Here is a 57671-nt window from a genome sequence, read left to right as displayed (position 1 = left end):
AGACGGAGAACATGTTGCTCGCCGTCTGCACCCGGTGCGCGACACCCTCCTTGGTGAGCGCCTCGGTCACCAGCCCCTGGATCTCGCGCGACACCGCGTCGAGCGTGGCGTACGCCGCGTCGTCCAGCAGCCGCAGCTGCGCGAGGCCGGCGGCGGTCGCGACCGGGTTCCCGGAGAGCGTGCCGGCCTGGTAGACGGGCCCCACCGGGGCGAGCCGCCCCATGACGTCGGCGCGTCCGCCGAACGCGGCGGCCGGGAAGCCGCCGCCCATCACCTTGCCGAAGGTCATCAGGTCGGGCGCGACGCCGTCGATCCCGTACCAGCCGGCCTTCGAGGTACGGAATCCGGTCATCACCTCGTCGGAGACGTACAGCGCGCCGTCGGCGGCGCAGATCTCCTTGAGCCCGGCGTTGAAGCCGTCCCGCGGGGGTACGACGCCCATGTTGCCCGGCGACGCCTCGGTGATCACGCAGGCGATCTCCCCGGGGTGCGCGGCGAAGGCGCGGCGTACCGCTTCGAGATCGTTGTACGGCAGGACGATGGTGTCCCCGGCCTGCGCGCCGGTCACGCCCGGCGTGTCGGGCAGCCCCAGCGTGGCGACCCCGGACCCGGCGGCGGCGAGCAGCGCGTCGACGTGCCCGTGGTAGCAGCCGGCGAACTTCACGATCTTCGCCCGCCCGGTGAAGCCGCGGGCCAGCCGGATCGCGGACATCGTCGCCTCCGTACCGGACGACACGAGACGCACCTGCTCCAGCGGCGCGATCCGCGCCACCATCTCCTCGGCGAGCGCGACCTCGCCCTCACCCGGCGTACCGAAGGACGTACCGCGGGCGACCGCCGCCTGAACGGCCTCGGTCACTTCCGGGCGGGAATGCCCGAGAATCATCGGCCCCCAGGAACATACGAGGTCTACATATTCGCGACCGTCCGCATCGATGAGGTATGGACCGTTACCGGACACCATGAACCGGGGCGTACCGCCCACCGCCTTGAAGGCACGGACGGGAGAGTTCACGCCGCCGGGCGTCACGAGGGCCGCACGGTCGAAGAGTGTCTGCGAAACTGGGGCGTCATTGGGGAAGCTCACGCAATCCATGGTGTCAGAGGCTCGGACGTATCCGCGGACTGGTGTTTCACCGGACGTCCGTGGGGGAGGTCACTGTCACGATGATCGGGTTGCGCGGCCGGGGCTGCGAGTGGTCGGGTGGAGATATGCATCGCGGTGGCGGAGTGGGCGAGGGGACCGACGACCTGGGTCCGGAGCCTGCCCGGGGCAAGCACCGGCGACACGAGCGCCGGGAACACCGGGACCGCGAGGCCGACGGCACCGGCGCGGCGGACGGGTCCCCCGACGCCGACGGGCCCCTGGCGGGGTTGCCCGAGATCAGGAGTGGTGGCCGCATGGGGGTGACCTACCGGTACTTCGGCGCGCCCAACGGAGCGACGGCCGCACGCGTTCCCATCTCGATGCGCCCGGAGGAACTGGGCGGCGACGAGTTGGGCATGGGCGGAATGTTCTCCAAGATCAAGCCGGAGACGATAGCCGCGATGGTCCTGACGGGCATTCAGGGCATGCCCCTGAACAAGGTCCCCCCGCTGGAACTCGTCGTACTGCACCCGGATTACGCGGTGGTCAAGCTCCCCATGACGGTCGTGGACCCACTGCGCGACCTCGGCGAGGAGTCGGTGGGCGCGGCGGCCTTCATCTGGTCGACGGTCCCGGACCGGGGCGGCCCGAGGGACGCGTACAACGTGTACCAACTGCTGCACGAATGGCAGGACTTCAGCCACCGGCTGCATGAGGCGGGGCATCAGCCTTACTGTCTGGTGTGGCCCTGACCTGGGGTTTGGCCTGTGGCGGGCGGGGTCTTCGGGCCTCGCCCTTACCGGCCCGCCCGAGCGTCACGCGGATACACCGGCCGCCCCGCCGTCCTGTGTAACCGTCCTGACGTCAGACCCCGAAGACCTCCTCACGCTGTGCGGTGCCCGCATCCGTGTGATCAAAGTCTGAACCGGGAGTTCCGGCCTCTGCGAGCACAACGGCGGTGGTCAGGCCCGATACGCCCGCCCTACGACGACAACGCGCTCCTCGGCGGCACGCTCTCGACCCTGACGGCCGCCACGGCGCGCGGCGAATCTTTCACCGTACGGGAATGCCCGGGAGCCAATACGGCACTTCGCTCGCGCGCGCATCACAGTCCCCCGGCGGAAACCTGACTTCACGCCAAGTCCCCCTTCCCTGAAGATTTCCCTTCCGTCGCGGGCGATTCGCCGGGGGGAAGCGGGCTGACCTCGGGGTCGGCCGGGGATAGGGAGGGTTGAGGGGCGAGTTCCGTTGATCGTTGGGGTGTTGCGGATGTTGCGTGTGTTGTGGGTGTGATGTGGGGGTGGTGGGGGCGGGGCGTCTACCTGGTTGTTCTGTAGATACCGGTCGGTAGACGCAATGTGGCGCGATCAGGGCCCTCTCGGGCATCGCTCTGTCAGCATCAACGCCAACGAAAAAACGCCAGCACAATTCAGCCGTCCGGAGTGCCGCGGGGGGAGTGGACATGGGGCTGCTTGGCGATGAGACGGCTTTTGCTCGTGCTCTGACCGCTCAGGAGAATGAGAGCGTCACGGCGCTCGGAATCCGCAAGCACTATCCGGCCGATGTTCATTTGCTGACCGCGGGCGACCGGTCCAGTCATGTGGCGATCATTCTGCGGGGCTGGGTGACCGTTTCCGTGGCGACGGACCGGGGTGCGACACGGCTGATACTCGGGCTGCGCGGGCCCGGTGAGCTGCTCGGTGAGATGGCCGCGCTGGACAGTCATCCGCGCAGCGCCACCGTGCAGGCCCTCGGTCCTGTGGAGGCCCTGGTCATTCCCGGGGACGCGTTCCGGCGCTTCCTCGCCCAGCATCCCCGGGTCAGCGGTCTGGTCATACGGCAGCTCACCTTCCGGCTCCGCAGCGCCGACCAGGAGCGCTACTCGCTCGCCTCCCTCACCGTGCTCCAGCGCCTGGCCCGGCGGCTCACCGAACTGTCCCGTGCCGAACCCGCGGGCCCCTATACCCCTCCCCTGCCGCGCACCGCGCCCATGGGCACCGCCGTGCATCTGGCCCAGGACGAGCTGGCCGCCACCGTCGGGGCCACCCGGGAGGCCGTGGCCAAGGCGCTGCGGCTGCTGCGCAGCCAGCGGATCGTACGGACCGGCAACCGGGTGGTCGAGATCCTCGACCCGAAGCTGCTCTCGCTCCTCGCGGACGGCCATGACGGTCATAGCGGCCATGGCGGTCATGGCGGTCATGGCGGTCAGCCGGAGATACCGGAGCAGCAGAGGTAGCAAACAGCCACTCCGGCATGTGTAAACGGCTACAGACAGCCCCCGCCCCACGTCCGACGCTGAGGACGACGGCTCGGCACGGCGAAATCGAACAAGCAAGAAGGAGCACGGGGTGGACCACGACGCGATGGATGTCACCGAAGCGCGCTACGAGTTGGTGATCAACGTCGACGCGCGGCAGTCCGGGGCGTACGACGATGTGGACAGGCCGCAGCTGCGCGCCCGCATCTACCGGGTGCTCGAAACGGCGTTCGCCCACGCCACGGTGGCGCGGAACACCTTCCACATGGAGGACCGCGGCGACGGGGTGCTGCTGTCGGTTCCCTCGCGGATCCCCGTGACCCGGCTCCTCGGTCTGTGGCTGATCGAGGCGCACGAGAAGCTGCGGGAGGAGAACCGCGCGCTGCGCGTACCGCTGGGGCTGCGGATCGGCATGCACGTCGGGCCCGTACGACACGACGACAAAGGCATCAGCGGACGCGCGGTCGACCTCGCCTGCCGGCTGGCCGACTCCGGCACCGCGCGGGAGCTGCTGACGGCCGAGCGGGCCGATCTCGTACTGGTGGTGTCGGAGTCGTTGTACGCGGACGTCGTCAGCGGCGGCGGCAAGTTCATCGAGCCCTCGCGCTACTCGTCGGCCCGGTTGGCGCTCAAGCCGGGCGAGGGGGAGGTCACCGCGTGGTTCCACCTTCCCGGGCGGCCCGCTCCTGAGATTCCCGATGGCCGGAGCGAGCCTGATGGCCGGAACGAGCCGGGCGGCCGGAACGAGCCGGGCCGTCGGACCGGTTCGGGTGAATCGGGGGAATCGGGGGATCCGCAGGACGTTTCGGGGGCTTCCTCCGCTCCCCTCGACGACGACGATTACTACGACAGCGCCCGCTACTCCGTCCAGGGCGACATGTCCCAGCACCACGGCAACGTCTACCACCAGCCCGTACAGATCGGCCGGACCACCGGCGGCACCGATCGCGCGAAGGGCTGAGCGCCATGAGCGACGAAGAGCGAGCCGGCGCCGCTCCCGAACCCGGCGCCATGGACGACCGGGCGGTCGACAGCGGCAAGGGCAACAGCGGCGACGGCAGCGGTGGCAGCAGCGGCAGCGGCAGCAGCAACAACAGCGACGCGGGACCCGCCGACTCGGAGTCGGCCGACGCCGCCGCCGAAGCCGCCGAGCGGGATCAGGAACGGGAGCGCGAACGCGCCCACGCCGCGGGCAGGTTCAGGGAGCACACCCGCGACCCGCTGGCCGAGGACCAGGGCGAGGACGGGTCCACCGATCTCGCCGCCGCCTCACGGGCCCGGCGCTCCACCCGGAAGGTGTACAACACCGGCCGGGACCTGACCACCTTTGACCGCACGCTCATCGGAAACGCCCATATCGGTGACATCAACCTCCGACTGGACGGCCATCGCGCCGGTACGGGGATGCGCACCGGGCCCGTGCCCGAGGACGAGCTGCGCCGGATCCGCCGGATCCATGTGGAGCCGAAGGGGTACGTACAGCTGCGCGACGCGCTCAGCACGCGGCGGTTGCTGGTGCTGGTCGCCGCGCCCGGTACCGGGCGTACCAGCACCGCGCTCTCCCTTCTCGACGAGGTGACCCGTCTCGCGGCGGCCGACGCGGCGAACGCCGCGCCCGACGACGACGCCGCCGACGACGCGGCAACAGCGGACAGCGGCGCGGATCCGCGTCCCCGGGTGTCCCGGGTCAATCCGGTGGACGGCGTACGGAAGTTACGGGCCGAGCTGACCGGCTCCGACCTGCGCGGCGGCACCGGGTCCGGGTATCTGCTGAAGCTCCCGGTCGGCCAGCCGGGGTCGCCGCCGCCCGACACGCTGGACCTGGACGGGCTGGCCGCCGAGCTGGCCGGCTGCCGGGCCTTCGCCGTCATCGTCGTGACGGCCGGAGCGGCGGCGAATCCGCTGCTCGCCGGGCGGTACGGAATGCTCTGCCCGCCCGTACCGACGTCGGAGCTCCTCGCCACCCGGCTGCGTGAGCGGTTGGAGGACCACCTCGCCTCGGGCCGGAGCCACGCCCCGGACGGCACCTCGGACGGCACCCCGGACGACGCCCCCGCCACCGTCGTCGACCTCCTGCGCCGCGCCGAGAAGCTCGCCGAGCGCCAGGACGTCAAGGACGCCGTCGGCCTCGCCGATCTGCGCCCCGCCGAGGCCGAGTTGCTCGCCTCCCTGCTGGCCGGGCATCTCCTGGCGGCCATCAGCGAGGACGAGCTGCTCGCCGGCTGCCGCAGCCTCGCCGCCGGGCAGGCCCGGGAGTGGTTCGCCGGAGTGGACCGCGCGCTCGCCGCGCCGGCCACCTCAGGCCCTGACGACAGCAGCGGCGGCGGCGCACGCCCGCGGGCGGCCACGCTCTTCCATCCGGTGGCGTTCCGTATCGCGCTCGCCGTACTCGGCGGGGCCTCACACAGCGCCGTCGCCTCCGCCGCGCACCTGCTGACCTGGGAGTTGTCCGTACAGAGCGATCCGGACCACACCCCCGCGCGCCCGCTCTTCTGCGACGATCCCGACGCCGACGCGCTGCTCTCGCGGGCCGAGCTGACCGAAGGACGGATCGAGGTGGCCGGCGCCGAGGTGCCCGCCCGGCTGATCCGGTACCGGGGCTCCGCGCTGCCCGCCGTCGTCCTGTCCGAGGTCTGGGACCAGCACTTCCCCGTACGGGCCCCGCTCGTGCGCTGGCTGCGGCTGCTGGCCGACGATCCGCGCCCCCAGGTGTGGATGCGCGCGGCCGTGGCCACCGGGGAGCTGTGCGTACGGGACTTCGACCACGGTTACGCGGAGCTGATCCGGCCGCTCGCCGAGGCGGCCACCCCGCGCCGCCGGATCTACGCCGCCACCACCCTCGACCAGGCGGCCGGCCACGCCACACACCGCAAGGCGGTGCGGAAGCTGGTCGACGACTGGAGCCGGTACGGGACGAAGCCCCTGCGCTGGACGGCCGCGATGGCGCTGGGATACGGGAACGCCGCCGCCTCGACGGACGACACCCTCGCCGCGCTCGCCCGGATCGGGGTCCGCGACAAGGGCGATCAGCTGGCGATCGTCTCACTCAACGTCGTACGGCTGCTGACCCGACCCGACAGCGCGACGGTGCTGCGGGCCATGGCCGGCTGGACCCACCACCGGCAGGAGACCCACCAGGATCTCGGTCTGGTGACCACGGTCCGGTTCGCGACGACCGCGGTGGCCGAGGTGCTGGACGACGAGCCGGGCTCCGCGCTGAGCGAGCGCGCGGACTGGCCGCTGCCGCTCGCCCTGGCGGCCACCCGCCCCGACCTCGTCCCCTCCATCGCCGACCTGCTCTGGACCGCGCTCAACACCCCCCGGTCGCAGGACGTGGCCATGGAGGCGCTGGCGGCACTGCTGCGCTCCGCGGTGCGCCGAGACGGTACGCGGTGGACGCGGCCGGGGCTGGCGGCACTGCTGCCCGCGCTGATGAGCGAGGACCACGACAGGCGGCGGCTGGACTGGCTGCTGCGCCGCATGATGGACGATCCGGACAATCCGCTCCCCGACGCGCAGGCGCGCACCTTGTGGTGGCTCGCCGTCCCGCCCCGGGACCGGACGGGCGAGGAGGACAGAAATGGCTGAGGACCGGTACCGGGCTGCCCGGGTGAACGGCGCCGCCGGGGAGGACGGCGCGGCGGGCGACGGCGACGCCAACGGCCCCGCGCCGGCGGGCCCGTATCTGCGGGACTACGGCCCCGCGGGCCCGGTCAGACCGCCGAGCGCCCGTACGGCACTGGTGCTGTTCTACCGGAACGGCGGCCACAGCGTGGCCACCGTCTCCGGCGTCCAGCACTATGACAAGCGGACGCTGGCCAGGCCGTTCTCCATCTGCGAGATCGCGCTCGGCACCTTCGAGACCACGCTCCAGCTGGAGTTGCCGGCCGCCGGCGGTGCCACGTTCTTCAAGGCCGAGGTGGATATCCACTGGTCCGTGGTCGATCCCCATCTGGCCGCCGTCGCCGTCGTCACCGATGTCGCCAAACGGCTGACCGCGCCCACGCTGGAGCGGCTACGCGAGGTGTCGGCGGACTTCCCGGTGAACCGCGCCGAAGAGGCCAACCGCACCATCACCCAGCACTGCGCCGGTGGCCACTGGAGCGATCTGGGCGGCGAACTCGGGCTGCGCGTACGGCTGTACGTACGCCTCCGGGTGGACGACCGGACGATCCACCACGTGGAGGAGATCCGGGACGCGCACGCGTCGGCCGAGCTGACCCAGGTGCGTCAGCGCCAGATCCTGGCCATGCTCCGGGGCGGGGAGCACTCCCAGCTCAGCTACATGATGGCGACCGACGCGCCGACCAGGGAGTTCCTGGAGAAGCTCCGCCAGGAGGGCAGACAGGACGAGCGGGACCGGGTCGACCGGCTCTTCGCCATGGTCGCCGGCGGTCAGCTCCACTCCAACGACCTGGAGACGCAGGCGCTGGACCTCCTCAACCACGGCCACCGCCAGGTCCGGGGCCAGGGCCAGGGCTCCGGTCAGGGCCGTCCGGCGATCCAGGGGCCCATCGGCTCGCTGCCCGCCCGGCGCGACACCCACCGGAACGACCCTGCCCCCGAAGCGGCGTTCACCCCTGACTGGGTGGCGGACGAACCGCCGTCCCGAACGGGCGCCACCGGCATTACCGACACCACCGACATCGACCACGACGACGACATCCAGGACGCGGTACCGCGGTCGCCACGACGGCGGAGCCGGGACGACGGCTGGTCCTGGGCCGAGGAGGACCAGTGACCGACGACGGGGCCGTCCGTACCTCCCCCGGCACCTCCCCCGACCCGATCGTGCCCGTGCCGGACAGGGGTCGGCACGGACACGACGGGGCGGGGGAGCGCATAGCCGAACGTTTACTGACCACGGTCAGGGAGGACCTCGGCCGGGCCGACACGAAGGCCGGCGTCCTGCTCTCCGCGGCGCTGGCGCTGCCCGCGTTCCTGATCGGGCGGCACGGCGCACCCGAGTGGCACGGTCCCGCCGATCTCACGATGGTCGTCGCGGGGGTGCTCTGGGTGGTCGCGGTGACCGCTCTCGTACGGGCGCTCATGCCGCGTACGGGGACGGTGCGCGACCAGGACGGAGTGACGTTCTTCGCCGATCTGGTGCCGCCCCTCGACCACGCGCGGCTGTCCGCCGAGATCACGGAGGCCGGCCGGGATCCGGTCGCCTGGCTGCTCATACAGGCCGTGGACATCAGCTCCATCCTGTCCGCCAAGTACCGGGCCATCCGCTGGGGAGTGAGCGCGCTGGCCCCCTCGGTGGCGCTGGCGCTGGTCTGGAGCATGACCGCGCTCTGACCCCACCCGTACGCCCGCACGCACCATCCGCAGAACCCACCTGCAAGAAAGCGAAGTTGAGGGGAACACCGTGGAATCAGTCGGCAGTGGACGGAAGACGGGGGGAGACCGGGGCGGCCGGGCCGGCCGGAGACGCCGCCGCCGCGCGCTCGGCATGCCGCGCGTACCGCACGTATTGGGTGTGCCGCGCGTACTGGGTGTGCTGGGCGCCGCGGCGGTGTTCCTCTCCCCGTTGGTGCAGGACGGCGGCCCCCGGCCGGTGCCGGCCGCCGCGTCGGAACCGGCCTTCCCCTCGGTCAACTACGTGGTCGCCGTGGACGAGTCCGCCAGCCTCGCGCCCGAGGACATGAGCGCCGAGAAGTCCGCCGCCGCGCGGATCGCGCTGGGCGATGTCTCCGCCACGTCGAGCGTCACGGTCTTCGGGTTCGCCGCCGCCGAGTCAGACGGCCAGAGCGCGGTGGACCCGGTCTGCCCCCGTACGACCCTGGACGCGGCCGGACGCGAGTCGATCGGCGCGTGCGTCGGCAAGCTGCGCGGCCGGAAGAAGAGCGAGGGCACCGGCACCGACTTCCCGGCCGCGATCCGGCAGGGCGTGCACGAGCTGACCAACGGCACGGACGCGTCCGTACCCCGCGTGCTGTTCCTCCTGACCGACGGCGTGCTGGACGTCACCGACAGCGAGAAGTACGGCGCCGAATCGCACCGCGCCGAGGAGGGCGAACGGCAGCTGGAGCAGGCGCTGAAGGACGCCACCGACGCGCGGGTGCAGATCTGGCCGCTGGGCTTCGGCCCGGCCCCGGACAAGGCGCAGCTCGACCGGATGGCCGCCGGCGGCTACCAGAAGGGCTGTGTCGAGCTGCCCTCCGCCCGCCCCACCTCTCGCAAGGTCTCCGGCGCGAAGGACGTAGGCCCGATGCTGGAGCAGACGTTCGCCGCCGCCCACTGCCTGCGCTACCAGCGCGGTGACAGCAAGCTGCCGCCCGCCACCCTCGAAGTCGCCATCTCACCGCTGGCGACCGTGGGCAGCATCGTCGTCGACAAGGGCGACCCCGAGGTGACCATCACCTACACCGACCCGCTCGGACACCGGGTGCCCGCCTCGGGAACGTACGAGAAGTCACGGTTCGAGCTGGCCGGCGCCGGTGACAACGTGGAGGCGCTGAAGATCGTCGACCCGGTGCCCGGCATCTGGAAGGTGAAGGCCGAGGCCCCCGAGGGACACCGTTCGCTGCCGGTCGGGGTGAGCGTGCTGTGGCAGGGCGAGCTGCGCGGCGCGATCACCATGGACCCGCCGTCGCCGGAGCCCGGCCGTACGACCACGGTCACCATGCGGCTCCAGACCCGCGAGGGGTACGAGATCGCGGACCCGAAGGACTACGCGGGACTGCGCGTACGCGGCGAGCTGACCGGGGAGGGCTTCGCCGCGGTGCCGCTGCGCCTCGCCGACGACGGCAAGGACACCGACCGCGCGGCGGGCGACGGGGAGTTCACCGGTTCCGTACAGATCCCCAAGAGCGCGACCGGGACGCTGAAGGTGAGCGGCACCCTGACCGCCTCGGGGCTGCGCGCCGACACCCGCAGCGAGGGCGGCCGGGTCGCCCCCGCCGTGCCGGCCGTCACCGCCGCGCTCTCGCTGCCCGGCACGGACGTGCACCCGGGCGGCCGGATCACCGGCTCCCTCGCCGTCCACAACACCACCGGCACCCCGCACACCCTGCGGCTGTCCGTCACGGACCTCGCGCCCGGCCTGCTCTCCCTCACCCCGGCCGAGATCGTGGTGAAGCCGGGCGAGTCGGCGCGCCCCGAGGTGACGGTCGAGGTCGCCGGGGCGGGGGCCTTCGGCGGGCGGCTCGACGGGGACGGGCTGCGGCTGGGCGGGATCGCCACCGTCGTCGACAGCACCGACGGCGACCGGGCGCTGGTGCGCTCCTCGCTCTCGGTACGGGTGACACCGGAGCCCGGCCTCTGGGACCGGTACTGGGGGGCGTTCGTGGCCGCCGCGGTCGCCGTCGCGCTGCTCGGCGCGGCGGCCGTGGCCTGGCTGCGGCAGCGCCGTACCCGCCGGGATCCGTTCGGTCTCGTGCTCCAACTGGTCACCGCCGAGGGGGAGATCCTGAGCCCGCACCCGGCGGGGCACGGGACGAAGCAGTGGTACGAGTTCGCCGTCGTCGAGGCACACCGCAGCCCGCGCATCGAGCGGCGCGCCAACGGACCGTACGCGGTACGGCGCAGCCCCGAGGGCGGGGCCGTGCTGCGGACCCGGGGCGGCGGACTGACCAGGCTGCCCGCGCGCGGGCAGGTTCCCCTGGCGGACTGCCCGCTGAGCCTGTCCCTGGGCGAGGACACCAGGGCGGGCAGGCCCGGCAGGAGCGGCCGGGGCGGCCGGCGCGGCAGGAACGCGCGCTCCAGGGCCGGGACCGGGACCGGGGCCGCGCCCTTCCCCGGCCGGGAGGGCGCTACCGGGTCCGGGGCCGGGGCCGGCAGCGGCACCAGCGCCGCCGACGATACGACCGCCACCACCGCGGGCCGGGGCGGCGACAGCGCCTACGACATGTACCGGTGACCGGCCGGGCGGGCCGCCGCGTCACCGGCCCGCCCCCGTACACCGGCCCCCGCACAGGGGACAGGGGACGGGGCACAGCGCCCCCGGACGCACCGAGGACAAGCGGCCGTCGTCGATACGGCCGAAAGCGGGAGGAAACACCATCATGAAACTCTTCCAGCCGATGCTCTTCGTCGGCCTGGGCGGCACCGGCGGCCTGGTCGGCGCCGAACTGGAGCGCAGACTCCGCGGCGAGCTGTGCGGCCCTGACGGCACCGCCCTCGCCGGGCTGAGCGGCCACGCCCCCTACCAGCTGCCCGACTGCCTCCAGTTCGTCTACGCGGACTACAGCGAGTCCGACCTCCAGCGGCTGCCCCTCTACAACGTGCCCGCCGCGCAGCGCGCCGCGTACGCCCGCACCTCCCGCGCCACGCACAACCTGCTGCCGAACTTCGACAGTTCGCCGGAAGTCACCAAGATGCTCCGGGCGAGCCTGCGCGACGAGGTGGCCGGCTGGCTGCCGCCCCGCGTCGACGAGCCCGAGGTCACCCCGCTGCGCGACGGCGCTGGACAACTGCCCACCGTCGGGCGCGCCGCCCTCTTCGCCACCCTGCGGCACAGCCTCGGCCCTGTCCTCGAACCGCTGCTCCAGGCGATCGACGCGATGGCCAAGGCGGGCGGTGAGCTGAGCCGGCTGGGCGGCGGCAAGGTCAACGGCTGCGATGTGTTCGTCGCCTTCTCGGTGGCCGGCGGCACCGGCGCCGGGATCTTCCTCGACTATCTGCATCTGATCAACGAGGCCTTCCGGATCCGCCGCTTCAAGGGCGTGAAGATCTACCCGCTCGTCGTGATGCCGTCCTCCTTCTCCTCGGCCTCCGGCGGCGGCCAGGAGGCCGACCTCAACGCGGCCCGCGCCCTCGTCGACCTCTTCCGGCTGGTGGACGGGCAGAACGCGCCGCGCGAGGGCACCGACCTGGACTCCGACGACCAGCCCGGCATCCGCTACCCCGGCGGCACCCCGCCGATCCGGCTGGACACCGGAATCCTCCCCACCGCCTTCCTGTTCAGCCCGACCGCCGGCATCCGCCAGGACGACCTGCGCCGCTCCATCGTCTCCCTGGTGCTCTCACTGATCGGCACCGAACTGGGCGACGGCCGGGACCGGGGCGGCTCCCGGGGCCGCGCCCAGGGCCGCACGATGGCCTCCGACGACTTCCAGACCTTCGCGGCGAGCTTCATCAACCGGGGCGTCCACCGCAGCGCCCCCTCCCCCACCGGCATCGGCCGCCAGGGCGTCTCCACCAGCCTCGTCGCCTCCATGACCGCCCCGATGGACCAGCTCGCGGACCTGGTGGCCGGCCGGCTGCTGCGCGAGGCGGTCTCCGGACTGGTGGACCGGCCCCGGCCCCCGGCGCGCGGACCGGTGCCGCTGATCCGGCAGCTCTTCGCCGACTCCCACCTCGAAGAGCTGTGGGAGCGCGAGCAGTTGCCCGTACCGGAGCCCGATCCGCTGCCGCGCGGCGGCCGGGCCATCGAGCAGGCGCTCGGCGAGCGCATCGGCGACATGCAGCGGCAGCTCTCCGCCCTCCAGACCCTCGCCGACCGGAAGACCGCCTCGATGGCCGAACGGTTCTCACCGCGCCCCGCCGTCGAGAAACTCCTCCAGACCGCCGACCCCTTCCTCGCGGAACGCGTCGTCAGGGGCATCCCCAACAGCGACGACTCGATCGTCCGCGACGGCTTCCTCGGCATGCTCAACAGCCGGGCCCGTACCCCGCAGCGCCCGCCCGGGGTGACCGGGCAGCCGCCCAAGGTCCCCAGGATCAAGGGCCGGCTGGCCGGCGTCTCACCGGCCCGCTGGGGCGACGACGACGTCCAGGCGGCCCTCCAGGAACAGGACGCCTGGTACCAGTGGCGCAGCAGGACCGTATGGCACGACGCGTGGCGGGAGCAGCAGCGGCGCTGGCAACCCCAGGCCGACGCCGCCGGCGCCGACCTCGCCCGCCTGCTGAACGCCTTCCACAAACACGCGGAGCTGGAGAAGAAGGTGTCCGCGCAGAAGGGCCTCGAACTGTACGAGGACCGCACCGGCATCTCGTACCTCCTCCCGCCGCAGCGCACCCTCAACTACTTCTACGAGGACCTCGTCGCCCGGCTCATCCGCCGCGAGAACCTCGGCGAGGGCGACGACGAGGCCGCCCTCCTGCTCAAGCTGGTCGACGGGGACACCTGGCGCGCGGTCCACGGCCTCAGCCGGCGCAGCCCCGACAGCGCGGTCGCGACCGTCAAGGCGCGGCTGGAGGCCCGCGTCACCCGGCTGTTCACCGAGAGCGGCGAGCATCTGGAGGAGCGTCCGCTGCTGCCGTCCATGGGCACCCTGCTGGCCGCCGCCGCGGGCGACGCGGAGGCCACCGACCAGGTCAGCCGGGAGGCACTCGACCTCTTCAGCCGCAAACTCGCCGGGCTGCTGCCGGTCGGCTTCACCCCGGAGGGCACCGGACTGCTGCGCATCCTCGTCACCTACCCGCGCGTGCAGGGCGTCGACGAGGTCGAGGAGTACCTCGGCAAGACGCTGGGGCTCCCCGCCGACGGCAAGAACTCCGTGGAGTACCGGCCGGTGGAGAGCGACTCCATCACCGTGGTCCTCTTCCGCAGCGAGATGAGCCTCACCCAGGTGCCCGAGGCCCGCAAGGTGCTGCGCCAGTGGGCCAGGGCGAAGGACTCCGAGCAGGCCCAGGACGTCCTGCGGTGGCGGCAGCGGCTCGGCTACAAGGACGACTGGATGGTGAGCGGCGAGGACGACCGCCGCGCCATCCTGCACCGGCTGCTGTGCTGCCTGTGGAACGGCCAGGTGGAGGTGCTCGACGGCGACCCCGCGTCACCGGCCCGGGTGCGGCTGCGGCTCTTCGTCGAGGAGGGCAGCCATGTGCCGGGCGTACGGCTGCGGTTGGGGGACTCCCGGAGCGGGGCGGCGACGAGTGGCGGGGCGGCGAGTGGTGGGGCATCGGGCGGCGGGGCGGCGGGCGGCGGCCTGTCGAGCTGGGCCGAGCTGCTGCGTTCGTACGAGCGCTGGACCGTCCTCGACGACGAACGGACCGTCGAGGACTACTGCCGCGGGCTGATGGACACCCAGCCGCTCGATCTCACCAGGGACGGGAGGATGCCGCATCCGCTCTTCGTCGAACTGGTCGAGAAGATCGCCCCGCGCCAGATCCGTCTCCTGGAGGACCGCAGGAAGAACGGCGGCGAGCGCGCCGAGGGATGGGTACGGCCCCGGTGGGAGTTCTGGGCGGAGACCCTGCCGGCCGCGCTCCACACGGAGTTCGGCGACAAGGGCGCGATCCAGCCGACGCTGCTCACCCTGCTGGAGCACGTACGCGGGGGAACACCGAAGCCGCCGCGCCCGCTCGACGAGGTGCCGGAGCCGCGGCGCCCCGTGGCCGAGGACGACGACTGGGGTACGGAGCCGCTGGTGCCGGTGGGCACCGGGGCCGGGGAGCGACCCGCCGGGGGCAGCGACCGGAACGGTGCGAAACGGAACGGTACGGAGCGCCCGGCGGCGCCGTGGGACGACGACCCGGGAGACGGCCGCCCGTACGACGCCCCCGGCGCCGCCTCCGACGCCCCCGCCCGGGACCGCACGGCCGACCGGGACCGCACGGCCGATCGGGACCGCGCCACCGACCGGCACAATCCCTGGGACGGAGACACGCAGTGATCACCCCCGAGGAGACCGACACCGTCGTCCATCTGGACCTGCGCTTCGGGGCGGCGGAGCTGGCCACCGCCCCCGCCCTGCGCGACCGGGTCGCCCGGCAGCTCGGCCTGGCCGGTCTGCCTGAGCCCGACCACCCGCTGTTCCTGGTGGTCGACACCCCGGCCGGGCTGACCGACCACCAGCGCCAGTACGAACTCCTCGCCGCCTACCGGGCCGTGGGGGAGATCAGGATCCTGGTCCTGCTGGTGGGCAGCTCGCCCGGCTCGTACGCGGGCGAGGACGAGGCGTTCCAGCCGGACCGGCGGCTGGTGCGCCCCGCGACGCTGCGCGCCTCAGGCACCGCCCTGCTCTGGGCGGGCGATCTGCGCTCGGCGCGTACGGCGCTGGAACGGCCCGCGCCCGACGACCCGGCGGCACTGGCGGTGCTGGTGGACCTGCTGTCGGTCCCCGATGTCTTCCGGAAGGTGCTCGACACGCTCGGGTCGCTGCCCGAGTCGGTCGCCGCGCCCGGGGTGCGGCTGCTGGAGCAGGATCTGCCGCCGGAGGTACGCGACCGGGCCTGGCGCGACGCGCTCACCCGCTTCGCGGGCGAGGACACCGAGCTGGTGCCCGAACTGCCGGAAGCCCTCTGGTCCGGCGCCGAACTCCCTTCCGCACTAAGGGCGTTGACGGCGGGCCGGGGCGGTCGCGACCAGTCGCACCGGGAGCCCGGCGGCGTGGCGGACGGCGCGTACCACGCGTGCGCGACGGCCCTCGCGGACGCCGACGACGCGCTGGCCGAACTACAGGCGCTCCCCGGGCTGTTGAGTACGGGCCGCGCGCTCGCGTTCGACGCGGATCTCGCCGAGGCCCGGCGGGCGCTCGACGAGTACCGGGAGCTGGTCGGTACGGCGCTGCGCGGCGGCGCCGGCTCCGGCACGCCGCCGTCCGCCGCCGAGTCGGCGGCCCGGCTCGCGGCGCTCGGACTGCGGGTGCCGTCGGCGGAGGGCGTGGGCGAGCGGATCGGGGAGGGCCTGCGGGACTTCGCCAAGCGGCTGCTGGAACAGGGGCTGCCCCTGCGGGCGGTGGCCCTGCGCTTCACCGGGCTGGCCGGACGGGTGGAGCCGGTGCCGGGCTCGGCGCTGGTGCCGAAGCTGGACGCGCACGCGGCGGACGCGGGGGGCTCTGGGGACTTGAGGGACTCGTACCCCGGGCCGATGGCGTGGGCGTCGGCGGCCGTCGCCGTCGCCGCGCTGCTCGGCGGGTTGTGGCGGGGGGTCTTCCTGCCGCTGGCGGCCGTCGTACCACTGCTGTTCATCGGGCTGCTGGTCCTCGGCACGGCCCGGCTGCCCCGCACGGGAGGCGTTCCCGGCGCCCTCGCTCCGCGGTTCGCGGCAGCGGGCGGGGCCGTGGCCGGGGTGGTGCTGGCGTATCTCACCGAACCCCCGCTCTGGCTGGGCACCATCGGGCTGCTGCTGGGCGTCGGCCTCGCGGTGGAGACGGCGCGCCGGCTGTGGCGGGAGACCGCCGGGATGTGGGCGGCCGGCCGGGGCAAGGCCGCGCTGCACGGGGCGCTGAGCGGGCTGGACGATCTGCTGGCCGAGGCGGTACGGGAACACTGGGCCGCCGAGGAGCGCCTGTACTGCGCCGACGCGGCCCGCTCCGTCGCCGGCATGCTGCGGGCGACGGCGGCGGCGGCCGACGCCGAGGCGGTACCCGAAACGGCGACGGCATCGGTAGCGGCACCGGCTTCGGCCTCGGCCTCGGCCTCCGTGACGGCACCCACGGCCGCCGACGCGGCGGACACCCAGCCGTTCGACGCGGACGACTGGCTGGCCGGGGCATCGGCCCTGGAGCTGGACGCCTTCGCCTCGTACGGATCCGGGTCCGGGTCCGGGTCCGGGTCCGGCGGGGAGTACGGGAACGGGGCCGACGACTGGGCAAGCGCGTACGGGCGCCAGGACGCGCCCGGGACCGTACACGGGGACGCACCCGAGCCGGCGCCAACATCGGCGGCCACCGCGTCCGCCAACGCCCCCCGCTGGCTGGAGCGCGAGAGCGGCGAGGGCGGCCCTGAGCTGGTCGCCACCCTGGCCCGTGATCTGACGGACGCCGCCATGGTCGCGATGAAGCCCTACTGGGGTGCCGTCGAACGCGGCCAGGCCGGCGCCCACGCCCTGCGGCGCACCGAGGAGCGGGTCCACGACCTGCTGTCGGCGGCGCGCAGGCACCTCCGGCGCAACGGGGTGCTCGCGCCGCCGCCGTTCACCGCCGCCGATCGCACCCGTACCTCCTCCGCGAACCTGCTGGGCACCGACCCGCACCGGCCGGCCGAACTGGTCGGCGCCGACGCCGACCGGCAGGCCGTGGTGCAACTCTCCTCGCCCGACCAGGGCGCCCTGCTCAGCCGCGACCCGGCGGCGGCGGTGTGGATCCGGTTCGCACCGGAGGCCGTACGGGCGGAGGTCGAGAAGGCGTGGCAGGCGAGCGGTTCCGTCCCGCCCGAGGAAGCGCTGTGGACGTCGTCGGGGCGGTACGCCGGGCTGATCCGGCTCACACCGCTGCGGATGGGCGTGGTGAACACCGTACGGTCGCGCCGAAGCGCCGAGCCGGACCGGACGGACGCGAACGAGACCTACGCGAACGAGACCTACGCCACGTACTACCCGCACGAACCCCATCACGCTCAGGGACCGAACGCACAGCGGCCCGACGCGTCCCCCACGCGAAACGACGGTGACCGGTGGTGAGCGACATCTCGTACTCCGCGCCCCACTCCACACCGCACGCCGCGCCGGTGACACCGGGCCCGCAGCGCACCACGCTCGCCTTCACGCTCCCCTCGGGGCGCCGCCGTACCGCTCCCGCCCGCCTCGGCCGCGAGTCGCGCCGCGATCCGCTGCTGCCGCAGCGGGCCCGTAACGCGCTGCTCGACGACGAGGGGCAGCAGTGCGTCCAGGTGCGCCTGACCGCCGCAGACGCGGCCAACCCCGCCGCGCGCGCCCTGCTCGACGTCGAGGCGGGCACCGCCCTGCGGCTGCACCGGATCCTCGACTCCACCGCGTACGCGCCGCTCTTCCCCCGGGTCATCGGCCATGACCTGGACAGCGCCGAGCCGTTCCTGCTGTACGAGGCACCGCGCGGCACCGCCGCCGCCCTGACGCATGTGATGGGCGCCGCCGACCAGCGGATCCTCGCCCGCGATCTGCTGCTGGCGCTCTGCCTGCTGGCCGGCCAGGGCCTGGTGCCGCGCGACATCACGCCCGCCTCCGTACGGTGGGACGGCACCTCCCTCCAGCTCTGGGGGCTGGAGGGCATCGCCCGCGCCGGCCGGCCGAGGACCCCGTGGGGCCGGGCGCCGTACTGCTCGCCGGAACAGCGCCGGGGCGAGGGGCTCGTGGACTCCAGGGACGCCGTGTGGAGCGCGGCCCAGGTGCTCTACCAACTGGCCACCGGACGGCCCGGCGCCACCGACCGGGCGCCCGCCGATCTCGACCAGCACCGGATGCTCGCCGAGACGCTGCGCGGCGCCTTCGCCCCGCTGGCCGTGGACCGGCCGACCCCCGACCGGCTGCTCGACCTGCTGGCCCCGGACGCGGCCCGGCGCATCAAGCTGACGGTGCCCGCCGACGACACGCGCCCGCACCGGGAGGCGTTCGCGCAGGCGCTGCGGCTGAAGGCACAGGACCGGGATGCGTCGGAGGCACTGCGGCAGGAGCCGGTACCAGGGACCGAGAACGAGAACGAGAACGAGACCGAGACCGAGACCGAGAACGCCGCCGGGGACGCCGGCGCGGTGCTGTGCCCGTACTGCCTGGAGACCATCCGCCTCGACCTCTCCGCCCTGTTCGTCACCGACAGCAGAATGCAGTACCAGCCACTCGACCTCGCGGCCATCGGCAACCCGCTGCGCCGCCGGGACGTCATGCGCGGCGCCGTCCAGAAGTGCGCGGCGGACCCGGGCTTCCCCGAGCACTTCATCCCCGTGCCGTATCTGATGTACGGCCGGCCGCTGACCGTGGCGATGGTCGGCCAGTCCTCCACCGGCAAGAGCCATCTGCTGACGCAGATGATCGCCGAGATCACGGACGGCGGCCTGGAGCCGTACGGCCTGACCTGGCAGTCCGTCAATCCCGAGCAGCACGCCCGGTTCGTACGGGACCGGGTGCAGCCCCTGCGCAGCGGCCGGGTGCTCGACCACACCGGCGGGCTGGGCCTTGACGGCTTCGCGCGCTTCGTGGAGTCGCTGCTGATCACCGACGCCCGTGGGCGGGTGCGGCCGGTCGCCTTCTTCGACCTCGGCGGCGAGGATCTCGTACGGACGGACGCGGCGCTCCGCTTTCTGCTGGGCGTCGACGCCCTGGTCTTCGTCGTCGACCCGGCGCTCGCGCTCCCGCTGCCGGAGCTGGACCGGGCCAGGGAGCGCTGGGGACTCGATGTGAACCGCGACGGCGACCTGGCGTTCGGCACCGTACTCGACCGGCTGCCGAAGAACGGCCCGTATCTGGATGTCGCGGCGGCGGTGGTGCTCGCCAAGGCGGACCTGCTGCGGTTCCGGCCGCCGGTCGACCGGTGGCTGAGCGAGCCACCGCCCCCGGCCGGCGCACTCGACCCGGCGCTGCTGCGCGAGGAGAGCCAGGACGTGTACGGGCTGCTGCGCCACCACGCCGGGCAGGCATGGCTGCGCCCCTTCGACGCGATCCGCCGCTGCACCCTGCATGTGGCGTCGGCGACCGGCGGCCAGGAGGACGGGGGCCGCTACCCGGCGGGGGCACGGCCCCGCCGGGTGCTCGAACCGCTGCTGTCGCTGCTGGCGATGCGCGGGGTGATCGAGGTGCACGGCGGCGCGGAGTCGTTCGCCATGGAGCCGGACCCGGAGCCGGGGCCGGCGATCGAGGCGCTGCCGACGACGGGGGCGGGCGGCGGGTTCGGTGGATCGGCGGAAGGAAAAACGAGATGACCGACTTCCAGGACGGCGTGACGGGCGGCGGAACGTACGGCCTAACGGGTGGCCGGCCGGACCGGGGCGGTGGAGCACCGGCCGCCGGTACGCACGCGGACGACGGCGTGGTGCACCAGGTGGTCTTCCGGTGGGACGGCAACCACGGCCGCCAGAGCACCGGCATGACGGCCGTCTCCCACTCCTGCTCGGCCGAGCGCGCCGAGGAACTGGGCCGGGAGCTGGGCCCGTTGCTCTGGGTGTCCGGTACGGAGGGCCCGCGCCGGCCGAGCTTCGTCCGTACCCTCACGCGCGACGGCGCCGTCATGCTCGCCCAGCGCTGGCCCACCACCGACCGGGGCGGCAGGCCAAGCACGGTCAGCAATGTGCTGATCGGCACCCGGGACACACTGAAGACCCGGCTGTGCCTCGGGCTCGCCCACGGCGGCTGGGGATACCAGGAAAAGGCAGAGGAGGCGGTGGGAGAGCAACGGCCGGTGACCGTGGCGGAGTTGGAGGAGACAGCCCGCAAGCGGCTGCCCGCGATGCTGAATCTGCTGCCGGCCGTCAGAAACACACTGATCCTGGTCACGGCCGAATGGCTGCGCGATCCGACCCAGCGGATCTCGCTGCTGACGGACGAGGTACGGCTGCCCGACCGACGCGACCGACCCGACCGACCGAACCGACCGAACCGACCGGACCGACTGGACCGACCGGACCGGCCCGACCAGGACGCGGCGCCGCTGGTGTATCTCGGCCTGTTCCTGCTCTTCGGCTCGTGGCTGGGCCGGGAGTGGACGTTCGCCACGTACGACACCGTCGACACGCACCCCCTGCGGCTGATGTGCGTACCGCGCTGGGAACCGGACGCGGGCGAGTCGGGGCCGCTGGCCCGGGTCATCGGCCGGATGTCCGCCCCGCCGCAGTACGAGCATGTGGCGGCGGCCCGGCTGGTGGACCACGTACTCGCGGACCCGACGGCGAAGGCCGGAGTGCCCTACCTGGTCGAGGAGTTGCCGAACGGGGCGGCGATGGACTGGACGCGCCGGCGCGAGGCGCTGATGCGGATCCTGCCGACGGGCCGCAGGCAGGTGGCGCCACCGCAGCCGCAGCCGCAGCCGCAGCCGCAGCCGCTGATGACGCCACCGCCGCCCGTACCCGCGCCCGTACCCGTACCCGCGCCCTATCCCGCGCCGGCCCCGCACGAGGACCGGGAACTCCACGAGGACCTGCGCGGGTACCGACGTACGAACACCACGCAGGACGACTGGATGGCGGAGCGGCTGCGCGAACTGCCCGATCAGCGGCTCGCGGACGAACTCTGCTCCCGCGACCTGTCGGCGGACGCCGTGGAGCTGGTCCTGCGCGAACTGGCCGCCCCCGACCGCCGCCGGGTGCGCCAGGCCGACGTACGGCACAAGCTCTGCGCCGAAGTGCTCCGTAACGACCTGTACCTGACCCTGAACGGCCAGAACGGCCAGAACGGCCCGAGCAGCCCGAGCAGCGGGCTCCGATCCCGCCCGGACGCGACCCGGCGCGCGGCGGAGCTCTTCACCTGGGCGGTCGCCCCGCTGGCCAGGGACGAACGCTATGTGCGGGATCTCGGGGAGCTGCTGCACCGGATGGCACGGGACCGCCGCCCCGCGGCGGCCGACTGGCTCCAGCAGAGCATCATTCAGCCGGTCGGCGGCGTGGCTCCGGATCTTCCGCCGGTGCTGTGGCAGCAGATTCTGCGCGATGTGATCAGCCGGAACACACCGCCGACAACACCGACCACCACAACCACACCGACGACCACACCGACAACCACAATGTCGGCGCCACGCCCCCTGCCCCACGTCCCCCCGGCCAACGTCCCTCCGGCCAACGCCCGCCCGGCCGACGTCCGTCCGGCCCCGCCACCACCACCGACCCTCGTGGAGCGGCTCTCCGACCTCGCCAACAGTCCGGGGTGCGTGGTCGGGGTGGCGGGTGGCCTCATCCTCGTCTTCATCACGACCGCGCTGCTGTTGCTCTGAGCACAATGCCGCCCGCCCAAGGGCTCCGTCGAGCCCCGGAACTCCGGCGTACGCCCGTACACCCGTACACCCGTACACCCGTACGCTCGTAGGCCGTACGCCGGAAGCCGGTCGGCTAGAAGGTCAGCTTCCAGCTGTCGAGGTAGCCCGTGTCGTACGCGTACGCGTCCCGGACCCTCAGCTTCCAGATGCCGTTGGCGGGGAGGGCCGAGGCGTCGACGGTGTAGGTCTCATGCACGTTGGGCGCCGAGTCCGAGCCGTTGGTCTTGAGCCGGAAGGCCGTACCCTCCGGGCCGATCAGGTCGATGACCAGGTCGCCCCGGTAGGTGTGGATGATGTCGACGGTGACCTTGAGGGCGCTGGGGGCGTTGCCCTCGCGCCCGGTGACGACGAGCGGGGACTCGACGGCCAGGCCCGCGTCGGGGATGTTCACCCGGGCCGGGTTGACGAAGAAGTCGCCGCCGGAGGGGATGACGGTCCAGGCGAAGTCGACGGAGGCCGAACTCCCGTCCTCCGTAGAGGCGTTGACCGTCACGGTGAAGTCACCGGCCTCGGTCGCGCTCCCGGAGACCACCCCGGTCGCCCCGTCCAGCGTCAGCCCGTCGGGCAGTCCGGCGGCGGCGTACGTCAGCCCGCCCGGCCGGCTGGTGGCCGCGTCGATCCGTACGGTCGCGGGCTGGCCGACGGCGGCCTTCTGCGCCCCCGGCGAGGTGAGCGCGATGTGGTTGACGAAGCGTCCGCCGACGTTGACGGCCGCCCACGTGTCGCCGACGGTCTCGTACGCCTCGCTGGACCTGCCGTACAGATCGGCGGCGGCCTGGAGAGTGGCGGCGCGGGCGCCGGCGAAGTCGGTGGTGGACGTCATGTAGAGGGTCAGCGCGCGGTACCAGATGGTGAAGGCGTTTTCGAGCCCGACGCCGGGAACGGGCAGGTTGTCGTAGGTGGGGCTGTCGTAGTCGATGCCGTTGATGGTCTTCTGCCCGCTGCCCTCGGCGAGGAGATAGAAGAAGTGGTTCGCGACGCCGGACGAGTAGTGCGGGTCGAGCCCCTCGGTGCGCGCGGACCAGTAGTCCTGGGAGATTCCGTCCTTGGAGGGCCGGTCCATGTAGCGGAGCGGGGTGCCGTCGCCGAAGATGTCGATGAGTTCGCCGACGAGGTAGTCGGGGACGTCGTTCGGGTTGTCGGTGAACTCGACGGCGGCGGCCATGATGTCGCTGGAGCCTTCGTTGAGGCCGCCGGACTCACCGTTGTAGTAGTAGAGGTCGGCGGTGGATTCGGTGACGCCATGGGTCATCTCGTGTGCGGCAACGTCGAGTTCGGTGAGCGGATTGACGTTGTTCACGCCATCGCCGTACAGCATGCAGAAGCAGTCGCCGTCCCAGTAGGCGTTGACGATGCGGTTGCCGTAGTGGACCCGTGAGGACGCGCCGACGCCGTCGTTGGCTATGCCGTTGCGCCCGAACTTGTCGTGGTAGAAGTCCCACGTCTGCTGCGCACCGTACGCGGCGTCCGCGGCGGCGGTCTGCGGATGGGCGACCGTCGAGTCGCCCCAGATGTCGTCGGGGCTGGTGACGAGCACGGGCGTGCCGGTGGTCGTGTTGTTCAGGCTGTACGTCTTGTGGCTGCCGCGGCCGGAGTCGGTCAGCTCGTACAGGCCGCTCGTGCTGTTCTGTACGGTGCCGAGCTCGACCTCACCGCTGAACTTCCCGTGCCCGATGCCCGCCGGGATACGGTCGAACTCCTGGAGCTTCTTCCCGCTCACGGCATCGGTCACGACGTGCAGCCGGCTGGGCCCGCCGTCGTCCCGTACCCCGTTGACCACCGACTCCCACGCCAACGCGGACGCCCCGTCCTTCACCCACACCACCTGCCGCGGCGCACCATCGGCGACGGCCTTCGAGGTACCGGCCTCCTTGGCGACGGCGAGGGCGCTCTTGGCGGCGGCGGAGGCGGGGAGGGCGGGGGTGGTACGGGCGGGGGCGGGGAGCGCGACGGTGGGCGAGGCCGGGTCCGGGCCGGGGGCCACGGATGCGGACGCGGGCGCGGGCGGGGGCGCGGGCACCGGTGTCGTCGCGTCGGCGGTGGTGACGGTGAGGGTCGCGGCCGTGGGGTCCCCCTCGGCGGCGTTGTCGGCGGTCTTGTCGGCGGCGCTGCCATCAGCCTTGCCATCAGCCTTTGCGGCGGCCTTCTCGTGTACGACGAGGTCACCCCCGAGCACGGGCAACCCACCGAGGGTCCGCGCGTACCGCGTGTGAACGGTCCCGTCGACGTCCTTGACGACGTCCTTCGGCAGCAACTTCTCCCCGCCCCCGAGCCGCAACGAACGCGCGGTAGCAGCACCGGATTCGGCAGCGGCCTTGAGCAACTTGGCCCGCTGCCCGGGCGACAGCTCAACGGCGCGGGCACCGGGTCTGGGCGAGGCGTCGACTCTGCTGTGCGAGGCGCCGCGGATGGTGCTGTTGTCCGCTACGGCGGCCGACGGGGTAACGGCGGCGGCGGGAAGGGCGGAGACGACGAGGGCGGCGAGAGTGAGGGTGGCGGTGGCGCTGACGACAGCGCTGGCCGAGCCCGTGCGGCGACGGGACCGGCCGGTACGAGAGATGTTCAAGACTCCTGGTGCTCCTTCTGATCCAGTCGCGCGACAACGACGACCGGCTGGAACGCGGCCCGGGGGCGGGAAGGTTGCCGCCCGGGGAGGAGAGGTGCGGTGGCAAGCGGTGCGGTGCGGTGGGGCGCTGTGCGGTGGCAAGCGGTGCGGTGGGGCGCAGCGACGAGGTGGGGCACGAGACTGCGCACGTGACGCGGCAAATAGTCACAGCGGATGAACCTCTTGTCATCAACGCCCAGCCGCGTTGTCCGAATCCCAACTGCCGTTCCCAACAGGGTTTTTGGCAGGAGCTACGGATCACGTGCGCCTTTACGCGAAGGCAACATTGGCCCCCACCAACCCCTTTGGCCACTTTCTTCACTGGGCAGACGGGGGTGCCAGCGGGCTGGGGGTACTGAGCGCGGTAACGGGCGCGAGGCGCGGGCGGGCGGCGCGGGTACGGAATTGGGGCGGACGGCCACCATGGGCGGGACGGGCCTGCGAGACTGGGGGCGGCGGTCTAAAAGGTGGAGCCCAAGGGGGGAATTTGAGCCGATTGCCCGAGTCGCTGCTTCTGAAGAATTTCGGGGCCGGTCTCGAATAAACCCCCAGGTCACGAAGGGTGCTCCCCGCGCGTGCGGGGGTGGTCCTTCACCGGCAGAGGGTGTCAGCAGGTGGGGAAGCGTGCTCCCCGCGCGTGCGGGGGTGGTCCCGAGAGCCGGGGGTAGTCGGTCTGGACGGCTTCGTGCTCCCCGCGCGTGCGGGGGTGGTCCTGATCTTGCGCGAGTGACTGTGATCGGATGCCAGTGCTCCCCGCGCGTGCGGGGGTGGTCCCAGGCCCGGACCGCTACGCAGCGGCTTGGGCGCGTGCTCCCCGCGCGTGCGGGGGTGGTCCGGGGTGCGGCTCGTACCTGCACGGCGAGCGCCAGTGCTCCCCGCGCGTGCGGGGGTGGTCCGGGCCCCACCCTCCCAGGTGGGGCCCTTCGCTTGTGCTCCCCGCGCGTGCGGGGGTGGTCCGATCCTGCGCGTCCTCGAGGACATCTCCGACCCGTGCTCCCCGCGCGTGCGGGGGTGGTCCCGTCCTGAAGCGTCTGGCCGACGTCGACAAGCAGTGCTCCCCGCGCGTGCGGGGGTGGTCCCCTCGTCTCCCGCGCCCGGGTACGCCTCGGCAAGTGCTCCCCGCGCGTGCGGGGGTGGTCCCTGCGGCTGAAATTGCGGCGGGTGGTTGTGGACGTGCTCCCCGCGCGTGCGGGGGTGGTCCCTCTCCCGCCGGACCGGCATGCGGAAACGGACGGTGCTCCCCGCGCGTGCGGGGGTGGTCCCACTGCCTACCACTCTCCCGACTGTGCGCGTGCGTGCTCCCCGCGCGTGCGGGGGTGGTCCCTCGGGCGAGGCGACGTCCCCGGCGACGGCGTCGTGCTCCCCGCGCGTGCGGGGGTGGTCCCTGAGGTCAGGTCATGGGCGACCCGTACCCGGGGTGCTCCCCGCGCGTGCGGGGGTGGTCCGGCCCGCATCGAGTGGTCGCCCGCCGCCCCGGCGTGCTCCCCGCGCGTGCGGGGGTGGTCCGCAGCGAGTGGCCGACTGGATCGTCGGCATGCTGTGCTCCCCGCGCGTGCGGGGGTGGTCCCCGACCGGGCAAGCCCGCGACAGTCGGCCGCCCGTGCTCCCCGCGCGTGCGGGGGTGGTCCCGACGCGAGATCGTCGTCCGAGAGCGGTGTGAGGTGCTCCCCGCGCATGCGGGGGTGGTCCCCGTCGCTCGTCCCGCGCCTCGAGGTACGCGGCGTGCTCCCCGCGCGTGCGGGGGTGGTCCCGAGCTGGGGTTCCACTGGGACTCCAACCAGCAGTGCTCCCCGCGCGTGCGGGGGTGGCCCTGAGACCGAATCACGTGATCCGGTTGCACGGGTGTGCTCCCCACGAGGGTGGGGGTGGTCCTGCGTTGCGCACGGTCCCGGTGGCCACTCGCCAGTGCCCCCCGCGTGTGCGGGGTTGGCCCCAGACCGCGTCCACCCTCGGCGTCGTCGTCCGCCCCTGTCCCCGTACGTGCGGGGTGGCCTTCTCAACGACGGCCTCCGTTAAGGCCGGTACGGTCGCGCTGGCGCAGCCGTACCGGCCCCACACGGCGGGGTCGCCCTCCCGGTTGACCGTGACCGTACGGCGGCGGGCCCGCCGCAAGGTCAGAGCCGACCGCCGCCGTCCACCCGCACCACAGCTCGCCGGTCCGTGGCCATCACGTGGTCCCAGATCGCGTCGTGCAGCACCTGTACGCACGGGCCGCAGCCCGTGAACGGCGCCGAGACGCCCCCAGCTGTCTGCGCCGTTCCCAGCCAGAGCACGCGCGTGTGCTCCTGGCCGCACCAGAGCCAGCAACGACCGTCGGACCAGTCGTTGCCGTCGCCCGTACGGGCGGGCTCGGGCCGGTTCGCGTTCAGGCGGAGGGCGATACCGGGGGCGGCCCCCGTCACAAACACGTTCCCGGTGGTCACTTACCCCACCGCCGGCCCGCGTTCGCGATGACCAGCCGCGCACTCAGCTCCTCGCGCGCCGACAGCCGCGTCACCTCCGTCGGCGCCGCCTCCCAGAAGGCGCCGCCCTTCAGCGGGCGGAGCCGTACGCACGCGTCCGTACGTACGACCACTACTCCCACCCGATCCCGCGCGGTGTCCTTCGCGAGGCTCCCCGGTACGAGGTCCGGCACAAGGTCCGGCTCCGTCTGCGGAGAGGTGGACGGAGCCGCCGGTTCCGGGCCGGGGCCCGGGCCCGGGCCCGATTCCGAGCCCGAGCCCGCGCCCGCGCCCGGAGCGCGGCACGCCTCGGACGTCACTTGCCCGTTCCCCTCTTGATCGCCTCGGCGATCCCCCGTACGACATCGGGCCGCGCGCCGCCCAGTTCCACCAGCACCAGCCACGGCATCAGCGCACTCGCGTTGATGCCCAACGAGGGCAGAACCAGGCCGACGTCCGCCAGCGCCGCCTTCAGTTCCTCCACCGCCTCTTCCGCCGCGTCCCAGGGGTCCAGTTCGTCCGCCGGGTCCGCCGGACCTGCCGGATCCGGCGAATCCACCGCACCCGTCTGACCCGCCGCTTCCGTTGCGCCTTCAATTTCCTTTGTGCTGCCCATTGCCGCGCTGTCTCCCATTCCTCGGCCCTCGACCCGCGTACATCGCTGTACGTACGCGAGTGTTGACATTTCGTATTCAGCTTGGCCTTGTCATCGCTAGCCTCGAAAGGGGGTGACCGACTACAAGGGCTTTGAAACGAAGAGGAGTTAAGCCATGGCCAAAGGCGAGAGGCCCGGAGCGCTCGGCCGGCTCAAGATCGGATGGGAGTTCTTCGGCTCGGAACTGAAGCGCCAGCGCGAATCCGCCGGACTGACCCAGCACCAACTGGGCGAGCGGGTGTTCTGCTCCGGCTCGTACATCGGACAGTTCGAGGCGGGTTTCCGCAAACCACAACTGGACCTGGCCGAACGTATCGATGTAGAGCTGCGCACAGGCGGTCTCCTCGGTCGTATGTGCGCGGCACTGATCAACAGTTCCCCGTACGCCAACTACTTCGCCGAAGCGGTCTACCTGGAAAGCCTGGCCGTCTCGATCCGGCAGTACGCGCCTGTGTTCGTGCCGGGGATCCTCCAGACGAGGGCGTACGCCAGGGCCGTGTTCTTGGCCGCGCAGCCACTGGCACCGGAGGAGAAGATCGAGGAGCTTGTGGTGACGCGCCTGGAGCGCGGGAAGCTCCTGAACCATCCAACAACCCCTTTGTTGTGGGTGGTACTGGATGAGAGCGTGTTACGTCGAGAGGTCGGCGGGCCCGCAGTGATGCACGAACAGTTGACATATATTGCGCAGTTGATGCGCCGACGTCGCATCCTGGTGCAGGTACTTCCGCTGGATACGGGCGCACCGCCGATCGGGGCGCTGTTGAAGCTGATGACCTTCGAAGACATGCCGCCCGTGGCCTACGAGGAGGGCTCGAAGACAGGAAATCTGTTGGACGATCCGGCGGTAGTGGACCAATGTGAACTGGCCTACGATCTCGCCAGGGCCGCCGCCCTGTCTCCAGAGCGGTCACTGGCCCTGATTGAGTCGGCGGCAGAGGAATACGGACATGAGCAATGACCACGACCTGAGCGCGGCCGTGTGGCGCAAGAGCAGCTACAGCAACGGGGACGGCGGGGACTGCGTCGAGGTGACGGAGAGCTTCCCCGACGTGGTTCCCGTACGGGACAGCAAGACCCCCGGCTGTCGCGCTTTGTTCTTCACGGCCGGGTCGTGGACAACCTTCATTGACGACGTGAGGAGCCGATAAGCGTGGCCACGGACCACGGCCTGAGCGCGGCCGTGTGGCGCAAGAGCAGCTACAGCAACGGGCAGAGTGGCGACTGCGTCGAGGTGGCAGACGGGTTCCCCGGCGACGTCCCGGTACGGGACAGCAAGGCCCCCGCCGGCCCCGCGCTGTTGTTCCCCGCGACGGCGTGGGCAGCCTTCCTCCGAAACCTCAAGTCCTAGCTCCTGTAGGCCACTCGGAACGCTCAGGTCGCGTAACGTCTGCTGCTGGTTCGCAGGTCGACGCAGGCACGGCAGGATCCATACTGTTAGGTCTGGCGGCAATGCGCACGCCGCTGCGAGTGATAAAAATCCGCCCTCCCCGAGAGCAAACCCGCAGGTCGCGAAGTATGGTCCCCGCGCACGCGGGGGTGGTCCTGTATTGCGGTGGCAATACATTGGTTTGCTTTGATGGTCCCCGCGCACGCGGGGGTGGTCCGCGCTCCGCGCTTTCCTATTCGACCTACGGCCGATGGTCCCCGCGCACGCGGGGGTGGTCCCCTCCTGCACGCGTACGACCTCCTGGAGGCCGGATGGTCCCCGCGCACGCGGGGGTGGTCCGGACGGCACCGAGGCGTTCGACCTGATCACGGCATGGTCCCCGCGCACGCGGGGGTGGTCCGCACGGCGCGGTGGTCTCAGAGGTCGAGGAGGGATGGTCCCCGCGCACGCGGGGGTGGTCCCGGCCGGCCCCCCGGGTGAACACGGTCGATGGCATGGTCCCCGCGCACACGGGGGTGGTCCGTCGCCTCGTCCATGGCGATCAGTGCCCGGTCAATGGTCCCCGCGCACGCGGGGGTGGTCCCCAGACGCTCACCACGGTCGACTACACGGCGGCATGGTCGCCGCGCACGCGGGGGTGGTCCGTACCTTCGCCCGTTCTCCACGCTCGCGATCGGATGGTCCCCGCGCACGCGGGGGTGGTCCTCTCTATGAGGGAATCCGCGATCGCGGAAAAGTAATGGTCCCCGCGCACGCGGGGGTGGTCCGTCACACGCCGGTACGGAGGGAGCGCCTCCAGCGTGGTCCCCGCGCACGCGGGGGTGGTCCGCCGGAGCATCAGCGTGACACGCCGCCGGGGCTATGGTCCCCGCGCACGCGGGGGTGGTCCCCTGCCCCCTCCGGCGCCGAGATGCCCGTGCTGATGGTCCCCGCGCACGCGGGGGTGGTCCGATGTCGGGGGTGCGGGTGGCGTGCATCGCCTTATGGTCCCCGCGCACGCGGGGGTGGTCCCGGGGCGGCGCGGCACCCGGACAAGCGTCGCGGATGGTCCCGGCGCACGCGGGGGTGGCCCCCGGATGCACCAGCTGTTCGCCGTGTTCGCCGCATGGTCCCCGCGCACGCGGGGGTGGTCCGTCGCGCTGCGTGCACGGTCACGACCAGGCCGAATGGTCCCCGCGCACGCGAGGGTGGCCCCCTGCGCCTTGCTCCGAAGGCGGTCATCACCACATGCCCCCGCACACGCGGTGATGACACCGAGGCCGACTTGGCAGCTGATAGGTCGTCAGCTGCGGGTCAGAGCGGACGCCAGGTGTGTTCTACGGCGGCGAGCGTGGAGCGCGGGGCCGCCCCTCCTGCTGTTAGTTTCGCGCTTCCGGGCCGGGTATCAAGGGCGCTCCTCCGTCGCGTCGGCTGCGCCGATTCCGCTGCGCTCCACCCCTGACACCCAACCCTCCAGCGCAAGTGCAGCTTTTCGGGAGGGGCGGCCGGGGGTGAGGGGGGCCCAAGAGGTCCGCCTGTTCTGCCACTCGGCTCAGGGTCCGGCGGGCCGGGGGGCCCTGCGGGGCTGCGCGGCAGAGGAGAGGGGCGGCCCGACACCGGCTCGGCGGCCGACCGTCCGTTGCCGGTTGCGACTCATGCCCCGCTGGTCACCGTTGCGCTGTGGTGCCCGGAAGCTGGGTGGGGCCTGCTATCCGGTCGGGGTCCTCGGGCCGATCGGGGGCAGGGGGTCTTCGGGCGGCGCCCGGGAGCGGGGAGTGCGACGTTAGAGCCACATCCGGCACGTCAGATGGCCGCAGCGTCACCCTCGTCGGGATCAAGTACTCCACCACCCGCCAATCTGTCCTATATGTGGCGGTTTGGAGGGCGGTTGAGGGGCTCCCCGGGCGGCACATGTGTCCTGAGGTGCGTTAGACGCACTCCTCGGCGCGAAGACCGCCTCCGGGGCCCACTTGCCGCCACAGGCGTCCCACCAGACCTTCCCCCACCCGGAGTTACCAGCGGGGCATGAGTGCCGGCCAACCGGCGGCCGTCAAGCCGCCGAGCCGGTGCCGCGTCACCCCATGCAACTGCTGCGCGGCCCCGCAGGGTCCACCGGGCCGCCGGACCCTGAGCCGAGTGGCAGAACAGCAGACCTCTCGGCCCCCCCTCACCCCCCGGCCGCCCCTCCCACACCCGCACTTGCGACTCCGGGACAGGAGTCAAGGGTGAAGCGAAGCGAAATCGGCGCAGCCGACGCGACACAGGAGCGCCCTTTACACCTGTCACGGAGACGCGACACTCAAACGCTGGAGGGGCGGCCCCCATCCCAACAACCCCCGCCACCGACCCACCCCACTCAGCGCCGCTCTGACCCGCAGTCGACGGCCATCCGCGCCGCCCCCGGCCCCCGGCCCCCGGTCCACACCCCAGCCAACTCGCTTGACCTCAAGTCCAGTTGAGATTCCATGCTTTCACCCATGGAGATGGAGACAACAACTCACAACCCCGACATCCGCGCAATCCGCCACGTCGTCGCCGCCATCGAGCACTCGCAGAACAACGAGCTGGCCGACGCGTTCGTCGGGCTGTTCCGGGAGGACGCCGTCTGGACCACCGGGCACGGTAAGCGGCTCTTCGGGCGGGAGGAGATCTCCGCGTTCACGCGGAAGGTTCTGCCCGGCGCGATGAGCGACTCCACCGCCACCTACGAGGTGCTGCATGTGCTGTTCATCCGGCCCGATGTCGCCGCCGTCACGGTGCACGCGCAGTACTGGACCCTCGGCGGGGAGCCGCTCGGGAATCCGGGGAGTCCGCTCTACGTCATGGCCAAGGAGAACAACGACTGGCGGCTCGTCGCCTGCCAGAACACCGAGATCCTCGCGTAGGTGCGCAGGCCTCAGGCCCGCCGCTCACCGCTCGCCGCTCGCCTGTGCGTGCGTGCCGGACGAACGGCGGGTCCCCCGACTGCCCCTTACGGGAACAGCGCTATTCCCACGATCACCAGCACCAGAATCGTCAGCACCACGACCACCGCCGTCCACGTCCTGCTGTGCGCCAGTGGTGCCCTCGGGCCGCCGCCTCGGGGGCGGTCTTCCGGGAGGGTGGGGTGGGGCGGGCGGTCGTGTGTGTAGAAGTCGCCGAAGCCGCCGTTCGTAGCCATGGGAACCTCCTCACAGAGGTCGACGCGAGGCGACCCCCGCCATACAGTGAGGCATCGCTCCGCTTATCTACCTAATTGTACGCTTACCGGCCTCCCGCCGGCCCTGCCGCCAGCCTCGCCGCCTCCCGGCGCCTCGCCCGCCAGACGATCAGCGGCCTCCGGCGGCGCCACAGCCAGACGCAGGCCGCGACCGCCAGGGCGGCCAGGCCGAGCAGGATCGCCAGGCCGATGACGACGTCGGCGGTTGTGGTGGTGTCGGCCAGGTGGACGGTGAGGTCCTCGTGGGTGGTGTTGCCGGCCGGGTCCGTCGCGGTGATCTTGAGGTGGTGGTCGCCCGGCGGCAGGTCCAGGTGGAAGGTGTGGCGCGTGCCCACCAGGGTTACGGGCGTTACGGGTTCTGTGGCGCCTTCCCCCTTGTCCGTCTCCGCCGCCGCCCCTGCTGCCACCGCTGCCTTGACCACCTTGACCGCCTTGCCGCCCTCGCCCACCAGCGTGATCGTCGCCCCCGGTTCGCTCCGTACCGTGATCACCGCCTTGCCCTCCCCCGCACGCTCCGCGTCGTACGCGACAGCCAGCGGCGGCGCCGCCGTGTCGATGGTGAAGGCTGCCGTACGGGCGGTGCCCGCGCGGCCGAAGGGGTCCTGGAGGGTGAGCGTGGCGCGGTGGTCGCCGTCCTTGAGGTCGGTGGTGACCTTCGCGCGGCCGGTGGGGTCCAGGGTGACCGGGTGGTCCGTCGTGCCGACCGTCAGGGTGCCCCGGCTGCCGGGCGGGCCCGCTACGGTGAAGGCCGTTCGGGCGTCCGTCGGCTTGTCCGACACCTTGACGCTCGGTGTGAACGACTCCAGGTCCACCTTCGCCGTCGTCGTGGCGCGCGACGCGTTGCCGGCCTTGTCCCGTACGAGGATGTCGATCCGGTGCGTGCCGTTCGGCAGATACAGGTGGCCCGTCACCTCGCCGGTGGCGCCGACCGTGCCCGTCAGGCCGTCGTCGTCGCGGCCCTCCACCGTCACGGTGTAGCGCGCCTTCGGCTCTGTCGTGAAGCCGATGTCCGTCCGGCCGGTGGCCGGGTCGGCGGGTGAGGCGGTGGCCGCGTCCAGGTCCGGCTTGTCGGCGTCCACGGTGAGCGTGAACTCCTTGCTCTCCTCGCTCTCGTTGCCCGCCGCGTCCACCGCCACGACCGCGTACGTGTGCTCACCGCTCGCCGCCCGGAACGCGATCCGCTGGGCGGCTCCGGTGGCGGTGGCCCGGGCGACGACCTTGTCGTCGGATACGTCCCTCACCTGGATACGGGAGTCCGCCTCGGCCGTCACCGTGACCTCTACCGCCCCGCCCGCCCCCGCCTTCGGTGTCTTCACCTTGGGGCGCGACGGCGGCTCGGTGTCAGGTTCCGGCTCGGGCTCGGGCTCCGGCTCGGGTTCTACGGCCGGCTGCTCGGGCTTCGACGGGGTCTCCGTACCCGGCAGCGAGCTGTAGCCGCACTCGCTGAAGTACCCGAGGTCCCCGCAGACATACGAACCGGAGTCCGACGGGCACGAGTGCCAGCGGTGGCAGCCGTCCCGGTGGGCGGGCGCGGCGGCGACGGCCTGTCCCGCCGTATCCGCGAACGCCATGAGCGCGAGTGCGGATGCGGATGCGAGTGCGAGCCTCGTCGTACGGCGCGCACGGATGCGTACATTCACGTGAGAAAAGCCCCCCAGCTTCACGGCGGCTCAACAGCACGCCGGATGCCGGATGTTCACAGAGGTACGAGGGCTTGTCGAGCCGTGGCCAAAGGTTTACGGCCGCGGGCCGGCGACGAGCCGAAGGCGCCCGCCGCCTCGCCCGCCGCCCCGTCCGCACCCCATCCACCGCCCGCCCACCGCGCGCCTTTTACTTCGGCACGTCCGCGCAGAAGTCCTTGAACTCCTCGCGCATGTCCTCGTACTCGCCCTCCTCGGCCTTTTTGAATACGCCGTCGAAGCGCTCTCTGCGCTTTTTTTCCTTCTTGTACGTGTCGGCTTCCCGGAACTTGGCCACTTCCTTCAAAGCCGCACTCTGCTCGTTCTTCGGGAGGCCGTCCTTGAGGACATGCCGCTCCCAGGTGCAGAGCCAGTATTCGTCCGCCAGGGCCTGGCCGCCGCCCGGTGCGATCCGGACCCTGAAGTCCTTGTCGTCCTTCTTCGCGTCCGGCTCCTCCACGCCCAGCATGCCGACCGTATCGGTCGGCCACTCGCTGTCCGGCGCGAGCGTGAGCGTTTGGCTGTGCTTCACGTACTCCGCCTTGGCCTCCGCGGCCGACGGCCAGCCCTCGAACTCGTCGCTCGAGCAGGATGTCAGGACGAGGACGGAAACCACTGTCGCGGCCATGGCATACAAGGGTCTGTGACGCACCATCACGGTTCACTGCTCCAAAACACTCACGAGGAAGAGGATCGCCGAAGGAGATGTGGTCGCGGTGGACTCGGTTCCACCTCAACATCGCTCAGCCCAAAGGCACTTCAGCCCGCCGCATGGCGCCCCGAGCCCGAGCCCGCCCCCGAGCCCCCCGTCACCCGCGTGATCGCCGCCTCCACCGCCCCCACCCGGTCCGCCAGCAGTCCCAGCGCCGCCACCGCGCGCGTGAGCGGGTCGGTGTCCGAACCGCCTAGGGTCGCCTCGCGTACGTGGTACCTCTTGATCTCCATCCAGCGCGCCGCCCGCTCCTCCGTCAACGTCCCGCGCAGTTCCGCGAGTTTGAGGAGGTTGGACTCCGCGCCCGAGGTCAGGGTCTGGGCCTCGCCCGTGTAGTGGTCGTCGATGACGGCGGCGAGTTCGGCGTCGTTCATGACGGCGTCGATCCTGGCCGCGATCTTGTTCATGTTGCGGTACGAGCCCTGGAGCAGGAACGGCGGCTCCGTGCGCGTCGCGTCGGACTGGGCCGCCGAGGCGATGTACGCCTCGTTGACCGCCAGCACCGTCCGGCGCGCCGTCAGCAGATGCCGCAGGACGGCCAGGACGCGGTCCAGCTCGGCGGGCGCGTAGGGGTGGGTGAGGCGGCCGGCGGTGGCCGCCGGATCGGCTGCGGCAGTCGGGTCGTTGGCGGCCAGGCGTACGAGGATGTCCAGGTCTGCGCGGTCGCGGGCGGCGAGCGGGGCGAGGACGGGGTGGGCGGTGAGGGCGTTCTCCACGAAGCTCAGCGCGAAGACGTCCTCCTTGCCGGTCAGCACGTCGCCCAGATTCCACACGTCGGCGCGGTTGGCGAGCATGTCGGGGATACGGAAGCGGTGGCCGGACTCGGTGTACGGGTTGCCCGCCATGCAGACCGCGAAGCGCTTGCCGCGCAGGTCGTACGTCCGCGTCTCGCCGTTCCGCACGCCCTCGATACGGCGCTGCGCGTCGCAGAGCGGGATGAACTGCTGGAGCAGTTCGGGCGAGGTGTGCTGGATGTCGTCCAGGTAGAGCAGGGTGTTGTTGCCCGCCTCCAGCGCGAAGTTGATCTTCTCGACCTCCTGGCGGGCGGTCGCGTTCGGCGCCTGGTCGGGGTCGAGGGAGGTGACGGCGTGGCCCAGGGCCGGGCCGTTGATCTTGACGAGGACCAGGCCGAGCCGGTCGGCCACGTACTCCATGAGCGTCGTCTTGCCGTACCCCGGCGGCGAGACGAGGAGCAGCAGCCCGTTGCTGTCGGTGCGCTTGGACTCGCCCGCCGTGCCGAGCTGCTTGGCGAGGTTGTCGCCGATGAGCGGGAGGTAGACCTCGTCGATGAGGCGGTTGCGCACGAAGGACGACATGACGCGCGGCCGGTAGTCGTCCAGGCGCAGCCGCGCCCGCTCGGCCGTGACGAGGGCGCCGCGCAGGCGCTGGTACGCGCGGAAGCCGGGGGCGACGCGGGTGCGGAAGTCGGCTGTACGGGAAAGGAGTTCATCCAGTCGTACGGTCAGCCGTCGTCGTTCGATCCTCGGGTGGGCACCGAGCAGGCCGTCGACGGTCTCGCTGAGTGAGGCCGACACCTCGTAGCGGGGCAGGTCCGGGCAGAGCTCGACCGCGACCGCCTCCGCCAGGTCGCCGGGGGTGATCCCGTCCTGGCCGCCGGCCGCCGCGTACGCGCCGAGCCAGTTCTCCACGAGCTGGCGGCGCGCGGCGAGTTCGCCGCCGAGCCCGGCCAGGTCCTCGTCGTACGCGGAGACGCCCGCCGCCGAAGTACCCACCGCGTGGCGGAACTTGTCGAGCAGCGTCCGCGCGCCCGCGCTGGTGGCGAAGCCCTCGGGGCCCGAGGTCAGCTCCTCGAAGAGGTACGCGGCGGCCGACGCGCCCTGCGTCAACTCGCCCATCGCCTCAGCCAGTTCCTCCTGGAGCGCCTCGATCGCGGGTGCCAGGCCGAACGTCTCCCTGGCGCGCGCCATCGACACCGCCCGCCGGGTCCACGCCTCGCGCGCCTCCGGCGTCGTACCGTGCGCCCAGAAGAGCTGCGCGGCGGCGCGGGCGGCCGGCTCGTACCGCAGGGCCCCGGCCTCGGCGCGCAGCCGCAGCAGGGCGGCGAGGATGAGGGTGGCGTCGTGGTCGTGGACGCCGCGCTCGTACCCCTCGTCGTACGCCTCTTCGGCCGACTTCCGTACGAGAACGGCCAGTTCGGCATCGGAGACCGGGCCGGCGGAGGCCGCCCCGCTCTCCAGCAGCCGCGCCGCCAGATACTCGCCCCGGTACACCTCCGCCGACTCCGACGGCAGCTCCTGCCCCCAGTACGGCCGCGTCGCCGCGAACTCCGGGTCGGTGACGGGCGCCCGGTAGTCGGTGCCGGTGAGCGCGAAGCTCAGCCCGCCCGCGTCTCCAGGACCGGAACCGGAACCACCCCCGTGCGGTACGAGCGTCAGGTCCAGCGGCTGCGTGTTGACCGCGAAGCTGTGCCGCCCCAGCCGGATCAGCGCGCCACCGTCCGCGTACAGGTCCGTGCGGTCGCGCAGGGCGCGCGCCGCCTCCTGGCGGGCCGCCTTGATCCGGCCGTCCAGCTCCTCCGCCCGTACCCGGTCGCCCAGTTCGCGCAGCTCGGCGACCGTCCGCCGGACCTTGGCGACCATCGGGTCGGAGGCGAAGTACGTACTGACCTCGTCGGCCGAGCCGAGCGCCGCCGCCCGCCTGCCGATGGTCTCCAGCACGCGCGCCGCCGAGTCGCCCAGCCGCTCGGCGCGCTGCGCGCGGGCGTCCTGGAGGCCCTGCTTGCGCGCCGAGAACGTCTCGTAGACCTCGGTGCGCTTGGTCGCCAGCTCGGCGAGGAAGTCGTCCGACTCCGCGAACCGGGATTCGAGGTTCTCCAGCCGCAGCAGCAGCCCCGCGAGCTGGTCGTCGCAGCTCTCGGGCGTGGACGCGGCGGCCAGCGCGCCCGTGACCGCCTGCCCCAGCAGGGCGGACTCCGCCGCGAACTCGGCCCGTCCCTCCCGCTCGCCCAGCTCCCCGCGCCGCGCGTCCAGGGTGGCGCGGGCGGCGTTGACCCCGCCGAGCACCTCCGCGATGCGCTCCAGGATGGACGTACGGACGGTCGCGTCGCCGATGTCCAGCCCCGCCACCACCTCGGTGACGGTACGGAGCCCCTCCGCCAGCTCGTCCAGCCGGGCCGCGACCGGCGCCGCCCCGGCGACCGTGGTGATCGCGTCGGCGGTGGCCGTCAGCGCCTCGGTGTCCGCGTGGTACGCGGTGAAGGCGTCCTCGCCGCGCAGGAACTCGACCGCCCGCCGCGCGAACGAGGTGAGGTCACCCTCGACCTCGGCGGCGAGCGCGTCGATGCGCCCGGTGTCCGCGTACCGCTGGTCCTTCAGCGTCAGCAAGTGGCCGTGCGCGCGCCGCAGTTCGGTCAGCCGCTCCACCCATCCCGCGGCCGAGCGCGGCGCCTCGCCCCGGATCCGGCGCACCAGAGCGGCGATCGTGGCCGCCGACTCGTCGAACGCGTCGGCGGCCCGCCGCGTCAGGGTCTGTACGGTGGCGAACTCGGCCAGCACCTGCTCGGCCGTCGCCCGCACCTCCGCCAGCGGCCCGCGCAGATCACCCGCTTCGGCGTCGCCCAGCCAGTGGTAGGTGTCGGCGGCGCGGACGGAGGCGGCGACGAGCGCCTCGTACCCCTCCGTCGTCGGCGTGCCGGTCTCGGTGACGGCGCGCGCCAGCGACAGGCAGTCGGAGATGCCGCGCACCAGGTCGGCGTTGCCGATGCGGCCCAGCGGCCCGGCGTCGGCCGAGGCGGACGCGGCGGCGGCGTAGGTGTCGGAGACGTACGGCGAGGCCCAGATCTGGAGCGGGTGGATCCGGGCCGGCTCCTCGGTGTCCGGCGCGCGCAGGACGACCGTCGTGCCGTCCTCGAAGAGCGCGTACCCGTGGCAGGGCAGCGGCGCCGCGACCTCCTTGCGGATCAGGTTGTACGGCAGGAGCAGGGCCCGGCCCTCGGCGCGGGCGTGGAACGCGTACAGCACGTCCTCGCCGTTCGGCGAGCGCAGCTCGCGCTCGAACTCCAGCCCGGTGGTGTCGGTGTCGAAGGTCTTGTGTGCGCCACTCGCCAGGCAGTAGCCGCCGGGGAAGACGATCCCCTGCTCCTCGGGCAGCCGCCGGCACGCCTGCCCGATGCCGTCGAGCCGTACGACGGTCCTGGTGACGGTGTTGAAGACCAGATGGCGCCGGGTCTCCTCCTTGTACGGGCGCACCCGCAGCAGGACGAGCACCCCGGCCCGCGCGTACTCCACCTCGGCATCGGCCAGCGACTGGAGCGGCTCGTCGACGGGCTCGGTGTACAGCGCGGCGGCCGGGTCGGCGGGACCGGACTCGGTGTCGTTCTCCGTCTTGACGGTCAGCGCGCCGCCGACGGTGGAGACGAACACCGTGCCGCCGTCGATGGCGATGTGCGGGTGGCGGCCGAGGACATGGTCCTCGCGGGCGGTGGCCGTCCACTCGACGTCCTGGGCGGCCGGGAGGACATCGTCGCGCTCACCGCGCGCGTCCAGGAACCGGACCGTTCCGGCCGTCCCGTACGTCCCGTCCGTCCCGGCGGTCCCGGCCGTCCCGTCCCCCGCGATCGCCCAGCGCAGCACCCGTACGTCGGCGGTGCTCTCGCCGGTCTGGAAGACGGCGAGCAGCCGGCCCTCGGTGTGCCGGATCCGCAGCAGCCGGGCGTCACGGAAGTAGCGGTGCAGCTCCGCGAACTCGCGTACGAAGTCCGGGTCGTCGAGCAGTCCTGGCACCGCGTCGGCGGGGAGCGGATTCAGCTCGCGGTCGAAGAGGGCGAAGACATCGCCGACGGCGGGCCCCTCGGCCGTCGACGCCCGCGCCCCCGCCCGTGCCCCCGCCACCGCCCGCGCCCGCGCCTGCCCCGGCGGGACGTTGCCGCCGAAGAGCAGCGCGCCGCCCACCGCGACGACGTCCCGGGGCAGGCGCGGCTGCTCGGTGCGGATGCGCTCCGTACCCGTGAGGGCCAGCTCCATCGAGCCGAACGCCTCGATCCGGCGGGCGTTCAACGCCTCGGCGCGGCGCGCCAGTTCGGTTGCCCGCGCGCCGAGCCGGTCGCGCAGGACCTCGTACGTACCGGCGTCCACCGAGGCCGTCGCCGCCGCTGCCGCTGTCCCGGCCACTGCTGTCTCCATCGGGCTTCTCGCCTTCCGTTCCGTACGGGGTCCGTACGAGGTCATGCGTGTGTCGTGTCGCGTGTTGTCGCCTGTTGTCGCCTGTTGTTACGCGGGGGATCCGGAACCATCGACCCCCGTACGGCGGCTCCGGATCCCCCACACCCTCGGGCGTGGGCCGTCAGACCCCGGCCCTCAGGCTCTGTCGCGGCCCGCCCCCGCTGCCTCTCCCGCGCCGTTCAGCGCGGCGAGCGGGGTGTCCGCCAGTCCCAGCCGGTCCGCCTGCTCCAGCAACTGCTCCAGCTGCGTGGACCCCGCGACCCCGGACTTCATCAGCTTCATCAGCAGCGCCGACACCGTCAGGTTCTGCACATCGGCCGTCGAGACCGAGCCGAGGATCTGCTTCAGGTCCTCCGGCAGACTGGCCGAACCGTCCAGCCACGGCTTCGCGAGCGTCTGCGCCGTCTCCGAGTGGGCCATGAAGCCGTCGACGCTCTTGCCGAACGAGATGGACGACACCAGCCGGTCGAAGAAGACGGAGTCCCCGCCGACGATGTTGATGTCGGCGTTCTCCAGACCGGTGGCGAGCACCGTGGCCTGCGCCTCCGCGACCTGCCGCTGCACGTCGAAGCCGGCGAGCCGGATCTCCTTCTCGGCCTCCAGCCGCAGCCGGTACTCCTCGTGCGTACGGGACGCCTCGTCCAGCGCGGCCATCGCCGCGGCCTTCTCGGTCAGCCCCGCCGCCTCGGCCTTCAGCTTCTCGCCGATCACCGCGGCGTCCGCCGTGGCCTGCGCCTGCGTGCCCTCCGCGACCGCGAGCGCCTTGAGCCGCGCGCCCTCGGCCTCGGCCCGCAGCCGCGCCTCGGTCGCCTCGGCCTCCGCACGGCCGGCCTTCTCGGTGACGTCCGCCTCCGCCTCGCGGACCTGGACCTCGGCGAGTCCGGCGGCGGCGGCCTCGGCCTGGATGCCCTCCGCGAGCCGCAGCTTGGCGCGCGAGTCGAGGTCGGCGGACTTCAACCGGGCCTCGGCGAGGGTAAGTTGCTCGGCCGCGCGGTGCTTGGCCGACGCCTCCGCCGCCTCGGCCGCCTTGATGTCCTTGACCAGCTTCTCCTGCGCCTCCGCCTCGGCACCGATGATCACGGCCTGGCGGGTGCGCTCGGCCTCCTCGACGATGCGGAGCTTCTTGATGGACTCCTCCTGCTCCGCGACCGTACGGTCCACCGCGATCCGCTCGCGGATGACGTCGGCGACCTCGCGGCGCTCCGCCTCGACCTCCTTGTCCTTGGACATCCGGCTCATCTCGGTCTCGCGCTCCCGCCCGATGACCTCAAGCAGGCGGTCCTTCTCGATCCGCTCGTTCTCGATGGCGATGACCCGCTCGCGGTTCTTCTGCGCGACCGCGATCTCGCGGGCCTGGTTCTCCCGCTGGATGCCGAGCTGCTCCTCCGTACGGAGGAACGCGGTCTGCGCCCCGAGCCGCTCCTCCTCCTGCACCTTGGAGGTGGCCGCCTCCTCGCGCGCCCGCAGCGTCTCGACCTCGCGGCGCTGCTTGATCTCGGCCTCGGCCTGCCGGCGCTCCAGCTCCAGGATGGTCTCCCGGGCGTCGACGTTCTGCCGGGTGATCTCCTTCTGCTCGGTGCGCTGGAACTCGTTCGTACGGACGTGCTCGACCGCCGTCAGTTCGGTGATCTTGCGGATGCCCTGGGCGTCGAGGATGTTGGCGCCGTCGAGCTGGGTCATCGGCGTCTGCTCAAGGAAGTCGATGGCCGCGTCGTCGAGGTGGTAGCCGTTGAGGTCCGTCCCGATGACCCGGATGATCCGGTCGCGGAACTCCTCGCGCTTGGTGTAGAGGTCGACGAAGTCGAGCTGCTTGCCGACGGTCTTGAGCGCCTCGGAGAACTTCGCCGCGAAGAACTCCTGGATGGCGACCTTGTCGCTGGCGCGCTGCGTGCCGATCGCCTGGGCGACCTTGATGACGTCCTCGACGGTCTTGTTGACCCGCACGAAGAACGAGATGTGGATGTCGGCGCGGATGTTGTCCTGGCAGATGAGCCCTTCCCGGCCGGTCCGGCGGATCTCGATGATCTTCACCGAGATGTCCATGTACTCGGCCTTGTGCAGGACCGGCAGGACGACGGCGCCCGTGAAGGTGACGTCCACCTTCTTGGTCTTGGAGATGATCAGCGCCCGGCCCTGCTCCACCTTGCGGAACAACCGGCTGATCAGCAGAAACGTGGCGAGGGCGATGAGCAGGACAACGGCGATCAGCACGCCGATGCCCAAGGAGATGGCATCCATGAGGAGTCCTTGCGAAGCGAGAGAGCGGGAAGCGGGCAGGGCAGAGCCACAGGGCGCGGAGCGCCGGGGGCGCGTGCCAACGGATGAGGTCGCCAGAAGCGACGGCGAGCACCGGTGAGCGACGGTGATAGCGGTACGGGCAGCGGCGGTACGGGCTCAGGCCGCGTTGCGCGGCGCGTTGCGCGGGTCGAGCTCCGGGTCGTACGGCGCGACCCAGAAGAACTCGCCCTCCACGTCGAACGCGTACAGCAGCCCCGTACACCCCGCGCCGAGCGCATCGGCCGCGCCGGCCGCGTCGGCCGGTTCGGCCTGCCGCACCTGGACGAGCGCGGTCGAGCCGTCCGCCGCCGCCACCTCGGCCTGACCGAAGTCGGCGGAGACGGAGCCGGTGCGGATCGTGCACGTCAGCCCGATGAAGTCCAGCCGTGACGGCGGCGCCTGTTCAGGAACCAGGTCGCGCAGCCGCCGTACGAGCAGCCGCGTGACGCCCCAGGCGATCAGCGACCCGGCGACCAGCACGGCGGCGGACCAGAGGGTCCGGGCGGTGCCGGGATCCACCTGTCGGCGCACCAGCACCGATCCCGTCAAGGTGGTGAACCAGGCAATGGCGATCAGAAGCGATACAGGAATGGTCACCGGCACTCCGCCGAGCCCGGCACCACCTGAGCCACCTGAGCCACCAACGCCGTCGGCGCCCACCCCGGTGTCCACCTGCGCGTCAAAGGCGTCGTACTCGGTCGCGCCCGCCAGCACCAGCAGCCAGAAGGCGATCACCACGAGCAGCGCGGCGCCGAACAGGACGGCGGGGAAGGCCAATGCGGCGCCGATGAACTCGTTCATCCCCACCCCACCTCCCCGTGCGCGTCCAAGTCTGTCTACGTGTGTGCCGGCCCCCGACGCCGATACGTTGCCGTATCGCGACGCCGGGGGCCGATCCCCCGTGGTTCCCCCGTGTTCCCCCGTGGCCCCCGTTGTGCTGAGACCATTGTGCTTGCAGGGAGCATCAAAACGCATTGCCGGAATCCGGCAATCTTTACGTTTCCTTAATGCCGGGGCCCGACCCCAACCCTCCTGGCAACGGAGGTACCACGACGGCTACTTGACGACGACGTACGCCCCGGAGGAGTTGACCGCCGAGGCGATCGACGAGCCCGCGTAACTGAAACGCCAGTGGCCCGTCGCGGAACCCTTGACCGTGGTCTTCAGCTTGCCGGCGCTGTCCGCCTTCACCGTCTTGACGTTGGTGTACTCGGTGCCGCCCTTCTTGCGGAACTGGAGCTTCACCGACTGGCCGCCGTGGCCGACGTAGTGGGTGTAGTTGGCGTTCTCCAGGTTGAGCACGGAGAGCTTGCCGGTGACCGTCAGGGTCTTGCCCTTCTTGACCGGCTTGGGTGTGGCGGCGACGGTCGCCCTGGAGTGGCGCCTGAGCTGGACGGTCGCCACGGACTGGCGGTCGGTCAGGCTCTGTCCGTCGGCCGCGCGGGCGAACGCCGCCGCTTTCCAGGTGCCCGCGAGCGCGTTCCTGCCCAGGCTGGCGACCGGGTCGAGATAGGCGAAGGTCACCTCACAGGCCGAGGTGGTCGCGTTGGTCCGCTTGCAGGTGGCGGGCCAGCCGGTCAGCACGCCGTCGGGCTTGTTGTACGCGCCCCGGTACAGGTACAGATCCCCGTCCGCGATGCCGGACGGGTCGGTGGCCGTGAACCGCGCGGTGAAGCTCTGCAACGGGTCGTTGTGGAGGGTCAGGGGCTTTCCGCCGTTGATCACGACCTTGCTGATCGTGGTCTTGCCGACGGTCTGATCCGCCTGCGGGGCCGGCCCCATGAACGCGCGGGTGACCGTGCGCCGTACCGAGCCGCCGGCCGCGTTCCCCGCCGTGACGCGCAGCGACACGAAGGACGCGCTCGCCGGGACGGGCAGGGTCGCCGAGGCGGCGCTGTCGCCGGTCTGCTGGAGCGGCAGTCCGTGCCAGTTCGCGCCGTCGTCCGTCGAGTACTCGATGCCGGTGACCGTACTGACGTCGTCGTACGGGTCGTTGTACCCGTTCGTCCGGGTGGACGCCGTCGCGGTGACGGTCACGGGGGCGGCCTTCGCGGTGTTCCTCGCGTCGAGCCCCGACACGGTGAGGGCGGTGTCGACCAGGGGCAGGTCCCCGCTGCTCCTCATGGCGGTCGACGCGAACGCCCACTCGCTGCGCACCTGTGTGGAGAGCCGGGAGTAGGGCACCTTGCGGTCGGCGGTGTGGACCAGCTCGTACATCCCCGAACCGCTGCCGACGGGCGCGTTCAGCGTCTTCAGGGCGCCCAGGTCCTTCGCCTCCGCGATGGTCTCGCCCCGGAAGCCGAGCCGGTACGAGACCTTGGCCCGGGAGTCGTAGGCGCCGTGACCCTCGGCATCCGAGAAGGCGTCGGGCTCGTACAGCTGGATCGTCGCGCCACGCCGGGTGGAACCGGAGTAGTCGCTCAGCGGGCTCGGCTGGAACGGCGCCGCGCCGAGCGTCTCCCCGGCGGACGTGCCGGCCTTCAGCGTACGGGCAGGGAGCTGCGTCGAGTGGTCCCCGCCGTCGTACTGGAACATCCTCGAATAGGCGATGCCCGGCGTCACGTACTCGGTGACGCTGCCGCCGAGGGGCACGGCGCTTCCGATGTAGACGCCGTCGTCACCCGTGCGGGGCGCGGAGTACAGATAGCCGCTGCGACCGGTCCCGGGCGCGCGGACGGCGGTGACGGTCTTGGCCAGGTTCGCGGTGCGCACCTGCTTGACCGGCGAGGCGGGGACGGTGTCCTTGAAGAAGTGCGTGAGGTCGTACCGGTACGGGGACGGCGCGGAGTCGGCCGACCCCTTCTTGACCTGCACCTCGTGGAGCCGCAGCGAGACACCGGCCTGCGAGAACGGGGTGACGTACACCTTCCGGTTCATCCCGTCGTAACTGCGCCCGCCACCCACGAAGCCCGCGAAACCACCACCCGGAACGGAGATCCAGGCGGTGGACGTGTCGAGGACGGCCGTGGATTCGTCGGTCCGGATACCGGTCTCCTTGGCCTTCTTCGTCTCGAAGTCGACCGTGAGCGCCGCCGTGGTGACCTTGAAGGTACGGACCAGCAGGTAGGCGGGTTCCTTCCACCGGGAGACCTGCGCGACGGAGAAGTAGTCGCCGGGCGGCAGCTTCTTCGAGGCGCTGGGGTGTTCGTTGTCGGTGTTGATGCTGTAGGACGCCCAGGTCTTGCGGTCCCAGATCCGGAACAGCGACCCGGGGCTGTTCTCGCCGTCGACCTTCATCTTCACGGTGTACGTGCTCGCGGCGGCGCTGACGGCGGGTGCCGATGCCGTCGCTGCCTTCCCGTTCGCAGCGGCGGGGATCTCCGTCGTGGCCACGGGCCGCCGCACGTCGACCGGCCGCACGCTCACCTCGCCGTCCGTGGAGGCGAAGGCGTACCGGTCCATGGTCCGGCCGGGGCCGGGGGTGATCCGGATGTTCGAACCGGAACCCGCACCGTCGCCGACGACGTCCACGCGCTCACCGGTGGCCAGTTCGGCGCCGCGCGTGCCGGAAGCGGTGGTGGCCGTCGTGGCTCCGGCGGACGTCGTAGCTCCGGCGGACGTCGTGGCTCCGGCGGACGTCGTGGCGGTCGCCCCCGCGTCCGCCGCCCAGCTCGTGCCGGTTCCGATTCCGGTGCCGCTGAACAGGGTGGTGGCCGACAGGACCACCGTTCCCGCCAGTGCGATTCCGGTGGTGGTCGCGCGGTGTCTTCGGCTTCCCGCACGGTGATTCCTGATAGGCGGCATGAAACCGCGTCCCCCCTCGTGTCAGGTGCTCCGAGGCCCCTCCAGACGGGAGGCCGGAGCGATCACCGACACTTTAAACGCAGTTCGACGCCACATGTTCGGACTTGTGTTCCCTGCCGGAGGAGCTTCCGAGGCGTTGCCGGAGCCCTACGCTGCCCCCGTGACGACGCACAACGCCCTCGAACGCCGTCGGCTTCTCTCCGGCGGCGGCGCTGCGCTCGCCCTGCTGCTCGGCGGATGCTCGGCGGACGGCGGGACGGTACGACGGCTGCGGCTGGCGACCGGGGTGGAGGGCGGACCGTACAACGCGTTCGGGCGGGCGCTCGCCGTGGCGGTGGCGGAGAGCGGGCAGCCGCTGCGCGTCGTGCCGGTGACCACCTCCGCGAGCGTGGGGAATCTGCGCAAACTCGCCACCGGGGAAGCCCAGTTGGCGCTCGCCATCGCGGACGTGTCGGAGGACGCGGTGCTGGGGCGGGGGACGTTCGCCGGGGCGCCGGTGGCGATCGCCGCGCTGGCCCGGGTGTACGTCAACTACACGCATCTGGCGGTGCCGGCCGCCGGTCCCGTCCGTACCGTTCCCGATCTGGCCGGGCGGTCCGTCGCGACCGGCCCCGACGGTTCCGGGGTACGGGTGGTCGCCGGGCGCGTGCTGCGCGCCGCCGGGCTGACCGGGCGCCGGGCCGTACGGGAGCGACGGCTGAGCCTCGCCGACTCGGCGGCCGGGCTGCGGGCGGGCACGGTCGACGCGCTGTGCTGGTCGGGCGGTGTGTCCACGCCCAGCCTGACCACGCTGGCGCGGCGGCTTCCGCTGCGTTTCCTGCCGCTGGACGGGTACGTTCCGGCGCTGCGCGCCACGTACGGCCCGCTCTACTCGCCCGCCACGATCCCCGTCGGCGCGTACGGTCTCGACCGGCCGGTCGGCACCATCGGCGTCGGCAACTACCTCCTCGCCCGCCCCGACGTGCCCGCCTCCGTCGTGCGCGAGCTGCTCCCCGTCGTCTTCGGACGGCGGCGCGAGCTGCTGCGCGAAGTGACGGCCGGGGCCCGACTGGAGCCGCGCTTCGCGATCTCCACGGGGAGTGTGCCGCTGCATCCGGGGGCGGTGGCGTACTACCGGTCGGTGTACGGCTGAGACACGACCGGCGGCGCCTCAGGCAGGCTCAGCTCCACCACCAGCCCGCGCGGCTCCCGGGCCGCCGCCGTCAGCCGGCCCCCGCTGCGCCGCGCGATCTCGTCGGCGATGGCCAGCCCGAGGCCGCTGCCGGGGATGTTCTGGTGTGCCGCGCCCCGGGTGAACCGGTCGAGCAGGGACGGGAGTTGATCCGGCGGCGCGCCGGGACCGTCGTCCGCGACCCGGACCACGACCATCGGGCCCGCGCCGCCGGTCACCCCGGCCGCATCCCCTTCCCTCCGCGACACCCCGATCTCGACCCCGCCCCCGCGCGGTACGAACTTCGCCGCGTTGTCGAGCAGCGCGTCCAGCACCCGCCCGACGGCGTCCGGCAGGGCACGGACCGCACAGCAACTGGCTGCCACGGTCACCGTCAACGTCACCGTCAGCCCCGCCGCCGCCAGCACCGGCGTCCAGGCCGCCGCCCGGTCCCGTACCGCGTCCTCGGCGTTCTGTACGGTCCGCGCCTCCGCCCCCTCTCCCGCCCCCTCCCCCGCCCCCGCCTCCACCCGGGCCAGCGCGAGCAGCCCGTCCAGCAGTGCGGCGAGGCGTTCCGTCTCCTCCAGCGCCCGCAGGTGCTCGGCGTGGCCGTCCGCCGACGCCGGGTTCAAGTGGGGCTCGATGTTCTCCAGTTGGAGCACGAGCGTGGCCAGCGGGTTGCGTAGCTGGTGGGAGGCGTCCGCGACGAAGGCGCGCTGCCGGTTGAGGGAGTCCGCGACGGTCTCCGCCATCGCGTTGAACTGCCGCCGCAGACGCCGCAGTTCGGGCGGCCCGGTGGCGGAGGCGGCGGCCCTGCTGGTGAGCGCGCCGGCCGCCAGACCCTCCACCGCCCGGTCCAGGTCCCGTACGGGCCGCATCAGCCAGCGCGCGATGCCCGCCGCGACCAGCGCGGCGGCGGCGAACGCGGCGATCGCCCCGGCGCCGATCAGCGCCCAGCGCACGGCCACGTCGTGGCGGGCGGCCCGGGTCGGGACGGCGAGCAGGACGGCGCCGCTGACGCGTTCGTCGCGGCCGACGGGCTCGGCGACGGTGACGGTACGGGGGCCCCAGGGCCGGATCGTGGGCAGCTGCTCGGTGGACCGGCCGGTGAGCGCGCGGGCACGGGCGCCGAGAGCCTCGCGCGCACCGGCCGCACCCGCACCCGCACCCGCACCGACCGCATCCGCACGGGCGTCGGTCTCCGGGGCGGCGCGGGTCACCGTCTTCCCCGCCGTGTCGACGACCGTCATCCCGGCCCCGTACACCTCCGCGTACCGCCGTATCTCCGCCGTCAGTTCGGTACGGTCGGCCGTCGTCGTGGCGCGCTCGGCGAGGTCGGCGAAGCGGACTGCGTCGGCGCGGCGTTGCAGCAGCAGATGCTCGGTGCGGCTCCGGGCGTAGCCGTCGGCGAGCGGCAGGCAGAGCAGCAGCACGACCGCGCCCATGAGGAGGACGAGCACCCAGAGCAGCCTGCGCCTCACGGAAGGCGGCTGTCGGTACGGCTCCCGGTACGGCTGTCGACTCGTCCGAGCTGATAGCCGAACCCCCGTACCGTACGGACCAGTTCGGCGCGGCCCGTCTTCGAGCGGATGCCCGCGACATGCACATCGAGCGACCGCGACGCGGCCAGCAGCACATCGCCCCACACCCGGTCGAGGATCTCCTCGCGCGCGTGCACCTGGTCCGGGCGGGCGGCCAGATGGGCCAGTACGTCGAACTCGCGCCGGGTCAGGGCCACTTCGGCGCCCGCGACCGTCACCGTACGCCCGGCCAGGTCGATGTCCACGTCCCCGCGGCGCACCACGGCGGACCCGTCCTCGCGATCCCCGAGGCGTTCGCGGTCCCCGCGCGCCTGCCGGGCCTCCCTCGCCTCGTGGGCCGCCGGGTCCGACCGTCTGCGTACCGTGTCGATCCGGGCGATCAGCTCCGCCATCCGGAACGGCTTCACCACGTAGTCGTCGGCCCCGGCCCGCAGCCCCTGCACGATGTCGCGCTCCTCGCAGCGCGCCGTCACCACGATCAGCGGCGCGGCGCACACCGCGCGCAGCCTGCGCAGCAGCTGTATCCCGTCGAGGTCGGGCAGGCCGAGGTCCAGGAGGACGAACTCCGCCTCGTGCGCGTGCAGCAGCGCGTCCAGCGCCCGGCCCACGCGCCGTACGGTGTGGCCGCGCCGGGCCAGGGCCGTGCTGAGCGCGTGGGCCATTCGGTCGTCGTCCTCGACGAGCAGGGCGTGCATTCCGGTCAAGGTAATCGACACCGGGGGTACGGAACAGGCCGTGTCACCCGGTCGTGGACGTGGGCGTGGACGTGGACGTGGAGCTGGCCGCGGTCGTGGACGTGGCCGCCGAAGCGGAAGCCGGTGGGACGGCCCCCGCCGCCCCCGCCGCCCCCGCCTCCCGCCGGTCGTCCTCCGCCTCCCGCCGGCTCATCGCCGCCGCGCGGGTGTCCGGCATCAGGACGTACGCCACCAGCGAGATCAGCGCGCACCCGGACACGTACCAGAAGAAGTACGTCTCGTGGCCGCCGTCCTTGAACCACAGCGCCACATACTCCGCCGTCCCGCCGAACAGCGCGTTGGCGATCGCGTACGGCAGCGCCACCCCGAGCGCCCGCACCCGGGTCGGGAACAGCTCGGCCTTCACGACAGCGCTGATCGAGGTGTACCCGCTGACGATGGTGAGCGCCAGCACGGAGAGGCCCAGGGCCGCCCAGAAGGAGGTGACACCGCCGAGGGCCGTCATGATCGGGTACGTACCGGCCGCGCAGCCGACGCCGAACCCGATCAGCAGGGGCCGCCGCCCCACGCGGTCGGAGAGCATCCCGAACAGCGGCTGGAGGCAGGCGTAGATGGTGAGGGCGGCGAAGCTGACCAGTGTGGCGGTGTTCTTGTGCATGCCCGCGCTGCCGATCAGGTACTTGGTCAGATACGTGGTGTACGTGTAGTACGCGAGTGTGCCGCCGAGTGTGAGCGCGATGACGAGCAGGGCCTCGCGGCGGTGCTGCCAGAGCGCCTTCATGGTGCCGCGCTCCCCTGCCACCCCCTCGGTCCCGTCGATCCCGTCGTCGGCCCGCTGCTGCTCGGCGAACGCCTCCGTCTCGTGCAGCCGGCGCCGCAGCCAGAACACGACCACGGCGAACACCGCGCCGAGCAGGAACGGCACCCGCCAGCCCCAGGTGGAGATCTGCTCGGTGGTGAGCGTGCGCTGCATGATGATGAGCATCCCGAGCCCGAGCAACTGCCCGGCGGTCATGGACACGTACTGGTACGAGGAGCCGAGCCCGCGCTTGTCGCGGTCGGCGGCCTCCGTCAGATACGTGGCGCTCGCCGCGTACTCCCCGCCGATGCTCAGCCCCTGGAGCAGCCGCGCCAGCAGCAGCACACCAGCGCCGAGATAGCCGGCCTGCCCGTACGTCGGCGCGAGCGCGATCAGCAGGGCCGCGGCCGACATGAGGGTGACGGTGAGGGTGAGCGCGCTCTTGCGCCCGTGCCGGTCGGCGGCCCGCCCGAGCAGCCAGCCGCCGACGGGGCGCATCAGGAAGCCGACGGCGAAGATGCCGGCGGTGTTCATGAGCTGGGCGGTGGGGTTGTCGTGGGGGAAGAAGTTGCCGGCGAAGTAGATGGCGAAGCTGGCGTAGACGAACCAGTCGTACCACTCGACGAGATTGCCGAGCGATCCGCCGATCATGGCGAGGCGCTGGCTCTGCTTGCGCGGCACAGCGGTCGCGTCGGTGGTGGGGGTGCTGGGCGTGCCGGGGGACGGCATGGCGGCGGCTCCAGGAATTCGATGGGGGGAACGGCCCAGAGCATGGGAGCGGCCGACGGCCCGGACAAGGCCAGGGGCGGAGATCTAACGTCCCGCTAAGGAAGGGGTGTTGCGGGCGCGGCCCGGCCGTCCGAAACCAATGCCAAGGTCAAGTCGTGGCAAATTCCTCTGGCATAAGGCAACTTCACCGTCCGGCGGGGTGCACTGGAGGTCGTAGACCGGAAACGCCGCTGTGCCGCCCCACCTGAACAGGATGCCGCTACATGCACACCACCCCCGAGCAGTTGCCCCCCACTTCCCCCGCCCCCACCAAGCACCGTCGCCGGAAGATCACCAGGACGAAGGTCGCGGTCAGCGCGGCCCTGGCCGCGGGCGTGGCCGGCGGGGTGCTCGTGAGCGCGAACGCCGCGACCACCGTCACCGCCGCCGCCCTCCCGGCGTCCGCCACGGGCGACAGCCGTACCGTCGTCGAACCGAAGGTCCCGGCCACCGTCTGCAAGACCCTGACGGCCGGCCTGAGCATGACGAGCCGCAAGAGCGACGCGGCGAAGGAGGCGGCCCCGCCGGACACCGCCCGTATCCAGGCCGCCCTGGACGCCTGCAAGCAGAGCGGCACGGGCTCGGTCGCGGTCAAGCTCACGGCGTCCGCCGCCACCGGCACCAGCGCCAAGGCCGCCTTCCTGACCGGCCCGGTCACCGTCCCCCAGGGCGTCGTCCTGCTGCTGGACACCGGCGTCACGCTGTACGGCTCGCTCAACGCGGCCGACTACCAGATCGCGTCCAAGCCGGCCTGCGGCACGGTCACCACCGACTCCGGCGGCTGCAAGGCGCTGATCAGCGTCTCGGGTGCCAACGCGGGCGTGGAGAGCGTACGCGCGAGCAACGGTACGCAGGGCACGATCGACGGCCGCGGCGACATGGTCCTGTACGGGAAGAACGTCACCTGGTGGGCGCTGGCCACGCAGGCGAAGACCGAGAGCAAGAACCAGAACAACCCGCGCATGATCCAGGCCGTGAAGTCCAACAACTTCACGCTCTACAACATCAACCTGGTCAACTCGGCCAACTTCCATGTCTCGTACCAGAACGCCACCGGCTTCACCGCCTGGGGCGTCCGCATCAAGACCCCCGCCACCGCCCGTAACACCGACGGCATCGACCCGGCCGGCGCCACGGACGTCACCATCGCCAACTCGTACGTGATGACGGGTGACGACGGTGTCGCGATCAAGGGCGGCAGCGCCGCGTCCAAGAACATCACCGTCAAGAACAGCCACTTCTACGGCACCCACGGCATATCCATCGGCAGCGAGACGAACAGCGGCGTCAGCAACGTCCTGGTCAGCAACAACACGGTCACGGGCACCGACGCGCTCGGCAACGCCAGCGCCAGCAGCGTCGGTCTGCGCATCAAGAGCAGCGCGGCCAACGGCGGCAAGGTGGCGCAGGTGACCTACCTCAGCAACTGCATCACCAAGGTGAAGCAGCCGCTGGTCTTCGACACCCGCTACTCGGGCGGCACGGGCAGCTCCGTGCCGTCCTTCACCGGCGTCCTGGTCAACGGGGTGCGCTCGACCGCCTCGGTCTCGAACGCGAAGTCGGTCCTGACCGGTTACGACGCCGCCCGCCCCCTCGGCGTGACCCTGGCGAACGTCAGCCTCGACACCACCGCGTCGACCGCCTCGTACGCCAACGTCGGCCTGTACAACACCAACCTGACGCCGTCAGGAACGGGCGTCACCACCAGCACGCTCACGGGCAGTGGCTCCGTACCGACCTGCACGTTCCCGGCGTACCCGGCGCTGTAGGGCGGATACGCGAGGGGCCCCGGACATCTGATGACGTCCGGGGCCCCTCGTGCGAATCGACCGTTACGAAGCCTCGGCCGCGCTCTTCTTCTTGCGGAGGAAGAACACCGCGCCGCCGCCGACCGCGACGAGGACCAGCGCGATCCCGCCGATCAGCGGGGTGGCGCTGCTGCCACCGGTCTGGGCGAGGTCGCCGCCGCCCGTGGTGCCGGAGGTGGAACCGCCGGCCGAGGCCGGGCTGGGCTCGCTCGACGGCGACTCGGAGCTGTCGGTGGTCGGCTCGTCGGTGCCGCCGGTGCTGGTCTCGCCCGTGGTCTCACCGGTGGTCTCACCGGTCGTGCCGCCCTCGGAACCGCCGTCGGAACCGCCGGTCGCGGAGCCGCCGGTCGCGCCGCCGGTGTCACCGCCGCCGCCGATGGTGCCGCTGGTCTCGCAGTCCAGCACGCCTTCGAAGGTCTGCTCGAAGTCGCCGCCCTTGACGACGATCTTGTACGCCTCGTCCTCGCCGACCGGGACCGTGGTGGTCTCGGAGCCGCCCGGCTGGACGGTCAGCTCCTTGTCGCCGACGGTGTACGTGAACGGCTTGTCACCCTCGTTGGAGACGGTCACGTCGACGCCGCCCGCCTCGCAGTTGACCTCGGCGTGCGCCGCCGGGATCGGGCCCTTGGCGGCCCAGTTGGCGGTGGCGGTCGCGGTCACGCTGCTCTCGGTGGAGCCGGCCAGGATCTGGGTCTGGCTGCGCTTGTTGCCCTCGCCGCTGGTGAAGACGCGGCCGACGGGGATCTTGGTGCTGGCCTTGGCGGTCAGCGAGGCGGTGCCGTCGTCGGTGCCGGCGGGAACGTCGAAGTACAGCTCGTCGCCGCCCTTGACGCTGGTCACCTCCGTACCGTTCTTGTCGACGACCTTGACTCCGGCCGGGGTGCCGGCGCCCGCGGCGATCTGTACGGAGCCCGCGTTGGTGCTGACCGTGATCGGCCCGAGCTTCTCGCCCGACTTGCCGGAGACGGCGGGCGGGTTGAGGCTGAGCGACGCGTCGGGCTCAGAGGAGTTCTTGGCGTTCTTCTGGAGGTAGTCGGCCAGCTGGTCGGCCTTCTTGTCCTGCGCCGTCACATCGGCGGCGTCGGAGAGGCGCCAGATGGCGACCTGCGTCCCCGCGGCGGCGAGCTGCGGCGTCAGGGAACCGCTCACACCGGCGGCCTTGGCCAGCGCGGTGAGGTCGCTCACGTGGGGGTAGGAGTTCTCCAGAATCCAGTTGACCTTCCCGGCGTCCGGATTGGAGCCGAGGGAAGAGGACTTCCAGGGGACTTCCTGGTAGTTCGCGTTGTTCTTGGTCGGCTGGTGGATGTCGATGCAGTAGGTCTGAATCTTCCCGCCGTTGTCGACCGCCATTTCGAAGAGCCCGGCCGAGACCTTCTGGCTCCGGCCGTTCTGCTTGATGACCGCGGTGCTGTAGGTCTTCAACCCGGTCAGCTTGGCGGAAGCTCCTCCGGCGTTCGGAGCGGATTCATCCGCGAACGCGGCCCCCGCGCCGGCAATCGCGCCACCGGTGAACATGCCGGCCGCGAGAACGGCGACGGCGAGGCGAGAGACCCCGCGGCTTCCCACTCTGTACATATGTTTCCCTTCCGGGCGAGGCTCCGCATGGCGGGTTCGCCGCGTTCGCCTCGTCTGCGAGAACTCCCACCGGGAGCCCCCGCGTTACTCGCCAAACCCTAAGGAACGCTCACAGCAAATAAACAGCCAATCACCTTTGGTGATCGTTCCGAATCGGAATCGTTATGCGCCTCACCCGCACTTTGCGGGAAAGTCGATAAATCCGCAACGCGATTCGAGTCGAGTGAAGGTATTGAAAAGCCTTTGAAAAGGCAGCGTATATGCACTGAACGCCCGAACGTCCGAAGTTGAACGTTTGACCACCTGATCCTTATCGCGCCACATATGCCCGAATCCCCGCCCACCATCACCCAATGCGAGTGATCGCCGAGGGCACCGACTGCGAGGCGCTCTTCACCCTGCGCCGACGCCCCGGAGTGAGCGACGAGGACTTCCAACGCGACGCGAACGCGGTATCCGCCGACCTGGCCACCCTCAAACGCGTAATGGAACGGCCGTAACATCACGTGCGTCCTTGGCGGCGCGGGCGCGACGGCTGCCGGAGTTCGTACGTCACGTAATCGTCGTCGTCACATCCCGTACAGACGAAACCGGACTTCGCCAGGACACGTCCGGAGGCCGGGTTCTCAGGATGATGCCGAGCGGTGAGCCGGTCCAGGCCGGGAACGGCGAACGCGAAGCGGGCAAGCCGCCGCACCGCCTCGGTGGCATAGCCGTTACCCCACATGTCGTCGCGGAGGACGTAGTTGATCGAGGCAGTTGACCGGGTTCGGCACCGGAACTTGGCGAGGCCGATCAGGTCGTCAGCCACGATGACGCCGAAGCACCAGTGCTCGCGGGGGACAGCGCGGGCGTGAACCAGAATGTTCGCCACCTTGGCCCTGGCCTTCGCCGCTGTCAGAGCCTCACCTGTGGTGAATCTGACGGATGCACCGCTGTAGACGCGCTGGACAGACGGAGCGTCGTCCATCGTGAGGTCCCGGAGCACGATCACAGCGCCCCCAGCGCGTCGGCCAGCTCGGCGGCGGTGGGACGGTCGTCGCGGGCACCGAGCAGGACCGGACGCAGGATGCCCTGGAGCGCGGGCCACGGTCGCGCGCCATCAAGAGGAATACGTCGCTCCGCGACAGCGGTACGCCGTACTGCCAGCGGAGTCGTCCGGTCGAAACCGACAGCGTCGTAGTCGAGCGGCCAGCGCCCGGTGGCACAGGTCCACAGGGTTCCCGCGAGTGCGTACACCTCGGCGGACATGCTGGGGATGACGGGCCGAACACCGGCATCGATGGACGCGGCCAACTCGGGGGCCGTGAGGTGCACGATGGCGCCCCGGAAGTCGTTCGTCGGCTCCATGCCCGGCCGCCAGGACCAGGCGAAGTCGATGAGCCGTACGCCGCTGTCGGTATGGATGCCGTGGGAAGGCTGAAGATCGGAGTGGACCCAGCCCGAGGCATGGAGGCCGGCCACCGTACGGCACAGCGCCACCGCCGCGGCAACGGCTTCTCCGTACCCCTCCGCGCTCTTCCGTAGGGCCCCGAAGACCTTCCAGGTCGACGGCCCGGCGAACCACTGGGTGACGAGCCAGGAAACGCCGCCACCATCGTCACCATCGTCGCCATCGCCGTCGTCAAGTCCGGAGCCGAGCGCGTAACCAGGAATGTCCAACGCGGCGAGAACCGCGGCTTCGCGGCTGGTGGCGGAAGCACCGTCACCGAATCCTGCCTTGACCGCGACAGCACCACCCGGCCCAACGGCCCTCCACACGACAGATCCACGCCGATCACTGATCTCTCTCAACTCCAGCGGAGTACCGCATACGGCCTCGGCGGCCCTCAGCGCAGCAGGGGGACAGCGGGGAGTCTGGTCCGGGACCATGCCCGTACCGCCTTCCAGTCGTACGGGGCCCGCCTCGGAGGCGCGGCGCGGGGGCAGCACAGGGGCGTCAGCTCAGAGCCTGGGCGACGCGGAGCCGGAGGCTCTGGTCACCGATGGCACCGGCGTCGCGCCAGGCCGCGCCGGTCACCTCTTCGGCCTGGAGCCGGCCGATGTCGGCCGTGGTGCGGAAGACGAAGCGGAAGTCGATGTGCTGGTGGGCCGGTTCACCCTTGGCGTCGTTGGCGGGGATGGAGTGGATATCGATGTGAACGGGCCGGTGCGTCACCGCGGTGACGGCGTCAGCGGGAATGCCCGTTTCCTCGGTGAGCTCACGCAGGGCCGCTTCCAGCAGTGCGTCATCCGTGCTCTCCAGGTGACCGCCGGGCAGGAGCCACTTGTCCAGGGCGAGATGGTGTACGTGCAGAATCCGCCCGTCCGGCCCGGCGAGGATCGCCCCGGCGGTCGCGTGGCCGCGGAACTCGCTGCGGAGGGTGAGATCGGCGCCGGAGTCCAGAAGGCCCAGGACCGGAGCGAGGCCGGGCTTCTCCTCGGGATGTTCGTCGAGGTAGGCGGTCAGGGTGGTACGGAGGTGGGCTTCTGTGACGGGCAAGTCGATCACCTGTTGAAGTAGGAGAGCCACGTCGCCGCGGTGGGCCTTGGCGGTCGGCAGGAAGGTGTGAGGTCCGCCCCCGCACACGCGGGGAACACCGGCCCGGTGCGCGCTCGCCGGCCCCGGCCTCCGGCCCATCCCCGCCTGCGCGGGGAGCACGGCAACGCCCCGGGGTCCCGACCCACTGGACCGGACACTCCCTGTACTCGGGACCGGCCACCACCCCCGCGACCAGGGCAAGAACTCCGTCACCGTAGCGGACCAGGGCGGTGGGGTACGGCACAGCCGCGCCCTGCGAGCTATTTCCGGCGGGTCGACGGCTGGGACGACAACGCCTCCGCCGGCCTCACGGCCCCGCCGAAACCGGGAGCGCGGGCGCCCCGCCCCGCAGGTCCAGGAGCGCCCACAGGCGGCGCCCGTCCTCTCCGCTCTCCGTCCCGCATTCGGTGACACCGAGCGCCACCAGATCTTTCATGAACCGGTCCGAGGAGGAGGGCGCCATGCCGGGGCAGTGGTTGAGGACGAGGACCAGGACGCGCTGCTCGTCGTCGGTCAGGTGCAGGCTCACACGGGTCCCGCCGTCCGCCATGGCGGTCTCCACCAGGAGCGCCACGACGGCGCCGACGGCGTCCTCGGCCGGCTGGTACCCCCACTCCCGGAGTCTGTCGAGCACACGCCGCCGGGCGACGGCCGGCGTCCAGTCCCGCCGCTCCAGAGGCCAGTTCGCGCCCCGGCGGTTGGCCATCATCACCCGGCGCCGGTCCCTCGTCGCGACGCGCCCCTTCGGCTTCGGCGGGTTGGGGAACGGCGGGGCGACCGGCTTCTTCGGCGGGGGCGGAGTCTTCGGCGGGTAGTCCCGGCCGCCGCCGTCTCCAGCGTCCACAGGAAGCCTCCCGAACCGGCGGGGACACCTTCCCCACCCGGCTCACCCATCGTAGGGGGGAAGTCACCGTACGACAGGCGTCCCGCCGAATCCCCTCACCCAGCCGCACGCGTCACACTGAGCGCGCCTGCCGCCTCAGGATGTCGCCCCAGGCAGGACGGCTTCCGGTAGGCGCCTACGGTCTCAAGGCTCACAAGGCTTTCGACTTGGCGTGCGTCAGGAAGAT

At 71.9% G+C, this 57671-nt stretch carries 39 protein-coding genes and 2 CRISPR repeat arrays (2 of these 41 only partly in view); of the genes, 18 read left to right on the top strand and 21 right to left on the bottom strand.

The genetic code is table 11. The annotated features are described in order from the left end of the window. Window positions 1-1096 carry the 5' portion of a glutamate-1-semialdehyde 2,1-aminomutase gene (gene hemL, locus AB0389_RS02835; protein WP_366393527.1) on the bottom strand. The gene continues 236 nt to the left of window position 1, outside the view, so the window shows 1096 of its 1332 coding nt (coding positions 1-1096); it begins with the start codon at window positions 1094-1096; the stop codon falls past the left edge of the window. Between the two features lie 116 nt (window positions 1097-1212). On the opposite strand from hemL, the gene AB0389_RS02830 reads away from it, so the two are divergent. The 11 genes from AB0389_RS02830 to AB0389_RS02780 all read left to right on the top strand — a co-directional run bounded on the left by AB0389_RS02830 (window position 1213) and on the right by AB0389_RS02780 (window position 21844). Then, a complete protein-coding gene (locus AB0389_RS02830) occupies window positions 1213-1839 on the top strand; it encodes a hypothetical protein (RefSeq protein WP_366393526.1) in 627 nt (208 codons plus the stop codon). 710 nt (window positions 1840-2549) lie between these two features. Beyond that, window positions 2550-3323, top strand: coding sequence for a Crp/Fnr family transcriptional regulator (locus tag AB0389_RS02825; RefSeq protein ID WP_366393525.1), 774 nt, complete (start codon window positions 2550-2552; stop codon window positions 3321-3323). Between the two features lie 112 nt (window positions 3324-3435). Beyond that, complete coding sequence (locus AB0389_RS02820; RefSeq protein ID WP_366393524.1) at window positions 3436-4305, top strand: hypothetical protein; 870 nt, start codon at window positions 3436-3438, stop codon at window positions 4303-4305. A 5-nt stretch (window positions 4306-4310) separates the two neighbouring features. Continuing rightward, a complete protein-coding gene (locus tag AB0389_RS02815) occupies window positions 4311-6932 on the top strand; it encodes a hypothetical protein (RefSeq protein ID WP_366393523.1) in 2622 nt (873 codons plus the stop codon). Continuing rightward, window positions 6925-8085, top strand: a complete 1161-nt coding sequence (locus AB0389_RS02810; RefSeq protein WP_366393522.1) for a hypothetical protein — start codon at window positions 6925-6927, stop codon at window positions 8083-8085. Before AB0389_RS02815 ends, AB0389_RS02810 begins: the two co-directional genes overlap by 8 nt. Continuing rightward, window positions 8082-8645 (top strand): Pycsar system effector family protein, encoded by a 564-nt coding sequence (locus tag AB0389_RS02805; protein WP_366393521.1) that lies wholly within the window; start codon window positions 8082-8084, stop codon window positions 8643-8645. The genes AB0389_RS02810 and AB0389_RS02805 overlap by 4 nt, the downstream gene beginning before the upstream one ends. A 181-nt stretch (window positions 8646-8826) precedes the next feature. After that, a complete protein-coding gene (locus tag AB0389_RS02800; RefSeq protein ID WP_366393520.1) occupies window positions 8827-11208 on the top strand; it encodes a choice-of-anchor X domain-containing protein in 2382 nt (793 codons plus the stop codon). Window positions 11209-11353: 145 nt separating this feature from the next. Further along, the gene (locus tag AB0389_RS02795) at window positions 11354-14905 is read left to right on the top strand and encodes a tubulin-like doman-containing protein (protein WP_366393519.1); all 3552 of its coding nucleotides are present in this window, start codon (window positions 11354-11356) and stop codon (window positions 14903-14905) included. Continuing rightward, the gene (locus AB0389_RS02790; protein ID WP_366393518.1) at window positions 14902-17634 is read left to right on the top strand and encodes a hypothetical protein; all 2733 of its coding nucleotides are present in this window, start codon (window positions 14902-14904) and stop codon (window positions 17632-17634) included. The genes AB0389_RS02795 and AB0389_RS02790 overlap by 4 nt, the downstream gene beginning before the upstream one ends. Then, window positions 17631-19844 (top strand): hypothetical protein, encoded by a 2214-nt coding sequence (locus tag AB0389_RS02785; RefSeq protein ID WP_366393517.1) that lies wholly within the window; start codon window positions 17631-17633, stop codon window positions 19842-19844. The genes AB0389_RS02790 and AB0389_RS02785 overlap by 4 nt, the downstream gene beginning before the upstream one ends. After that, window positions 19841-21844, top strand: a complete 2004-nt coding sequence (locus AB0389_RS02780; protein WP_366393516.1) for a hypothetical protein — start codon at window positions 19841-19843, stop codon at window positions 21842-21844. Before AB0389_RS02785 ends, AB0389_RS02780 begins: the two co-directional genes overlap by 4 nt. Window positions 21845-21959: 115 nt before the next feature. Here AB0389_RS02780 and AB0389_RS02775 read toward each other — a convergent pair whose 3' ends face one another. The 4 genes from AB0389_RS02775 to AB0389_RS02760 form a co-directional block, all read right to left on the bottom strand. Continuing rightward, window positions 21960-24452 (bottom strand): M4 family metallopeptidase, encoded by a 2493-nt coding sequence (locus AB0389_RS02775; protein WP_366393515.1) that lies wholly within the window; start codon window positions 24450-24452, stop codon window positions 21960-21962. 601 nt (window positions 24453-25053) lie between these two features. Next, window positions 25054-26424: a CRISPR direct-repeat array (repeat unit 28 nt; unit sequence GTGCTCCCCGCGCGTGCGGGGGTGGTCC). A 181-nt stretch (window positions 26425-26605) separates the two neighbouring features. Then, window positions 26606-26914 carry a hypothetical protein gene (locus AB0389_RS02770; protein ID WP_366393514.1) on the bottom strand — a complete coding sequence of 103 codons (309 nt, stop codon included), beginning with the start codon at window positions 26912-26914 and terminating at the stop codon, window positions 26606-26608. Next, window positions 26911-27126 (bottom strand): hypothetical protein, encoded by a 216-nt coding sequence (locus tag AB0389_RS02765; protein ID WP_366393513.1) that lies wholly within the window; start codon window positions 27124-27126, stop codon window positions 26911-26913. The genes AB0389_RS02770 and AB0389_RS02765 overlap by 4 nt, the downstream gene beginning before the upstream one ends. A 122-nt stretch (window positions 27127-27248) precedes the next feature. Further along, window positions 27249-27548: a hypothetical protein gene (locus AB0389_RS02760; RefSeq protein ID WP_366393512.1), complete on the bottom strand. Its 300-nt coding sequence runs from the start codon at window positions 27546-27548 to the stop codon at window positions 27249-27251. A 154-nt stretch (window positions 27549-27702) separates the two neighbouring features. Here AB0389_RS02760 and AB0389_RS02755 point away from each other — a divergent pair, with 154 nt between their 5' ends. The 4 genes from AB0389_RS02755 (at window position 27703) to AB0389_RS02740 (ending at window position 31838) form a co-directional block, all read left to right on the top strand. Beyond that, window positions 27703-28545: a helix-turn-helix transcriptional regulator gene (locus AB0389_RS02755; RefSeq protein WP_366393511.1), complete on the top strand. Its 843-nt coding sequence runs from the start codon at window positions 27703-27705 to the stop codon at window positions 28543-28545. Further along, window positions 28535-28735: a DUF397 domain-containing protein gene (locus AB0389_RS02750; RefSeq protein ID WP_366393510.1), complete on the top strand. Its 201-nt coding sequence runs from the start codon at window positions 28535-28537 to the stop codon at window positions 28733-28735. The genes AB0389_RS02755 and AB0389_RS02750 overlap by 11 nt, the downstream gene beginning before the upstream one ends. A 2-nt stretch (window positions 28736-28737) precedes the next feature. After that, window positions 28738-28935 carry a DUF397 domain-containing protein gene (locus AB0389_RS02745; RefSeq protein ID WP_366393509.1) on the top strand — a complete coding sequence of 66 codons (198 nt, stop codon included), beginning with the start codon at window positions 28738-28740 and terminating at the stop codon, window positions 28933-28935. A gap of 167 nt (window positions 28936-29102) precedes the next feature. Further along, window positions 29103-30168: direct repeats of the CRISPR family, unit length 28 nt; unit sequence ATGGTCCCCGCGCACGCGGGGGTGGTCC. 1250 nt (window positions 30169-31418) lie between these two features. After that, window positions 31419-31838 carry an SgcJ/EcaC family oxidoreductase gene (locus AB0389_RS02740; protein WP_366393508.1) on the top strand — a complete coding sequence of 140 codons (420 nt, stop codon included), beginning with the start codon at window positions 31419-31421 and terminating at the stop codon, window positions 31836-31838. 86 nt (window positions 31839-31924) lie between these two features. Here AB0389_RS02740 and AB0389_RS02735 read toward each other — a convergent pair whose 3' ends face one another. The 7 genes from AB0389_RS02735 to AB0389_RS02705 all read right to left on the bottom strand — a co-directional run bounded on the left by AB0389_RS02735 (window position 31925) and on the right by AB0389_RS02705 (window position 45744). Further along, complete coding sequence (locus tag AB0389_RS02735; protein WP_366393507.1) at window positions 31925-32113, bottom strand: hypothetical protein; 189 nt, start codon at window positions 32111-32113, stop codon at window positions 31925-31927. Between the two features lie 83 nt (window positions 32114-32196). Beyond that, window positions 32197-33723, bottom strand: coding sequence for a hypothetical protein (locus AB0389_RS02730; protein ID WP_366393506.1), 1527 nt, complete (start codon window positions 33721-33723; stop codon window positions 32197-32199). Window positions 33724-33982: 259 nt separating this feature from the next. After that, a complete protein-coding gene (locus tag AB0389_RS02725) occupies window positions 33983-34459 on the bottom strand; it encodes a hypothetical protein (protein WP_366393505.1) in 477 nt (158 codons plus the stop codon). 131 nt (window positions 34460-34590) lie between these two features. Next, window positions 34591-39684, bottom strand: coding sequence for a DNA repair ATPase (locus AB0389_RS02720; protein WP_366393504.1), 5094 nt, complete (start codon window positions 39682-39684; stop codon window positions 34591-34593). Between the two features lie 174 nt (window positions 39685-39858). Beyond that, window positions 39859-41961: a flotillin family protein gene (locus AB0389_RS02715; protein WP_366393503.1), complete on the bottom strand. Its 2103-nt coding sequence runs from the start codon at window positions 41959-41961 to the stop codon at window positions 39859-39861. Window positions 41962-42117: 156 nt separating this feature from the next. Then, window positions 42118-42801, bottom strand: coding sequence for a hypothetical protein (locus AB0389_RS02710; RefSeq protein ID WP_366393502.1), 684 nt, complete (start codon window positions 42799-42801; stop codon window positions 42118-42120). 255 nt (window positions 42802-43056) lie between these two features. Continuing rightward, complete coding sequence (locus AB0389_RS02705; RefSeq protein ID WP_366393501.1) at window positions 43057-45744, bottom strand: hypothetical protein; 2688 nt, start codon at window positions 45742-45744, stop codon at window positions 43057-43059. A 160-nt stretch (window positions 45745-45904) separates the two neighbouring features. On the opposite strand from AB0389_RS02705, the gene AB0389_RS02700 reads away from it, so the two are divergent. Then, window positions 45905-46876, top strand: a complete 972-nt coding sequence (locus AB0389_RS02700) for a TAXI family TRAP transporter solute-binding subunit (RefSeq protein WP_366393500.1) — start codon at window positions 45905-45907, stop codon at window positions 46874-46876. On the opposite strand, the gene AB0389_RS02695 is transcribed toward AB0389_RS02700, so the two are convergent. From AB0389_RS02695 to AB0389_RS02685, 3 genes are read right to left on the bottom strand one after another with little or no spacing between them, the layout of a single operon-like run. After that, on the bottom strand, window positions 46855-48375 hold the full coding sequence (locus AB0389_RS02695) for a HAMP domain-containing sensor histidine kinase (RefSeq protein WP_366393499.1): 1521 nt from the start codon (window positions 48373-48375) through the stop codon (window positions 46855-46857). The two genes, AB0389_RS02700 and AB0389_RS02695, sit on opposite strands and share 22 nt — an antisense overlap. Further along, the gene (locus tag AB0389_RS02690; protein WP_366393498.1) at window positions 48372-49130 is read right to left on the bottom strand and encodes a response regulator transcription factor; all 759 of its coding nucleotides are present in this window, start codon (window positions 49128-49130) and stop codon (window positions 48372-48374) included. Before AB0389_RS02690 ends, AB0389_RS02695 begins: the two co-directional genes overlap by 4 nt. 43 nt (window positions 49131-49173) lie before the next feature. Then, window positions 49174-50580, bottom strand: a complete 1407-nt coding sequence (locus tag AB0389_RS02685) for an MFS transporter (RefSeq protein WP_366393757.1) — start codon at window positions 50578-50580, stop codon at window positions 49174-49176. Between the two features lie 341 nt (window positions 50581-50921). On the opposite strand from AB0389_RS02685, the gene AB0389_RS02680 reads away from it, so the two are divergent. Next, a complete protein-coding gene (locus tag AB0389_RS02680) occupies window positions 50922-52466 on the top strand; it encodes a glycosyl hydrolase family 28 protein (protein WP_366393497.1) in 1545 nt (514 codons plus the stop codon). 63 nt (window positions 52467-52529) lie between these two features. Here AB0389_RS02680 and AB0389_RS02675 read toward each other — a convergent pair whose 3' ends face one another. Further along, window positions 52530-54080 (bottom strand): thioester domain-containing protein, encoded by a 1551-nt coding sequence (locus AB0389_RS02675; RefSeq protein ID WP_366393496.1) that lies wholly within the window; start codon window positions 54078-54080, stop codon window positions 52530-52532. Window positions 54081-54433: 353 nt separating this feature from the next. Here AB0389_RS02675 and AB0389_RS02670 point away from each other — a divergent pair, with 353 nt between their 5' ends. Next, the gene (locus AB0389_RS02670; RefSeq protein WP_366393495.1) at window positions 54434-54580 is read left to right on the top strand and encodes a hypothetical protein; all 147 of its coding nucleotides are present in this window, start codon (window positions 54434-54436) and stop codon (window positions 54578-54580) included. A 2-nt stretch (window positions 54581-54582) separates the two neighbouring features. Here the strand turns inward: AB0389_RS02670 and AB0389_RS02665 are convergent, their stop codons facing one another. The 5 genes from AB0389_RS02665 to AB0389_RS02645 all read right to left on the bottom strand — a co-directional run. Beyond that, window positions 54583-55068, bottom strand: a complete 486-nt coding sequence (locus tag AB0389_RS02665) for a GNAT family N-acetyltransferase (RefSeq protein WP_366393494.1) — start codon at window positions 55066-55068, stop codon at window positions 54583-54585. A 2-nt stretch (window positions 55069-55070) separates the two neighbouring features. Then, a complete protein-coding gene (locus AB0389_RS02660) occupies window positions 55071-55742 on the bottom strand; it encodes a hypothetical protein (RefSeq protein ID WP_366393493.1) in 672 nt (223 codons plus the stop codon). A 277-nt stretch (window positions 55743-56019) separates the two neighbouring features. Further along, a complete protein-coding gene (locus AB0389_RS02655) occupies window positions 56020-56571 on the bottom strand; it encodes an NUDIX domain-containing protein (RefSeq protein WP_366393492.1) in 552 nt (183 codons plus the stop codon). Window positions 56572-56908: 337 nt separating this feature from the next. Next, window positions 56909-57445, bottom strand: a complete 537-nt coding sequence (locus AB0389_RS02650; protein WP_366393491.1) for a hypothetical protein — start codon at window positions 57443-57445, stop codon at window positions 56909-56911. 190 nt (window positions 57446-57635) lie between these two features. Next, a protein-coding gene (locus AB0389_RS02645) for a DUF397 domain-containing protein (RefSeq protein ID WP_366393490.1) crosses the window boundary here: on the bottom strand, window positions 57636-57671 show its final stretch. Its footprint extends 159 nt past the window's final position; the window shows 36 of its 195 coding nt (coding positions 160-195); its start codon lies off the right edge, out of view — the gene reads right to left on this strand; its stop codon occupies window positions 57636-57638.

Origin of the sequence: Streptomyces sp. NPDC093109, assembly GCF_040701725.1 — a bacterium.
In the GTDB taxonomy this organism is placed as follows: Bacteria; Actinomycetota; Actinomycetes; order Streptomycetales; family Streptomycetaceae; genus Streptomyces.
The sequence above is the reverse complement of the archived record's forward strand: the minus strand, read 5'-3'. Positions and strand labels throughout refer to the sequence as shown.

Coding starts and splice junctions, on each gene's coding strand:
- AB0389_RS02830 (WP_366393526.1), top strand. CDS start 1,213: ATGCATCGCGGTGGCGGAGTGGGCGAGGGGACCGACGACCTGGGTCCG.
- AB0389_RS02825 (WP_366393525.1), top strand. CDS start 2,550: ATGGGGCTGCTTGGCGATGAGACGGCTTTTGCTCGTGCTCTGACCGCT.
- AB0389_RS02815 (WP_366393523.1), top strand. CDS start 4,311: ATGAGCGACGAAGAGCGAGCCGGCGCCGCTCCCGAACCCGGCGCCATG.
- AB0389_RS02810 (WP_366393522.1), top strand. CDS start 6,925: ATGGCTGAGGACCGGTACCGGGCTGCCCGGGTGAACGGCGCCGCCGGG.
- AB0389_RS02795 (WP_366393519.1), top strand. CDS start 11,354: ATGAAACTCTTCCAGCCGATGCTCTTCGTCGGCCTGGGCGGCACCGGC.
- AB0389_RS02780 (WP_366393516.1), top strand. CDS start 19,841: ATGACCGACTTCCAGGACGGCGTGACGGGCGGCGGAACGTACGGCCTA.
- AB0389_RS02760 (WP_366393512.1), bottom strand. CDS start 27,548: ATGGGCAGCACAAAGGAAATTGAAGGCGCAACGGAAGCGGCGGGTCAG.
- AB0389_RS02755 (WP_366393511.1), top strand. CDS start 27,703: ATGGCCAAAGGCGAGAGGCCCGGAGCGCTCGGCCGGCTCAAGATCGGA.
- AB0389_RS02750 (WP_366393510.1), top strand. CDS start 28,535: ATGAGCAATGACCACGACCTGAGCGCGGCCGTGTGGCGCAAGAGCAGC.
- AB0389_RS02740 (WP_366393508.1), top strand. CDS start 31,419: ATGCTTTCACCCATGGAGATGGAGACAACAACTCACAACCCCGACATC.
- AB0389_RS02735 (WP_366393507.1), bottom strand. CDS start 32,113: ATGGCTACGAACGGCGGCTTCGGCGACTTCTACACACACGACCGCCCG.
- AB0389_RS02730 (WP_366393506.1), bottom strand. CDS start 33,723: ATGGCGTTCGCGGATACGGCGGGACAGGCCGTCGCCGCCGCGCCCGCC.
- AB0389_RS02725 (WP_366393505.1), bottom strand. CDS start 34,459: ATGGCCGCGACAGTGGTTTCCGTCCTCGTCCTGACATCCTGCTCGAGC.
- AB0389_RS02720 (WP_366393504.1), bottom strand. CDS start 39,684: ATGGAGACAGCAGTGGCCGGGACAGCGGCAGCGGCGGCGACGGCCTCG.
- AB0389_RS02715 (WP_366393503.1), bottom strand. CDS start 41,961: ATGGATGCCATCTCCTTGGGCATCGGCGTGCTGATCGCCGTTGTCCTG.
- AB0389_RS02710 (WP_366393502.1), bottom strand. CDS start 42,801: ATGAACGAGTTCATCGGCGCCGCATTGGCCTTCCCCGCCGTCCTGTTC.
- AB0389_RS02705 (WP_366393501.1), bottom strand. CDS start 45,744: ATGCCGCCTATCAGGAATCACCGTGCGGGAAGCCGAAGACACCGCGCG.
- AB0389_RS02690 (WP_366393498.1), bottom strand. CDS start 49,130: ATGCACGCCCTGCTCGTCGAGGACGACGACCGAATGGCCCACGCGCTC.
- AB0389_RS02685 (WP_366393757.1), bottom strand. CDS start 50,580: ATGATCGGCGGATCGCTCGGCAATCTCGTCGAGTGGTACGACTGGTTC.
- AB0389_RS02680 (WP_366393497.1), top strand. CDS start 50,922: ATGCACACCACCCCCGAGCAGTTGCCCCCCACTTCCCCCGCCCCCACC.
- AB0389_RS02675 (WP_366393496.1), bottom strand. CDS start 54,080: ATGTACAGAGTGGGAAGCCGCGGGGTCTCTCGCCTCGCCGTCGCCGTT.
- AB0389_RS02670 (WP_366393495.1), top strand. CDS start 54,434: ATGCGAGTGATCGCCGAGGGCACCGACTGCGAGGCGCTCTTCACCCTG.